This is a genomic window from Pseudolabrys taiwanensis, from assembly GCF_003367395.1.
In the GTDB taxonomy this organism is placed as follows: Bacteria; Pseudomonadota; Alphaproteobacteria; order Rhizobiales; family Xanthobacteraceae; genus Pseudolabrys; species Pseudolabrys taiwanensis.
In genome coordinates this window covers 509,617-564,779 of sequence record NZ_CP031417.1, presented here as the reverse complement: position 1 = coordinate 564,779, position 55,163 = coordinate 509,617, and the positions used below count along the sequence as shown (strand labels likewise).

Genomic DNA, 55,163 nt, shown 5'->3' with positions numbered 1-55,163 from the left:
CCTGCGTCTGCCATGAACGCCTTCGCCGCAATTTGTGATGCCCAGCCTTGTGCCGGGCATCCAACTTCTTTCGAGCGGGAAGCATGCAAGGCGTCGATGGCCGGGACAAGCCCGGCCACGACACGCGGAGAAGCCCCACTCGAGACGTTGCTCGTCCGATCGCCCTTTAGAACGTCGCCCCCGCGCGGACGACGAAGGTGCGGCCCGGCGACGGGTAGGCCGTGTAGTAGCCCCGCGTCGTCGCGCTCGCGATCGAGTAGTCGTAGTAGTTCACGTCGAACAGGTTTTGCACCGATAGCGACCAGAAGAAGCGCTCGTAGGCGCCGCCAAGCCGCACATCGACCGTGGCGTTGGCCGGGATCTCCGGCTGCACGTTGAGTTGATCGTTGTCCATGTAGCGCTTGCCCCACATGCGCGCGATCACGTCGAGCGTCGCCCATTTCTGCCAGATGTCCCAGGACACGCCGGCGCTGCCGCTCCACCGCGAGACCAACGGCACATAATTGCCGGCGTAAGGACCGTCGCGGAAGGTTGCCTTGGTGTAGGCCGCGGTCGCGCGCAGGCGCAGTGTATCGGTCACGCCATAGACGACGCTGTTCTCCCAACCGAGACGGCGCGTCGGGTCGAGATTGATGTTCACCATCGAGGTCGGCAGGTAATGAATCTCGTTGTTGAGATCCATCGCGTAGACGCTCGATTCGACCTTCAATCGCTGCCAGTTGAAACGCACGCCGCCTTCGACGTCGTGCGACGTCTGCGTCTTCAGGTCGAAGGTCGTCGGCGTCATCATGGAGAACGCACTGCCCGCCCCGACGCGCTCGTCGGCATTCGGAACGCGGAACGCGCGCGCGACGCGGCCGAACAAAGTCAGCGTCGGCAGCACGCGATACTCGACGCCGGCATGCGCGGCCCACTGCCATTCGCTGTTATCGAATGACGGGATCTGCGCCGTGCCCGACGGATAGCAGAACGGGAAGCAGGTATCGGCCGCCGAGTTGTAACCGTCGCTCGCCCTGACCGTTGTGCGCTGCGCCCGTCCGCCGAATGACACATCGACGTCCGGCAGGATCGTCGTCCGATTCATGGCGTAGAACGCCAGGCTGCTCTGGCGGATATCGTAGTGATGGATCGGCTGCCCGCCGTCGAACGCATAGCGGTCAGAATCGTATTGCGTGTTGTAGAAGTCGACGCCGGTCAGAACCTTGCTCGAAAGGCCGAACAGATTATGCGTGATGTCGAGGCGCGGCGTCAGCGACGTCGTCGTCATGCCGGTGTTGACGTAATTCTGCGGCCCGCCCGCCGACGCGTCGTAAGTGAAGCCCGGCGCCGGGAAGTAATCGTAGAACTCGCTCTGCTGAAACTTGCGGCGCACGCCGCCGTCCACGATCAGCTCGGCGCCGGTCCAGACCGGTAACGTAAAGCCCGTCGTGATGCTGAAGTTCTGCTTGTTGCCCCAGTCGCGCGGCGTGGTCGCGCCGCGTGGATTGTCCAGCGTCACCGGGAAGACGAGCGGCAGGTTCGGCAGCGTCCCCGGGAAGTTCTGTCGCTGCCGGTCCACGGTCGTGTTCAGGTAATAGCTGAAAGCCGACGTACGGTAGCTGAAGTTGCTGACGACATTGTCCTGCCGCGTCTCGCCGTTCTGACGATAGCCGCGTGCGGTCGCGCTGTTGCTGTAAACGGAGGCCGACCATGGCCCCACCGCCGTGCCGGCCGAAAGCCGGCCTTCGGCGTAGCCATACGAACCGATCGCGCCTTCGATCTTTCCCGAAGTGCCAGGCGTGTTCTGGGTCTTGGTCACGATATTGATGACACCGCCAACAGCGCCGTCGCCGTAAAGCACGGCGCCGCTGTTGCCGCGGGTGATCTCGATGCGCTCGATCGAGTTGAGCGGGATGCTCGCGAAATCGAAGCCCTGCAGATCGAAATCCTGGTATCGCCGGCCATTGACCAGGATGAGCGTGTTGGATTTCGCGAAGGCGCCGAATCCGCGCAGATCGACCGAGTCATTCACGCCGATCGGATTGCCCGACTGATGCTGCACCTGAATGCCGGCCTGCGTCGCCAGAATGTCCGGCAGGCTCTGCGCCGGCGAACGGGCGATATCCTCCGCCGTGATGGTGCTCGACGACGCCCCGCTGATGATGCCGCTCGCGGTCCGGCTGAAGCCGACATCGATCGGCGGCAGCACGACGGGTGCGCCCTGCTCCTGCGCGGACGCGCCTTGTACAAATACGCCGAGCGCCATCATCGCCCCGGCAACACGAACCCAAGCCCCCATCACACAACGTTCCTTCGTTTGCGCGCGCACAATGCGCCGCATCGGGTGAGACCAAGCCCGTTGCGAAGGACACACCTGACGACCACGCAGATCGAACGCGAACGTCAGGAATGGAATGTCGTGGGAGGAACTAGTCTCTCACGGCCTTCGCACCGGCATTGCCGTCACCGCTGCGAAAGACCGCTCCGTATGGACCTCCCGTCCACCGGTTGGGTGACCGTGCTGGCAGGTCTCCTGGCTCGCGGGTCGTCGCCCAGTTGCATCCGGCCTTCCCGGTTTCCCAGTGGCCTAATGGACGCGGGCTCGCCGCTCACAGTTGCGGGGGCAGCCACGGATCGCCGAGGTCGGCACCGTGTTCCCTCTTTCGTCCTCGGCTCGCGCCGAGGAACCAGCACGGAAAATTTGTCGCTGGAACACGCGCATGAGTCAAGCGCCGCTCATCGCGGCGCCTGCTCTACCCCTCTGCGCTGGGCTCAGCTGAAGGTCTTGTGAGTCGGCTTGACGCGCTTGGCGGCCTTGCCGTGCTTCACTTTGCTGATGTGCGTCTTCTTGATCGTGTGATGCTTGGCCAGATGTTTCTTGGCCACGTGCTTGTGCACAACATGCTTCTTGGCGGCGTGGCGGTGCGCGACGTGCTTCTTGGCGGCATGCGTGTTCAGCGAGGACTTGTGGACAGTCTTCGTATGGGTGACCGGCGCGTTGACGGCGGCGGCGTTGCCCTGCGCGAGCGCCGGAGCGGCAAGCAGGCTGGCGGCGACGAGCGCGACGGCGAATTTCTTCAGCATGGGTGTATTCCTCAATCTAGGGGGTGGCCGAGAACCCGGAATTGTCGGTCGGGACCGGCACGGCCGGTTTCGCGGACGACATTGCCCCTAAGCCACTGAACGCGTTCTGAAGTACGCTGTTATCTGCCGTTCAAAGTCCGGGTGGCGCGGTGTCGGAATTCGGGCGGGACGGTGTCAGGCGCGATCTTGCAAAGGCCAGGGACTAAGCCCCGCTCACGAAGTGTTTGTTGGTCGCCGCCCGATGCACCGGCCTATCGTCGTGGCCGGTGCATCATTCCGAGGAAAGGCTTGCGCCCATGACCCCGACCCAAGCGTCCCTGAAGAATGCTTTCCGCACGTTCGCCCTTGCCGCAGCCGCCACGCTGCTGGTGTCCGGCATCGCCCTGAAGCCCGTGCTTGCCGCCGGCACCGACAGCCCGCCGCCGTCCGACGACGGCAAGAAAAAGAAGAAAGAGGGCAGCGCCATCGAGGAGCAGGAAAGACAGCTCGCCTATCAGAAGTTCCTGCACGACTACCGCGCCGCCCGCACTCTCATCGTCTCGGGCGACTACAAGGCCGGTATTGCCGCGATGCATGCGCTCGGCCACGACGAGCATCCCGACGTCGCCAACTACATCGGCTACGCCAACCGCAAGCTCGGCAACTACGACGAATCGAAATACTGGTACGACAAGGCGCTGGCGGCCGACGCCAACCATGTCCGCACCTGGTCGTATTACGGCATGTGGCACATGGAACAAGGCAACCGGCTGAAGGCCGAGGACTTCCTCGCCAAGGTCAACACCCTGTGCGGCAACACCACCTGCGAGGAATATCGCGAGCTCAAGGCCGTGATCGACGGCAAAGCAAGCTACTGATTTTCGCGATCGCCAATGCCGACGCGGCGCTATCGGCGCCGCGTCGCGCTTTTATATCCGGGCCGCGAGCGAAATCGTCATCGCCCGCCGATAACATCTTAGATGTTGATCTAGCTCAATGCCGCCCTTGAAGGTTGGCAAACAGTGCCTGTTCGAGCATTTGCGGCGTGAGGCGGGGCGAAGACGCCTTTAATGGCCGCAGTCCAAGACGCCCGCAGTCGGACGATCCGAGGTGCGAACCATGGCTGGGACGATCTACCTTCTTATCCTCGTCGCCGCGTTCATAGGCATCGTGATCTGGGTGTTCGCCCGCAAGCGCAAAGCGCGCTTCGAGGCCGAGTCCCGGATTCCCTTCGAGGACGACAGCACCAATCGCTCATGACGGAGGAATGCTCATGTCGATGCCTTGCAAGTTCGAACGCAGCCTCCTCAGCCACGAGGAATACGAAACGGTGCGCCTGACGCACCATCCCGCCATCTACGACGTCGAAACAGCCGACCTCGAGGCCATGCGATCCCGGTTGCGCACAATGCGCGACAAGGAACGAACGCTCGGCCGGCAAAGGCGGCGCGAGGTGCGCGGCAAAGCCAAGGCACGCGGGACGAGCTTTCCGGGAACCGCCGAGCATGCCTCCGAACGCAAGCAGGTCTTCGCCGCCGCGTTGAAGCGTGTGAATACGGAACTCAGACGGCTTCATAACCTGACGGCTCGCACCACGCATGTCGAGGCGGCGCGAAAGGCGCTCGCACTGCACCGGGCCGCGAACTTCGCGCCGCGTCCGGCGAGCGGCGCCACCGCGAACGAAGGCGCGGTGCCGACGGCGAGCAGCCGCCGTCGAAAGATCGTTACGGGCGCAAAGATCGGACGGGTGTCGCAGGCGACGAGAATAGCCCAAGCGGTCCGCGACGCGCGAGCGCCCTAATCGACGATCGCCAACGTTGGAACAAGCCTCGCGCGGCGCCGATATTAATTACGCATCAATTATGCATCGTTCATTCCGCGTTCAGTCCCGTGCCTTAGTGTCGACACGACTCCTCTGCAGCGTTGCATGCAGGGGCACGCGGCAGACAGTTCACGGCCATGGCGGTCGATCCTTCCACCGACTCTCACACGCGTGCGGCCTTGGCGCTGCATCGTTTCGGGATGGGCCCGCGGCCCGGCGACATCGATAAAATTGCACACGATCCGCGCGGCGCGCTGCTTGCCGAACTGCGCGCCGGCGTGAAACCCCTCACCGATCCCGCGCTCGTCGACAGCGGTCGCGCGGCGCGCGATGCCTTTGCGTTCCAACTGCAGCAGAAGGCCGAGCGCGAAGCCGCCCAGCGCATGCAGGCGGAAGCCGCCGCCAACACTATGGCTGGCGGCAACAATGCAATGCCGGCGCAGCCGCAGCCCAAGCCCGGCCCCGGCGTGCCGCAGGAACTCTATCTCACGGAGGCGCAAGCCCGCTATCAAGCGGCGCTCGACGCCGATATCGGATTGACGGAACGGCTCGTCTGGTTCTGGTCGAACCACTTCTGCATTTCCGCCGACAAAGGTCCGACGCGGCCGATCTGCGGCGCCTATGAGCGCGAGGCGATCCGCCCGCACGTGCTCGGCAAGTTCTCGGACATGCTGCTCGCGGTCGAGACGCATCCGGGCATGCTCTACTTCCTCGACAATGTCCGCTCGATCGGCCCGAACTCGTTTGCCGGCGTGCGCCAGCATAAGGGTCTGAACGAGAACCTCGCGCGCGAGATCATGGAGCTGCATACGCTCGGCGTGCGCTCCGGCTATTCGCAGACCGACGTCACCAACTTCGCCAAGGTGATCACCGGCTGGACCGTGCGGCCGCTCAAGCGCGACGAAGAACATGGCGGCGAGTTCTGGTTCAACGAGCGCATGCACGAGCCGGGGCCGCAGACCATCCTGGGCAAGACCTATCCCGAGGACGGCGACGCGCAGGGCCGCGCCGTGCTGCTCGATCTGGCGCGCCATCCCGCGACCGCGACGCATATCGCGACCAAGCTCGCGATCCATTTCGTCGCGGACACGCCGCCGAAACCGCTGGTCGATCGCCTCGCCAAGCGCTTCCGCGACACGCAAGGCGATCTGATGGAAGTGACGAAGACGCTCGTCATGTCGCCGGAAGCGTGGAGCGCGGCGCGCACCAAGCTGAAGAAGCCGGGCGAATGGACCATCGCCGCGATGCGCGCCAGCGGTCTGCCGCTCACCGACGTGCGCCGCATCGTCAACACGCAGAACCTGCTCGGCGAACCGCTGTGGCGGCCGCCGGCACCGAAAGGCTTCTCCGACGACAGCGCCGCCTGGATGGACGGCATCGCGCAGCGCCTCGATATCGCGAACCAGGTTGCGCGCCTCGTCGGCAACACCGGCACCGAACCCGACGCGATGGTCGATGCCGCGCTCGGACCGCTCGCCTCCGACGATACGCGCCAGACTATCAAGCGCGCCGAAAGCCGGCCGCAGGCGCTCGCGCTTCTGTTGATGACGCCCGAATTCCAGAGACGGTGATGTCATGACCTTACACGCACCGAGCCGCCGTGAACTCTTGCTCGCCTCCGGCGTACTCTTCGCCTGGGCACACATGCCGCGCGCCGCGCGCGCCGAAGGCCGTGACCCGCGCTTTCTCGTGATCGTGCTGCGCGGCGCGCTCGACGGCCTCGCCGCGGTCGCGCCGGTCGGCGATCCCGATTGGGTGCGGCTGCGCGGCGACAATGCGCTGCGTCTCGACGGCGAGACGCCGGCGCTGCCGCTCGATAGCTTCTTCGCGCTCAACGCGGCCATGCCGAACCTGCACCGCATGTACAAGGCCGGCCAGGCCAGCATCGTGCACGCGGCCGCCTCGCCCTATCGCGAGCGCTCGCACTTCGACGGCCAGGACGTCCTGGAAAGCGGCCTCACCAAACCGGGCGCGGCCGATACCGGCTGGCTCAACCGCGCGCTCGCCGCGTTGCAGCCGGCCTCGCGGGTCGGCGGCAAGGAGGCCTTCGCCGTCGGCCCGATGACGCCGCTGGTGGTGCGCGGGCCCGCGCCGGTGATGTCGTGGACGCCGCCGCGGCTGCCGCCCGCCACCGACGACACGGTGATGCGGCTGATGGATCTCTACCGCCACACCGATCCCGTGCTCGCCCGCGCGCTGGAGGAGCACAAGGACCTGGCGATGATCGCCCGCGCCGGCGGCATGGAAAAGCCGGGCCAGAACAAGGGACCGCGGCCGCAAGGGCCCGGCGCCGCCATCCGCGCTTACTTCACGGAAGCCGCCGGCACCGCCGGCAAATTCATGGGCCGGCCGGACGGCCCGCGCATCGGCGCCCTGGCTTTCGACGGCTGGGATACGCACGCCGACGAAGGCGTGGCCAAGGGCCGCCTCGCCATCCTGCTCGGCGCGCTCGACGATGCGCTTGGCGCGGTCGAGAGCGGCATGGGCGATGCCTGGCGCGAGACCGCCGTCGCCGTCGTCACCGAGTTCGGCCGCACCGCGCGCGTCAATGGCACGGCCGGTACCGACCACGGCACGGGCACCGTCGCCCTGCTGGCCGGCGGCGCCGTCAAAGGCGGCCGCGTCATCGCCGACTGGCCGGGCATCAGCGATGCCGCGCTGTACGAAGGGCGCGATTTGAAACCGACCACCGATCTGCGGGCGGTGCTCAAAGGCGTGTTGCGCGATCACCTGCGCCTCGACGAGCGGGCGCTCGCGTCGAAGGTCTTCCCCGGCAGCGAGCAGGTCAAGGCGACCGGCGGGCTGATGATGACGGCTTAGAACCGCCACGGGCCCGGCATGCTTCCTCTCCCCATTGGGGAGAGGTGAGCAGAGCGTGTGGCAACGCTAACATCCCTCTCAAGCGACCGGCTCGTGCCCTTCGGTCTCCTTCAAAATCCACGCATAGTAGTTCGCGTCGACGCTCTCGACCGGCAGGACCATGATCGAGGGCACCTCGTAGCTGTGCAGGCCCTTCACGGCATCGCGCACCTGCTCTGCCAGCGACGCGCGCGTCTTGATAACCATCACCACCTCTTCCGCGCGCTCGATCTGGCCTTGCCACCAATAATGCGAGACCATGCCCGGCAGGATATTGACGCAGGCCGCCAGCCGTTTCTCGACGATCTGGCGCCCAGCCCGCTCCGCCTCGACAACCGAGGGCCAGGTCGTATAGACGAGCACCGCGCGTTCCATATGTCAGGTCCTTTCATGAGCCGCCCGGCCCCGCGTTTCGAGAAGATCGCCTTCGTCGCGGGCACGACGCCGGAGGCTGACGCAGCCCGCGAGGCGCTCGAGAAGCGCTATGGCACTTGCGACCCCAACGCGGCGGATGTGATCGTCGCGCTCGGCGGCGACGGTCTGATGCTACAGACCCTGCACAACTTCATGAACTCGGGCAAGCCGATCTACGGCATGCACCGCGGCACCATCGGCTTTCTGATGAACGAGTTCGCGCTGGAAGGCCTGCCCGAGCGCCTCGCCGCCGCGCAAAAGACCGTCATCCATCCGCTCTTGATGCGCGCGCATGACGACACGGGCGAAACCGTCGAGCACCACGCCATCAACGAGGTGTCGCTGTTCCGCCAGACGGCGCAAGCCGCGCACTTACGCATTCTCATCGACGGACAGGAGCGGCTCGCCGAATTGATCGCCGACGGCCTGCTGGTCGCGACTCCGGCCGGCTCGACCGCCTATAACCTCTCAGTGCAGGGTCCGATCATCCCGATCAATGCGTCGCTGCTGGCGTTGACGCCGATCAGCCCATTCCGGCCGCGACGCTGGCGTGGCGCGCTGCTGCCGGACAAGGCGAAGGTCGCCATCGAAGTGCTGGAAGCCGACAAGCGCCCCGTTGCGGCGGTCGCCGACCACGATGAGGTGCGATCGGTCCGCGCGGTCGACATCCGCATGGACCATGCGATCTCGCTGAACATGCTGTTCGATCCCGGCCACAGCCTGGACGACCGCATCCTGCGCGAACAGTTCGGATTCTAAGCCGTTCCCGATGCCGCGTGTCGTGCCGCGTAGTGCGCATCGACGAATGTGTACATCGCGACGATCCGCCCTTCATTGACGAGAGCAAAATCGGTACCCGTCACCCGTTGTGGTGCCTCGGCAGGGCCGTAAGCCCAACGAAGCCGGACTGCGGCACCTAACACCTGCGCGTCACCGAAGGCAGAGAACGCGAACCCCGGCGTCGCAGCCTGCAAGGTGGCAGCGGCCTGTTCGACTCCATCCCAGCCGCTGTAACTGCCTTCTGGATCGATGAAGGTGGTCGCCGGCGCGTAGATCGCCTCGATCACGGCACGACGCTTGACTGGATCGCGCTCGCCAAACACTTCGAGCAGATTGCGCATCAGTAAGTCTTGAACGGTCTTGCTCATGGTCATTCTCCATCGGTTCCGATCAGATCTGAGTCATGCCGCCATCGACGAACAACTCGGCGCCGTTGACGAAGCTCGCCGCGTCCGATGCGAGAAACAGCACCGCTTGAGCTACGTCGTCCGGCTGTCCGACGCGGCCGGCGGGAATGTCCGCCACCATGCCGGCCTTGACGCCATCGGCTTGAGCGCCACCGCCGAACAGTTCGTTGAGGCCGGCGGTATCGGTCACGCCAGGGCTGACGACGTTGACGCGGATGTGCCGCTCCTTGAGGTCGAGGATCCAGTTGCGGGCGAAGTTGCGCACCGCCGCCTTGGTCGCGCTGTAGACGCTGAACGCAGGGGTGCCGGTCGAGCCGGTAACCGAACCGGTCAACACCACCGAACCGCCATCGCGCAGCAGCGGCAACGCCTTCTGCACGGTGAAGAGCACGCCTTTGACGTTGGTCGCGAAAGTTTCGTCGAAGTGCTTCTCATCGATGGCGCCAAGCGGCGCAAAACCACCGCCACCGGCGTTTGCAAACAGGATATCGATCTGAGGATGACGTTGCTGGACGGCATCGTAGAGGCGATCGATGTCGGCGAGCTTGGACACGTCCGCGCGCACGCCAGCGACCCGGCCGCCGAGCGTCTTCACCGCCTGATCGAGGGCTTCCTGACGGCGGCCGGTGATGAACACCGAGGCGCCTTCGGCCGCGAATGCCTTGGCCGTCGCGAGCCCGATGCCGCTCGTGCCGCCGGTGACGACCACAACCTTGTTCTCGAACTTACCCATTGCCGATCTCCTGTTTTTGCGTGGCGAACCGCTTCGCCGTCGCCATAGGAAATGCAGCAGGAACGATGATGGCTGTAGCCGGCATTTATGATACTCATCGTTCTGATTTTAGAACGATGGTGCCGGCATGGCGGATCTGAACGACTACGGCTTCTTCGCAGAAGTGGTCAGGCACGGCGGGTTCGCCCCCGCCGGGCGGGCGCTGCGGATGCCCAAATCAAAGCTCAGCCGACGGGTCGCCGCGCTCGAAGCGCGGCTCGGGGTTCGTCTCATCGAGCGATCCTCGCGCCGTTTCCGGGTGACGGAAGTCGGCGAGGCGTTCTATGTGCGCTGCCGCGCGATACTCGACGAAGCAGAACAAGCCGAAACCCTGGTGCTCCACGCTCAGAGCGAACCAAGGGGATTGGTGCGCTTTGCCTGCCCCCACGGATTGGTCGACGTGCTCTCCGCCGACATGCCGGTCTTTCTTGCCCGGTTTCCGAAGGTCCGCTTGCAGACCGTGGTGACCGATCGCGCCGTCGATCTCATCGCGGAGCGGATCGAGATTGCCCTACGGGTGCGCATCGATCTCACCACCGATGCATCGCTTACCATGCGCACGCTCGGCCGTTCGCGACGCATCCTGGTCGCGAGCGCTGCTTTTGCGAACAGGCTGGAAAGCAACGACATCGCCGCCCTAGCCACGCTGCCGACCCTGAGCTCCACCGACAATCCCGGCGAAATCGTCTGGGATCTCGTCGGACCGGATAGTGCCACCTTCAGCCACAAACACGAGCCGCGCTTCACGTGCGGCGATTTTTCGGCGTTACGTGAGGCCGCCGCGGGCGGCCTGGGCGTCGCGCTGCTGCCCGATCATGTCTGCCGCAGCGACCTGGCGAGCGGGCGTCTCGTTCAAATCTTTCCCGGCTGGGGCGGTCAGATGGGCATTGTGCACATCGTCTTCACGACGCGGCGCGGTTTGACGCCCGCCGTGAGGGCTTTCATCGATCACCTTGCGGCGATCTTCAATGCGCTAAAGCTCGAGAAGTGAAAGCGGAACACGGCGCCGTTTGAGCGGCGCGGGTTGAAACGCCGTGATCAAATCCGCCGCATCGGATTGGTCAGCGCGAGGAAAAACCCGCAGGCAGTGAAGCCCGCGATCAGCAGGAAGGCCGCGCGAAACGCGTCCGCAATGTCGGCGCGCACGATGGCGCGTTGCTCGGGCGCCAGTGCCACATGGCCGCCCTCCACCATCATCTTGAAGACGCGCGCGGCTTCCGGGTTCTTCAGCGACAGATAAGCGAACAGCAGCGTGCCGACGACGGCCGTGCCGAAGGCTGCGCCGATCGAGCGCGAGAACTGCACGGACGCCGCAGCTTCGCCGAGGCGCATGGCGCCGGCGGCGCTCTGTACCGTCACCTGCACCACGCCCATCACCGTGCCCATGAACACGCCGTTCCAGAGCATGAGGCCGGCGAACCCGATCGTTCCGAACTCATTCGCCCACAGTGCAATGACCAGCAGATTGGCCGTGACCAACACCAATCCGAAAATAGGAAAGACCGTGGTGCGGCCGGTGCGGCTGACCAGGCGACCGGTCACGAGCGAACCGGTGCCGATACCGACCGTGAGCGGCACGAGCAGCAGGCCCGTTTCGGACGGCGACACGCCGCGCACGACCTGCAGATAGACCGGCAGGAAGGTGATGAGCGCAACGAGCGCCGCGCCGTGGCAGGCAGCCAGCGCATCGGAATGCCAGATCGCCGACTGCTTGAGCAGATTGAGCGGGATAAGCGGCGACGGCGTGCGGCCTTCCTGGCGCACGAGCAGCACGATCGCGATGATGCTCACTGCCAACAGCAGGCCGCCAATGGGCAAGGCCTGCATGTCGGCCCGCTGGAACTGCTCGAGCGACAGCAGCGCCGTTGCGACGAATATCGTGAACAGGACCACGCCGCCCGGATCGGCGCGCCAAGCCAATCTTTCGCCCCGCGCCGCCGGCAGCCGCATCGTCAGGCCGAGCGCCAGGATTCCGATGGGCACGTTGACGAGGAAGATGGATTGCCAGCCGAAATGCTCGGTGAGATAGCCGCCGGCCACCGGGCCGAACGAATTGGCACAGACCGCCACGGTGGCGATGTAGCCCTGATAGCGCGCACGTTCGCGCGGCGGGATCGCCTCACCGATCAGCGCCTGCGACAGCGTCATCAAGCCGCCGCCACCGAAGCCTTGCAGGATGCGCGCGAGGGTGAGCAGCAAGATGGTATTCGAGGCCGCGCATAGCAGGGATGCGACGATGAAGATCGTCAGTGCGACGTACATCATGCGCTGACGGCCGAAAGAGTCGCCCAGCCGGCCGTAAACCGGTGCCGCGATCGTCGCCGCGATCAGATACGACACCACCACCCACGACGTGCGCTCGAGTTCTCCGGTCGCCGCCGCAATGGCCGGCAGCGCCGTCGCGATGATGGTCTGATCCACCACCGCCAAGAACATCGGCAGCATGATCGACGGAAAGACGGTCAGAAAAGCCGGATGTTGTGCGCCCAGTGAGTGGGCGGGCTTCTGTTCGTGGTCTGGCCCTGGCGGCAACGGCTTGGAGGTCCTGGACGTTCGAATCCCGGGAGAGGCAGGCGCTTGATCTATAAAGCAGACGCCTCATCAATCAATGAGCCATCAGCACCGGCAAGGTCGCCTTCGCGAGAATGTGACGGGTTGCCCCGCCAAACATCATCTGTCGGAGCCGGCTCTGGGTGAATGCGCCCTTGACGACAAGATCGCAGCCGAGCGCCGCCGCCTGGTCGAGGATGGCCTCGCCCGTCGACAACGACCCCGGCTTGACCGTCAACGCCTCCGCCTTGACGCCGTTCCGCCGCAGGTGCTGCGCCGCCTGCTCGACCGAGGGCCCCGGGGTCATACCGCCCTCGACCGCGAGCACCGTCACCTCTTCGGCGAGTTTCAGGAGCGGCATGGCGAACGCATTGGTATGCGCCTGCTCGACCGAGCCGTTCCAAGCGATGAGCACCTTGCGTGCGATCACGCGCGGCACGGTCGGCGGCACGATCAGCACCGGCTTGCCGCTTTCGAATAGCGCGGCCTCAAGCGGGGCCATGCGCGGATTCTGCGGCTCGCGCCCCGGGCGGCCGAGCACCACCAGATCGAAGACCCGGCCGTAGGAACCGAGGAACGCATCGTCGGCGGCCTCCGCGAGCGGCCAGCCATAGGAAAACGCGGCCGGTCCCGGCTGGGCGCGCGGCACGCTCGCCTTCTGCATGAAGTTCGTGAACAGCTCACGCGACTGGGTTGCAGCCTCGCCGTCGAATGCACCGGAGATAGCGAGACTGCTCACCGGCTCGATCGTGACATAGGTGCCCACCGCCGGCCGCACGGCGAAGCCTTCCATGTAGCTGTCGAAAGCGCGGGCGATCAAGCGCGCCGCCTCCAGGACCGCCGGCATGGAGTCGTGATCTTCGGTCGGAATCAGAATGGTTTTCATTGCGACGCTTCTCCCCACAGAACGGCGCTGGATTGTCTTCGGCGACACGATGACCGCGAAGTGGGCGATGGTCAAAGACCAATTCACCCCCTGTGAATCCCCGCGGGTCGCGGCCGCGTGCGCGCCACTATGCTAAACCCTTCGTTAATCGCGCGCCGCTACCTTGGAAAGGTCGGTAACGGGCCAACCGCGACCGAGCTCGAGGCAGCATGGTCCGGATCGATTTCAACCGTCTGCGGTTTCTCGTTGTCGACGACAACGCGCATATGCGGCGCATCGTGCGTACGCTGCTGCACGGCTTTGGCGCGCGCGAGGTCTACGAGGCCGAGGACGGCGCGGCGGGCCTCGAGGCCTTCACGCACTACCTGCCCGACATCATCATCACCGACTGGGCGATGCCGATCTTCGACGGGCTCGAGCTGACGCAGATGATCCGTCAGCCCGGCGCCAACGCCAACCCTTACGTGGCCATCATCATGCTGACGGGCCATTCGGAGAAACGCCGGGTCGTGCTCGCACGCGATGCCGGCGTCACCGAATTCCTGGCCAAGCCGATCTCCGCCAAGGGGCTGTATCAGCGCATCGTCAACGTGGTCGCCAATCCGCGCCCTTTCATCCGCACCAAGACCTATTTCGGCCCCGACCGGCGTCGCAACGTCAATACGAACTATATCGGCCCAGAACGGCGCAAGGGCGCGAAGGCCGACATCATTCGTCAAGCGCCCTTGCTCGACAAAGCCCGCGCACCCGGCGGCTAAAGGCAACCCTCTATGGCTCCGCGAAAGAATACCGCTGCGATTGCCACCTACGGCGACCACGAAGTGATCATGCCGGAAAACAAGCTGCGTGGCGCCATCCTGGTGAAGACGGCCGAGGGCGAATTGGACGATCCAATCGCGCGCGCCGAACAGGCGCTGGCCGACCTGTCGGGCCAATTCGGCAGTTGGATGGACACCGAATGCGAGCGCCTCGACAAAGCGCGCCAGGAGATCGCGGCGACCGGCATCACCAAGACCACGAAAGACGGCCTGTTTCACGCCGCGCACGATATCAAGGGCCAGGCGGCGACCTTCGGCTATCCGGCCATGGCGGCGGCTGCGGACAGCCTCTGCCGGCTCATCGAATTCACGCCGAACAACCAGCGCATCCCGCTCAAGCTCGTCGATCAGCACGTCGATGCCGTGCGTGCGATCTATCGCGAGTATACCCGCTCCGACGCGGTGGAGCTGGCCGCGCTGCTGACCCGCCGCCTGCGCGAGGTCACCGACGAATTCCTGATGCGCGAAAACCAGAACCGGCCGGACATTCTGGAACAGCTCCGCGGGCCCTCGCTCGTGCCGGAGTGAGCCCACACTCTCCGCTCATTCCCGCGCAAGCGGGAATCCAGCGCCGGGTCCCCGCTTTCGCGGGGACGAACGGTGACGTTAGGTCTCAGGCGACCAGGCGCATCTCTTCGATCGGTTGCGCCACGGCGTACGGCTCGGGCACGGCATCAATCGCGCCTTCGGCCACCAGGTCATCGCAGAACAGACGCGCTTCTTCACGCGCGGCTTCGACCGAGAAGCGCCGCAGCAGCGCCACCAGCGAGACCATGCTCTCGTCGCGCATCGCCGAGCAGGCTTCGAGCACGCGTTCGACCATGCCCCGCTTGAGGCGCGCCGCCCCGCCCTGCTCGCCGACGAGCACGCCGTCACGCAGAGCGGCCAGCGCTTCCCGGAAGGCCGGATAAGCCATGTCCGGCAGTTCGGCCTTGCGGTAGAGCGCGCGGAAGCCGGAGATGTGGCGGTCATGGATGTAGCTGGTGACGCGGTCGATCGGCAGACCGGACAGTTCGGCCAGGGCCTCCTCGAACAGCACCACGTTGCCCGATAGCAGCGCGCGCAGGATCATGCCGGCCGTGAGCTGTCCGCTCTCGCGCAGATGCACGACCAGCGCGCCGAGTTCTTCGTAAGGCGTGTCGGCGGCGAGCGCGACGGTCGCCTTTTCGCAGGCCTCGCGCGTCGCGTATTCGGCATGATCCGAGCCCAGCCACTGCCGCGCCGTCACGAAACCCGCCAACGTCTTCGACAGCTTCGAGAGCAACGCCTGCCGCATGCGCATCGGCAGGTCTTCCCGCTCCAACAAATTTTCGCGGATCGGCGCCAGATGGCCGAAGCGTTCGACGATGCGGTCAACCGAGAACAAGGCGAGACAGGCGTCGGAGTTTTCCAGCAGGATCAGACAGGCCTCCGCCGAACCGACCTCGGCGATCGCCGCAGCCAGCGCGCGCGACAGCAGCGGCCGGCCGGCGATGGTCGCCTGAATCTCCGCCTTGCCGCTCGCCACCAGATCGATGAGGTCATCGTCCACCAGAAGCGGCGAGGATTCGAGGAGCGGCTGCGCGACATCGAACTGGTCGGCGGCGAGCGCCTGCACGACGACGCGCGGAGCTTTCTGCGCCGAAGCGAAGACCAGCGACATCGCCCGCCGCACCAGCGGCGACGGATCGTCGAGCAACATGATCATCGCGCCTTCAGCGGCGGCGAGATCGTCGGTCGACAGATCGGAATGGAGATAAGCGCGCGCCAGCGCGGAGGTGGCTTCTGCCCGTTCACCGGGCGGGGCCTGACGGACCCAATGCAGAAACTGACGTACGATCATGACTACCGACGCAACCAAAACAGCCGCTTACCGACGGCTCCATTAAGGCTAGCAGCCGACACTTAAAAAATTGTTCACCATAGAAATTGAGTGGGCATTAACGACGAAATCGCGAGAAGCGTTGTGATTTCAACTGTTGCCGAAGAGACCGCGTATGTCGGTCTGGCCGTCGGAGAACAGGTCGAGGCCGCGCTCGGCGGTCGTCTTGACGCCGCTGCCGCCGCCGCTGCCGGCGCCGTTGGCGCCACCCCACAGGCTATTGACCACCGGCGCAACCGGCTGGCCGGCACGGTCGGTGAACATGGCCTGGAACAACGGCTTGGTATCGGCCACCGGCGGCAGCGATGTCCGCGCCGACGCATAGGCGCCGGTGACCCCCGCCGTATCGGTGACCGCCGGCTGCGCGCTGGCGACCGACGCGCCGACCGGGCCGCGCAGGCCGTTGCCGAAGTTCGCCGCGCGCGCCGTTTCGAATTTGCCGGTCAGCTTGCCATAGACTTCGCTCACGCTGCGCGCGCGCCCGGACTTGTCGTAGAAGATCGTCGGGTTGGCTGCGGCCGCCGAGGGAAACATCGCGGCAGCGCTTTCCTGCGGCCGGTTGGCGGCCGCGGAGATCATGCGGCCGGCGCCGTCCGGCCCGAGGAAATGCGCAATGTAAAGTTCGCCTTCGCTCGGTTGGCGGCCGATCGCCGCGCTGACCTGGCTCGCATTCGCCCGCGAAAACGCGCCAGCCAGCATGGCGCTCACCGTGGGATCGTTGCGCAGCCGCATGATCTCGTTGCGCATGCCCGCATCCGGCACGTCGTAGCGGCCATCCGACGTTTGGCTGATGGCGTCGGCGTAGCGGCTGAGACCCAGCGCCGCCCCCTCCTGCTTCATCGTGCCCAGCCATGTCTGGTCGATAAACTGGTACAGCCCCTTGGCGGAAGAGGTCGAAGCCTGCGCCGACGGATTGAGATTTGATTCGATGCGCGCCGTCGTCAGCAGGTATTCGAAGCTGATACCCGTCGACTGCGCAGCTTGCTTGATGGCGCCCGTAATCTGGGCCACCGCATTAGACAGGATTGAATCGACCGCCATCGCCTTGCCCTGGGGGTATATGACCCGGCTGTTTTGGGCTTTATGCAACGCGCCGACTTGCCAGCCACGGTCGACCTTGGGCATTTATGGTAAATGAAGGGTTAATCGGAGGATCGCATGCCGGACGACAACCTGCGACACAAGCGCGGAGGCCTTTATTTCGAGGGCTTCGAAGTGGGGAAAGTGTACGAACACCGCTACACGCGGACCGTAACGCAGATGGACAACATGCTGTTCTCCAACATGACCCTCAACCCGCAGCCGCTGCATATCGACCGTCATTATTGCGAGACCGAGACCGATTGGGGCCAGCCCTTGATGAACTCGCTGTTCACGCTCGGCCTCATGATCGGCATTCAGGTGTCTGACACCTCGGTCGGCACGACCGTCGCCAATCTCGGCATGACCGACGTGAAATTCCCCAACCCGCTGTTCGAGGGCGACACCGTGCACTGCACCTCCGAGGTGGTCAGCAAGCGCGAATCGCAGTCGCGCCCCGGCACCGGCATCGTCACGCTGCACCACAAGGCGTTCAAGCAGGACGGCAAGCTGGTGGCCGAATGCCAGCGCCAAGTCATGGTCCGGATGATGCCGAAGTAAGCGGTTCGATTCACCTGCAGTCACTGCATTCGTTGCCACATACTCCGTTCATTCCCGCGGAAGCGGGAATCCAGGAGCAAAAAAGCGCAGCGCTGGGTCCCCGCTTTCGCGGGGACGAGCGGGAATTAAAATCGCCAAGGAGATTACTGGAATGCGTTCTCTTCTCTTCGTGCCGGCTGACGGCGGCGCCAAACTCGACAAGGCGATGGCCAGCGGCGCCGATGCCGTGATCATCGATCTCGAGGATTCAATCACGACCGAGCGCAAGGAAGGCGCGCGGGCGGCCTGTCTCGACTTCCTCAAAGCCAACGCCGCCAAGAAAGAGCGTCCTCGCCTGCTCGTGCGCATCAACGGCTTCGACACCGGCATGACCGACGCCGATCTCGACGTCATCGTGGCGGGCAAACCGGACGCCGTGGTGTTTCCCAAGGCCGAAGGCGGCCCGAGCGCCGTGCATCTCGACGCCAAGCTCACGGCGCGCGAGGCCGTCGCGGGCCTGACCGAGGGCTCGATCAAGGTCCTCGCGCAGGCAGTCGAGTCGGCCGCCGGACTTTTCCTCGCCGGGACGTTCAAGGATTCGAGCAAGCGTCTGATCGGCATGACCTGGGGGCCGGAAGATCTTTCAGCCGAGCTGGGCGCCGAAGCCAACCGCGACGAGCACGGCCTTTTGACCGAGCCCTATCGCCTGGCCCGCAACATCTGCCTCTACGGCGCGGCCGTCGCGAAGATCCCGGCCATCGAAACGGTCTATGTCGACTTCCGCAATTCGGAAGGATTGCGCCGCGACACCGAGGCCGCGCGCCGCGACGGCTTCACCGGGCGCCTGGCCATCCATCCGGCGCAGGTGCCGATCATCAATGAGGTGTTCACGCCGACGGCGGAGCAGATCGAGAAAGCAAAGGCCATCATCGCCGCTTTCGCTGCCAATCCCGGCGCCGGGGCGATCGGACTCGACGGCAAGATGTTCGACCGGCCGCATCTCGTGCGCGCGCAGGCGCTGCTGGCAAGGGCAAGTTCGTAGCCTCGACAAACCCGTCGTCCCCGCGAAGGCGGGGGCCCCATACGCTGTGCCCTATCGATAGACTGCGGCGTATGGGTCTTGGGCCTCGCGCAAACGCGCTCGCCCGGGACGACAGCTACTCCGCCGCTTGCACTGGCACTTCAGGTGCGGGCAGGTGCCCGTCCTGCGCGTCCTTGATGTGCTTGGCACGGGCGACATAAGCCTGCGCGGCGCCAGTGTTGAAGAGCTCGTGCGTTTCGAGCTCATCATCATTGACCGGCGTCATGGCGAGGTCGGTGTAGGCATAACGCCGCGGATCCTTCTTGATGCGCAGATAAATGCGCCGCAGCTTCACGTAGAGCTTCGTCCAAGCGACGAGCTTGCCGGCGATCTCGCCGGCATATTTCGGATAGAACGACCACGCCGCTTCGATCGGCAGGCCGGGCCGCCGGTCGCGGCGCACGCGCTTGCGCAGGAAGCCGCCTTCGAGCGGATGGATGTGCTCGATGTTGATCGAGCCCATGAACCAGGTGATCAGAAACAGCGCGTTCGAGGCATTCGCCTTGGTCGAGGCGACACGGCGCAGGATCGTCTCGACGTGCTCGATCGTGTAGTAGCGCTGCCAGGCGTCCTTGTAGGCGCGGTCCCAATCCTCGCGCGACATCTTCGGATGCGGCGTGCAGATGTGGTTCAAGTCGTATTTGTTGAGATCGGGATCGAGCCAGGCGCCGGCCTTCTTGAGCTTGAGATGATCCTCCGAGCCCGGCAGCGGCGTGAGATAGAAAAACTCCAGAAGATCGACCGGCAGCTCCCGCTTGATCACGTCGATGTCATGCATGATCGACGCGTAGGTATCGCCTGGGAAGCCGAGAATATAGCCGGCATAGGTGATAACGCCGGCGTTCTTCCAGGCGAGCAGCATCTTCCGATATTCGGTGATCTTGTTCTGCCGCTTCTTGGCTCCGAGCAGATTGTCGGGATTGATGTTCTCGAGCCCGATGAACACGCGCTTGACGCCGGCGCGCGCCGCCTTCTCGACGAAGTTCGGCAACTTGTGGCAGAGCGTGTCGACCTGGATGATGAAGCTCAAATTGAACTTCTCGACCTCCCGCAGATGGATGATGCGGTCGAGGATCGCTTCCCAATCCTTGTTGCGCGCAAAGTTGTCGTCGGTGATGAAGAAGGCGCGCAGACCCTGCGCATAGTTCGTACGGACGATATGCTCGATATCGTCGGGCGAGCGGCGCCGCGATTTACGGCCCTGCACATTGATGATGGTGCAGAACGAACACTGATAGGGACAGCCGCGTCCGGCATCGAACGAGGTGGTGCCGCCGGCGGTGCGTTGCGCGCGCTCCGCTGCCATCAGCGGGATCGGCGTGCCTTCGATGCCGGGCAGATCACCCATATAGTTGTAGAGCGGCTTGAGCCGGCCGGCATAGGCGTCGCGCAGCGTCTCTTCCAATCGGCCTTCGGCTTCGCCCGCGAACAGCGACACGCCCATCTCCTTGGCCCGATCGAGATCGGCATCGACGCCATTGAGCATGGCCAAGACGCCAGAGACGTGAAATCCGCCGATGCCGACTTGAATGCCGCGCTCGCGCAACGGCTTCGCTAAATCGAGCGCGCGCGGAAACTGGTTCGATTGCACCCCGGCGAGCATGACCATGCCCGCGCCAGCGTCCTCGATCATGCGGGCGACGCGCGCCGGATGGACGCGCGTGTTGGTCTCGTCGAACGCATGGATATCGATCGCGACGTCGTCGCCGAGGATCTGCCGCGCGGCGCAATCCTTCGCGAGGCCGTAAAGCGATGCCAGCGAGTTCGATGGGATCGGCGAGCGCAGCCACTGGATGACGTAGCCGCCGTCGTCGTAGTGCGACGGCTTGATCAGCACCAGGCAGAAACGCCTGGATGCCGTACTTCCGGTCGGTACCTGCTCCCGCTCGCCCGCCGCCATGGGCAAAGCCTAGCAGGCTTTCCGCAACCCACAAACGCAGATTGCGCTATGCCTACATTGTTACCGTTGCGCGAGCGCGAGCGGCGGCGTCAGGAGTTTTTCGTCTCGGTGTAGACGGTATCCGGATCGAAAAGCCGCTCGCCATCTTTGAAAACGAGCCCGACAGCCCCCTTCTGGCCGACCGGAATGGTGCGGTAGAAGCACGATCGACGGCCGGTGTGACAGGCGCCCGCGCCGTGCTGCTCGACTTTAAGCCACAGCGCATCCTGGTCGCAGTCGACGCGCAGTTCGATCACGCGCTGCACGTGGCCGGAGCTCTCGCCCTTCTTCCAGAGCTTGCCGCGCGAGCGGCTGTAGTACCAGGCCTCGCCCGTCTCGATCGTCCGGCGCACAGCCTCGTCGTTCATGTGCGCAACCATCAGCAGGTCGCCGTTCGCCGCGTCGGTGACGACGGCGGTGATCAAGCCATTGGCATCGAACTTCGGCGTGAAGCTCGTACCTTCTTCGATTTCTTTCGATGCGGAGGACATAGCTCAGCTCCTGCCTCACACCTGAGGTGCGAGCCACCGATCTCGGGTTTACCCGAGATCGTTACTATAATTCCAAGTCGGCCATAGCCGACTTCGGTGGCGCAAGCCTTGAAGAATGACCGGCACGACCTCGGCCGGCACGCTTCGAGGCGCGCACCTCAGCATGACGGATCCAGGGAAACAATCGCGGACGATCAGCCGTGCGCCCCGCGCAGCATGGTCATGAAGCGGACCAGCTCCTTCGGGTCGTCGCGGAAAACACCGGTGAAATGCGTGGTGACCGTCGTCGCGCCCTGCTTGGCGACGCCGCGATGCGCCATGCAGGTGTGCTCGGCTTCGATCAGCACGGCGACGCCACGCGGCTTCAGGATCTCGTTGATCGCGGTGGCGATCTGCGAGGTCATGTGCTCCTGCGTCTGCAGGCGCTTGGCGTAGACATCGACAAGGCGGCCGAGCTTGGACAAGCCCACGACGCGCTCCACCGGCATATAAGCGATATGCGCCCGGCCGGTGAACGGCATCATGTGGTGTTCGCAATGCGAGTTGAAGCTGATGTCCTTGACCAGCACGAAGTCGTCATAGCCGGCGGTCTCGCCGAAGGTGCGATCCAGCACCTCGGCCGGGCACTCGCGATAGCCCTGATACAGCTCGTCGAAGGCGCCGATGACGCGCTTCGGCGTGTCCAGCAGGCCCTCGCGGTTCGGGTCGTCGCCGATATAGGCAAGCAGCGTCCGTACCGCGGCTTCGGCCTCTTCGCGCGCGGGGCGCGGCACAGCCGGCGTCGGCGCCGCCCGCACGTGGTCGGACAGGCCTTGCAACGGCCAAGCTTTCACATTGGCATTCTTCGCGTCCATGACGGTCTCTCCGTTCGACCGGTCCTCGCTCCAGCGCGGAGCAGGCCCGGGAGTGTCACCGGGGTGGCCGCGTCATAGTCCGGCCTCGACCACTCGGTCCGAAGCCGGCGTCAGGACGCCGCATTCCCATTCGGCATGGCTGTAAGGCCATGACCCAGCGCGCAGAACCCCTTCTCGCGCCCGAGGGCTCGCCCCTATATATTCCTTTGCCGGGACGAGGCAATCCGCTCCCCGGGCAAAACGGTAAAGCGCAATGATCAACGACGTTTACAACGCCCGGATCCTGGAACTGGCTGGCAATATCCCCCGCCTGGGCCGCCTCGCGGCCCCGGACGCCAGTGCGACCGCCCATTCCAAGTTGTGCGGCTCGACTGTGACGATCGACCTCAAACTGGAGGACGGGCAGGTCAGCGATTTCGCCCATGACGTGAAGGCCTGCGCCCTCGGCCAGGCCTCGTCCTCGATCATGGCCCGCACCATCGTCGGTTCGAAGCCGGCGGAACTACGCGAACTCCGAGAAACCATGCGCAAGATGCTGAAGGAAAATGGGCCGGCGCCAACCGGCCGTTGGGCCGATCTGGCGGTGCTGGAGCCGGTGCGCGACTACAAAGCGCGCCACGCCTCGACTTTGCTCACCTTCGACGCCGTGGTGTCGGCGCTCGACCAAATCGAGGCGAAGAAGCAGGCGGCGGAATAACCGCGCCGCCCTACCTTGCCGCAGCCATACCGCCCAGCTGGCCGGCCGAGAGGTCGGCCCGGTCGCCGGGCGATTTGCGGCAGGCGGAGATCAGCCCCGGCAGGCTCTGCCGTGCCCCCGTATTGCCCAACCGGATGGTGGTGACGAGGCCGCTGGCCCTGGTCTCCAGGGTCATCGAGCGATTGCCGAGGCTGGTGAAGGCGTCGATCAAATCGGCCGGCACCTGGGCGGCGGCGTAAGTGACCATCTCACCGTCGCGCTGGTCCGAGGAAACGACCTTCAGCGGCTCGGACAGACCACCGACACGCACGGTCACGGCGCCGACGGCATCCGGAGCGGCGTTGCGCGCCCCCTTGTAACGCCGCTCGATGTAGCTGAAGTCGTAGCGGCCACGATCGGCGCCGCAGGACACCAGAAGATCGAAGCTGCCGATCTCCTCGCCCTCGACGGTCAAAGGATGACGGCGCGCCAGCGACGAGTGACCCGACTGGTCGACCACCGCCCAGTTCCGCTCGCTGATATCGATCATCGCGGCCTGGATGCCGTTCGTCAGACGCGATACCGGGGGCGCTATTGGCGCCGGCGGATTGGCCGCCACCGCCGCGCCGGTCGCGATATCAGGCTGCTCCGTCGCGACGCGCATGGTGCGCAGTTCGTCGGACGTCATGGCATGCATCGGCTCCCACGGGGGAATCCGCAGGGACAAATCGAGCATGTCGATGGAGATGCCCATCTCAGCCGTGTATTGCGCCAGCCGGCCGATATCGCGCTGCACCAGCACGAGATCCTCGGCCGAATAATTGGCCGCGGTCGGATCGTCACGGCGATCGCCGAGCCAGATCTGATGCACCATCACCCGCGCTTCCGCGGGCACGACCCGCCGCACACCGCCGAGCAGCACGAAGGCACACATCGACTCGCAATCGGCCTGCGGCGACAGCGCGCCACGCGGCTCGGCATTCTCCGGCGCCCGCAGCAGCCTGACGCGGCCGACCGTGGTGTCGAGCGCCAGTTTGCGGATGGCGCGGCCGAGCGCGATCGCGCCATGCACCGAACCGCCATCGGAATCCAGAACCACCGTCGCCCCGGTCAGATCGCGGCCTTTGGCGAAGACGCTGAAATCGCGCGGCGTGTCGGCGGTGATGGCGCCGGTCGCGGCAACGAACACTTTGCAGCGTGCGCCGCACGTGTCGGAAGGTCCCTGCCGGATCAGCTCGAAACGCATGGGTAGCGTTCGGTCCGAAGCCTGGCCGGACATCGGTAGCAGCAGGACTGGCGCCGCCGTCGCGAGCGCAACAGCCAACAATAGGGAACGAATCATTCTTCCCCCTGATCGCCGCCGCGCCTGCATGCCTCGCGTGGTTTCCACGTCTCGTCAGGCTTTGGCGGATCAAGATCCCCCAGCTTATGTGTTGTTTTTAATTCAGCGAGCAGATTCTGGTCTAGTTAAAAAAAGCGGCTGTTGCTGGGCAATAAGATGAAAAGATAAGCAATGCCAAAGACTTGGAACTTACAATGGAACTTTGCCCCGTTCCGTGCCAACCGAATTCGGGAATGGTGAGCTTCGCATGCAACGCGACGGCGACAGATTGGGAGGCGTGATCCGCAGCGTACCGCGCCAATTCGGCCGCACGCTGGTCCTCGTCTACCGCTACACCCTGTCGCCCTTGATCGGACCACGCTGCCGCCATCTGCCGAGTTGTTCTGATTACGGCGAGCAGGCGATCATGCGCTTCGGCCTGTGGGCCGGCGGTTGGATGACCTTGGCGCGCATCTTACGGTGTCATCCCTGGGGCACGCACGGCCTCGACTTCGTGCCCGACACACTCCCGGCCAACGCACGTTGGTATTTGCCATGGCGTTACGGGCGCTGGCACGGAGTCAACGAGACGCCGCCGACCGCCGCCTGAACGGTTGCGATTCAAGTTCCCCCTGCTATATCGGTTTCACATTCCGCTTACCTGCGCTCGTTCGCAGGAGTGAGCCACAAGGAGACGATCATGGTCGCATTGACCTTCCCCGACGGCGCGCGTCGGGAATTCCCCCACGGCACAACCGGTCTCGATATCGCCAAGGGCATCTCGCCCTCTTTGGCCAAACGCACCGTCGCCATGGCGCTCGACGGCACGGTCGCCGATCTCAACGATCCGATCGAGCACGACGCCAAGATCGAGTTCATCAATCGCGAGGACCCGCGCGCGCTGGAGCTGATCCGGCATGACGCCGCGCACGTTCTTGCCGAAGCCGTGCAGGCTCTCTGGCCCGGCACGCAGGTGACCATCGGTCCGGTCATCGAGAACGGTTTCTATTACGACTTCCACCGCAACCAGCCGTTCACGCCGGAAGACTTGCCCCTCATCGAGAAGAAGATGAAGGAGATCATCGCCCGCGACAAACCCTTCACCAAGGAAGTGTGGTCGCGCGAGAAGGCGAAAGAGACCTTCCGCACCATGGGCGAGAACTTCAAGGTCGAGCTGGTCGACGCCATTCCGGAAGACCAGCAGATCAAGATCTACAAGCAAGGCGACTGGTTCGACCTCTGCCGCGGCCCGCACATGACGTCCACGGGCAAGATCGGCAACGCGTTCAAGCTGATGCGCGTGGCCGGTGCCTATTGGCGTGGCGATTCGAACAACCCGATGCTGTCGCGCATCTACGGCACCGCCTTCGCCAAGCAGGAAGACCTCGACGGCTATCTCAAGCAGATGGAGGAAGCCGAGAAGCGCGACCACCGCAAGCTCGGCCGCGAGATGGACCTCTTCCACTTCCAAGAGGAAGGCCCCGGCACCGTCTTCTGGCACGCCAATGGCTGGACGATCTTTCAGGAGATCGTCGCTTACATGCGACGGCGCCTGCGCGGCGATTATCGCGAGGTGAACGCGCCGCAATTGCTCGACAAGTCGCTGTGGGAGACGTCGGGCCACTGGGGCTGGTTCCGCGAGAACATGTTCGCAGCCACGTCGGCGGGCGAAAACACGGACGACGAACGCGTCTTCGCCATCAAGCCGATGAACTGCCCGGGCCACATCCAGATTTTCAAGCACGGCCTGCGCTCGTATCGCGAGTTGCCGTTGCGCCTTGCCGAGTTCGGCGTGGTGCATCGCTACGAGCCGTCGGGGGCGCTGCATGGCTTGTTGCGCGTGCGCGGCTTCACGCAGGACGACGCGCACGTGTTCTGCACCGAAGACCAGATGGCCGACGAGTGCCTGAAGATCAACGATCTGATCCTGTCGACCTATGACGACTTCGGCTTCGAGGGTGAGATCACCGTCAAGCTCTCGACGCGGCCGGAACAGCGTGTGGGCTCGGACGAGGCCTGGGATCACGCCGAAGGCATCATGACCGACGTGCTCGAGCGGATCAAAGCGCGCGGCGGCAACCGCATCAAGACGGCGATCAATCCGGGCGAAGGCGCGTTCTACGGGCCGAAGTTCGAGTACGTGCTACGCGATGCCATCGGCCGCGACTGGCAGTGCGGCACGACGCAGGTCGACTTCAACCTGCCGCAGCGGTTCGAAGCCTTCTATATCGCCGCCGACGGCTCGAAGAAGACGCCGGTGATGATCCATCGCGCCATCTGCGGCTCGATGGAGCGCTTCCTCGGCGTCGTGCTCGAGCACTATGCCGGCCACCTGCCGCTCTGGCTGTCGCCGGTGCAGGCGATGGTCGCCACCATCACCCAGGACGCCGACGACTACGCCGCCGAAGTCACCGCTGCCGCGCGTAAGCTCGGTCTGCGCGCCGAGAGCGATCTGCGTAACGAGAAGATCAATTACAAGGTGCGCGAGCATTCGCTGGCCAAGGTGCCGGTGATGCTGGTCGTGGGCAAGAAGGAAGCGGAGACGCGTCAGGTCTCGATCCGTCGCCTCGGCTCCGACAAGAGCCAGGTGATGGCGCTCGACGAAGCGCTGAAGATGCTCACCGAAGAAGCGTTGCCGCCGGACGTGAAGCGAGCGCGGCTAGAAGGCTAACCGCCCGCAACCTTGATCGTGAGACCAGGCGCGCGGATCACTTTCGATACCGTCGCGAATGCCGGATTACCACCGGACGAGAGCTTCTTTTAAAGGCGCTCTCGTCCGAGGTCCGCATCACGGCTCCTACCCCGCCGCCCGGCTCTCGCCGGCGCAGGCGCGTGCCGCCTGGCGCGCGCTATCGGTGAAGAACAAATACATCGTCGCGAACAATGTCTGCGTCGCCTCGGCGAGCCGCGGTTTGAATATGACCCGGCCGCCCTCTGCATCGATGCGCTCGAGAAAGCCCTCATCGGCCGCGTCGCGGATCAACTTGAGCACATGCGGCCGCGACACCGAGAAGCGCCGTGCCAGCGCCGCGATCGAGATCGGCACCGGGCGCTGCGGCGGCATCGTGTCGTCGGGCGCACCGGCAGTGATCAGGCTCAGCAGGATCAGCATCCCGGCATTGCGTTCGCCGAACAGACCAAGTCCCGGCGCGGCGTGCATGAAGCGAAACCCCGCGCGGAAGCGCTCCATCATGGCGGCGACGAGCGCGTTGTCGAAAGCCGGATCGTCGAGCGCCGAAAGGAGCGCCGCTCCATCCGGCAGCAGCGGCGCAGCCGCCTCCATATGCAGACGCCAGCGCGCGCGCAGCAGCGCATAGAGCTTCGGCGTCGCCAACAATCGACGCTGGCGACGGTCCAGGACCTGCGTATCCGGCGTGAGATAGCCGCCGAACCGCATCAACGAGAGCATCGCGCCGGCGCGACCCGGACTGCAGAAGTCGAACTCGACGCACATGGCCTTCATGCGGGTCGGCGTGAGGCCGGACGACGCATCGTCCGGATCGCGCGACGTGTGGAGATAGAGCGCCAGATAGCCGAACATCAGGCGGCCGCGATCGTCCATCAGCCAGTTCAAGAGATGGCCGCCCTGATACATCGACACCAGGCCGGCCGCCGAGACGCGCATGGCGGCGGGAAAGCCGGGATGCGCGCGCAAGGCAGCGATGGCCTCGGGCGCAACGAAGTCGGCCACCGCGGACGTAGAATTTGTGTCAAAACCGCGCATCACACCCCCTGTTACCGCTTTAAAGCAGGTGCAACCAAATTTCTACACCGCCGCGGGGCCCCAAAGCGCGACCAAAGTCATCTCTTTAGAGGCTGTAAGGGTGGATGTGAGAGGCGCTCAGCGGCCTTGGCTGGCGATGTAGGCCGCCAGATCGGCGGCTTCGTTGCGGGACATGTTCATGTCCGGCATGCGCGGATGCGGCAGCAACAGAAACAGCGCCAGCTTGCCGGCATCAAAACCGGGCCGTTTGGCGATGGCGGAGAAAGGCGGCGCTTGCGTATTGCCGCGGCTCTGGTCCGCCGCCACGACGTGACAGGCCGCGCACCAACGCCGCGCCATTTTTTCGCCGTTGGCGATGTTCGCCGCCAATGCGGTCTGGGTTACGACCAGCAACAAGAATGGGGCGAGCAGCGCGCGGATCAGACGAGACATGATGGGGCCTCGGACAATGACCCCACTATAGGGACCCATCGAGGCCCCCTACGCACTGACTTACGTCAATGCCCGCCACCGGCCGCACGCACAGGCGCCAATTGCGGCTCCGGCGGCACTTCGAGCGCCGCCAGGAACCGCTCGGCCCAGCGGCCGAGGTCGTTCTGGCGCAGCACGCGGAAATTATGGGCCTGACGCTCCTGACGCTCGGCCAGCGGCATCGCCAGCGCTTTGTTGATCGCGATGGCCACACCTTCGGGATCGTAAGGATTGACCAGCAGCGCCGCCGCGCATTCCTGCGCCGCGCCGGCAAAACGCGACAACACCAGCACGCCGGGATCGTCCGGGTTCTGCGCCGCCACATATTCCTTGGCCACGAGATTCATGCCGTCGCGCAATGGCGTCACCAACCCTACCCGCGCCGCGCGATAGAGGCCGGCAAGCGCCGTACGGCTGTGCGCCTTGTTGATGTAGCGCACCGGCGTCCATGAGGCTTCACCATAAGCGCCATTGATGTGGCCGACGGTTTCGCCCACCACGCGTCCAATGTCGGCGTATTCCGGAATGCTCGAGCGGCTGCGCGGCGTGATCTGCAGATACGTGACCTTGCCGCGCCAATCGGGAAATTGGCCGAGGAAGCGCTCGAAGGCGTTCATGCGCTCGGGAATGCCTTTGGAGTAATCCAGGCGATCAACGCCAATGATCATGGCGCGGCCGGACAAGCTATCCAACACATCACGGACGAAGGCTGTATCGACAGCGCGGCGCGCCAGTCGCGCAAAGGTTTCGGTCTCGACGCCGACCGGAAAGACCGAAACCCGCACAGCGCGGCCGTCGATCAAGAAGGTCTCGTCGTCGAGACGTTTGAAGCGGCATTCGTTGCTGAAATAGCGGCCGAGATTGAGCGCGTCCGTCTCGGTCTGAAAGCCGAGAACATCGTAGGCGCCGAGCGCCGACACCAGCCGGTCGTGGTTGGGCAGCGACGTGAGGATTTCCGGTGGCGGACAGGGAATATGCAGAAAGAAACCGATCCGGTTCTTGTAGCCCCGCTCTCTCAGAGCCCGCGCAAGCGGCATCAGATGATAGTCGTGCACCCACACGATATCGTCGTCGCGCAGAATTTGCGCGAGGCCACTGGCGAAATATTCGTTGACCCTGAGATAGCCGCTCAGGTCGCGCCTGCTGAACTCCGCGAGATCGAGCCGGTAATGCAAGATCGGCCACAACACACGATTGGCGAAGCCGTTATAAAACTCTTCGTAATCGTCTTTGCGCAGATCGACAGTGACGTATTCGACATTGTCCTTGCGCAAGGTCTGCGCAGGACCGGGATCGCCTTCCGCGATGCGGCCGTTCCAACCGAACCAAACGCCGCCGCGTTTTTTGAGCGCGGGACGGATTGCCACTTCCAGTCCGCCGGCGCGGGCCCCGCTTTTCGGCAAGCCTACACGGTTGGAGACGACGACGAGCCGGGCCAATATCGATATCTCCCCAAAACCAACGCGGCCGCGCCGCGTTCAAAAAGCATCTCCGATGCGAATAAGCTGTCGAAGCGGTCAGCGGACTACTGCATAAATATCGTATAAACTTTTCGTAACGGATGCACTGACCGACGGCAACCCTTCGCACCGAGCGCCCGTCGCGTTAACGCGGAACTCGACCAGAAGTTCAATAAATCGAACAGTTTAGGAAGCTGTCCCAAGCCGCACGGAAGGCTGGGCATCGCGCGCCAGAAGGTGCAAGGCTTGTCGCACATCCGCAGGTGACGGAAATATCCCGGCGGTCTGCGGGAAATGACGGCCGACACCGAAGCCTTTGCCGCCGAGCTCCGGCAAAATGTCGAACACGCTTTCGTCAGTCACGTCGTCGCCGAGGAAGATGGGGGCGCGTCCCACAAACTGACCCTCGGTCATGAGCCGGCGCACCGCGTCGCCTTTGTTCACGCCCGGGCGCTTCACCTCGAACATCGCCTTGCCCAGCAGCACCTCGGTCCGCTCATCCGGAAACGCGGCGCGGCCGGCGGCGATATGACGGCGCAACCGTTCGGCCTCCTGCGGCGCCTTGCGATAATGCAGCGCGACCGAATAGCCCTTGTCCTCATAGACGATACCCGAGCCGGGCACGGCCGCCTCGATCAAGTGACGGCGCAAGCCCTCGGGCAAATCCTCGATGCGCGACACCGGCGCGCCTTCCGACAGCCGCGTCTCGGCGCCGTGACCGCCGACGGCCGGCAAACGCAGCGGCGCAAACAACAAATCGAGATCGCGGATCGGACGCCCGCTCACCAGCGCCAGCGCGCCTTGGGTCCGCTCATAAAGCCGGGACAGCGATTCCTTCAGCTCGTCGGATACGTCGACCTCGAACGGCGACGGCCCAATGTCGATCAAGGTGCCGTCGACATCGAACAGCAGAGCGATTTTGGCAGGGTCCAGTCGGCTGAAAATGGCACTTGCTGTATCGGGCGTCACAATCTCATTCCGCGCAATGTCGACTGAGGAGATAACGCACCAACGCCGATATGGTTTGCTCGAATATGGCCTCTGTGCGTCAGAAAGACGTCACGCTTCAACGCGCCATCACTTCGATATCGCCGTCGACGCCCGTGACGACCTTGAATTCGCGTTCGTAGACCTTGCCTTCGTTGCGCGCGATGGCGCGGTACTCGCCCTCGGCCAGAATCACGCGCGGGAAAGCGCCGATCGATTCCTTGATCACGTCGCCGCCGGGCGTCAGCACCGACCAAGCCGTGTTGGCGAGCGCCTCGCCGCCCTTCTCGCTCACCAGCTTGAGCGTGATGGCGGCCGCCCGGTGCGTCACCGTGATGTCGGTGAGCTTGCCTGCCTGCACGCGGATGTCGGAACGGATCACCGAATTGGCGTCGCCGTAGTTCGAGACGACATAGTACGTACCCTCCGGCACGACGACGACGCTTCCCGTCATGACATGCTCGGCGATCGGCCGGCGATCGCCCGGCTCGAACTGGCTGCCGCGGTAGACATCGAAAGAAATCTGTCCGGCGGGAATGCGCACATCGCCGACGCGGCCCTCGAGGCGCAAACCGCCGGCCGGCAGCTCGAACTCCTCGTGCACCGTCGCGCCACGCAAGGTCACCGGCTTCACCAAGGTGGCGAGGCCGAAGCCGACATGCACGATGTAGGACCCGGACGGCAGCACCAAGGTCGGCGACGGCGAGGTGTCCTGCTTGACGAGGCGGAAGTCGCCGCTCGGCGTCGCCTTGGCCGCGTAGACGCGCCAGGTGAGCCCACCCGTGATCGACGGCTGGTCCTTTCCGAACTTGGCACTGAGCGCCAGCGCCACCTGCCCCGCGGGGACCATCGGCGTCGCATTCGGCGCCATCGAGTTCGGCATGGTCAGCGTCCCCTGCGCCGGCGCGAGAACACCGCCGGGACCGAAGACGTCACCCCGCGTCCCCGAACCTGGGGACAAGAGGCCCGTCGAGGGGGCTGAGGACAGCAGCGAGTCGCCACCCTGCTGCGCTCCGGCGGTCACGGGCGCAAGCAACGATACAATCAGGGCAAAAACCGGCAGTAACCGGCCGATGAGGGCGGCAAATGAGGGGACGCTGCTCATATCAATATGTTTTTCGGTCCAAATCACGGCGATTTCAAGCCTGGTCCGTTTGTCTCGCGCGGGACCGGTATGCTACGGCCCGCGACGCAGGATGTATGCAGGCGTATAGCTCACGTGCGCGACCTGAGGACGACATGCCCGACGCTCTAGAATTGCTCAAAACACGCCGTTCGGTGAAGCCGATCGAAATGGTCGGACCCGGCCCCAGCGCGGAGGAGATCGACACCCTCCTCACCGTCGCGTCGCGCGTGCCCGACCATGGCAAACTCGCACCTTGGCGCTTCATCGTGTTCGAGAGCGATGCGCGGATAGCCGCCGGCGAAGTGCTCGCCGACATTTTCCGCAGCGACCGTCCCGACGCGACCGCCGAGCAGATCGCGTTCGAGCGGAACCGCCTCGCCCGCGCCCCGCTCGTGATCGCGGTCGTCGCGCGCACCGCCCCGCATGTGAAAATCCCCGAATGGGAGCAACTGATGTCGGCCGCGGCATCGGCCATGCTCCTCGTGACGGCTGCCCATGCGCTCGGCTATGCCGCGAGCTGGCTGACCGAATGGTACGCCTATGATCGGCGCGTGCTCGATCGGCTCGGTCTGTCGGCCGAAGAACGCATCGTCGGCTTCGTGCACATCGGCAAGCCGGCCAAGCCGCCGGAAGATCGCGATCGTCCCAAGCTGTCGGCGATCGTCACACGCTATCCCGCGCAGACAATAAGCTCGTAAGGAGCAACACGCGATGTTCTACGAGCCCGAAAAGCGCGACCGCGCACTTTTGCCCTACGACCCCTTCAAAGCCATCGTCGCGCCGCGGCCGATCGGCTGGATCACCTCGATGAGCGCGAAGGGCGAGATCAATCTCGCGCCCTACTCGTTCTTCAACGGCATCAACAGCCGCCCCAACCTGGTGATGTTCGGCTCCGAGGGCTTCAAGGATTCGGTCGCCTTCATCGCCGAGACACGCGAATTCGTCTGCAATCTCGCCACATGGGATCTGCGCGACAAGATGAACGAGACGGCCGCGCCGCTGCCGCGCGGCGTCAACGAGATGGAGCGCGCCGGGCTTACGACCGCCCCGTCGCGCATCGTGAAGCCGCCGCGCGTCGCCGAGTCGCCCTGCGCGCTCGAGTGCAAACTGATCAACATCGTTCCGATGCAGACTTACGACGGTAAGCCGGTGGACTGTCACGTCGCCTTCGGCCAGGTCGTCGGCGTGCACATCGACGACCGCTTCATCGTTGACGGGCTTGTCGACACCGCCGCGATGCGGCCCATCGCCCGCTGCGGCTATCACCAATATGCAGTGGTCGACCGCCTTTTCGAGCTGGTCCGGCCTGAAACTTAGTGGCCTGCCAGGAGTTTATCGTTCGGTAATCAAGCAACCGCACCCTTAACGCCACGTTTCGGTCACACCCATCCGCCAGTTGTCTTCACCATGGCCGGTTGAAAGACTTGCCCGGGACACAACCCGGCCCGATGATCAAAGGGTCAGGGGAGAACCATAGTTGGTTTTCGAAGGATTCTTCTCGCGCGCACGCAACGGGGATCGTGCGGCCGAGGCCACCACGCAGCCGGCACCCGCTCCGGCGCCTCCAACGATCGGGCTCGCGCTCGGCGGCGGTGCCGCACGCGGTTTTGCTCACATCGGCGTGATCCGCACGCTGCTGAAGCACGGCATCGTGCCGGACGTCATCGTCGGCACGTCGATTGGCGCCGTTGTCGGCGGCTGCTATGCCGCCAACCAGCTCGACACCCTCGATGAATGGTCGAAGACGCTCACCGCGCGCAGCATCCTGAGCTATCTCGATATCAGCCTATCCGGCTCCGGCCTGATCAACGGCAATCACTTGGCCTCGCGCCTTCAGGAAGGCCTGAAGGAAACGCGGGTCGAGGATCTGCCGGTTCGCTTCGCGGCCATCGCGACCGAGTTCAATACCGGTCACGAAATCTGGCTGACGCGCGGCCGTCTTTCCGATGCGCTGCGCGCGTCCTATTCCCTGCCCGGGATTTTCCCGCCGGTCCGCATCGGCGGCCGCTGGCTGGTCGACGGCGCGCTGGTCAATCCCGTGCCGGTCTCCGCGGCGCGGGCGCTCGGCGCCCGTCTGGTGATCGCGGTCAATCTCAACTCCGACCTGTTCGGTCGCGGCACCATCATCGCGAGCCACGGCCCGGATGACGAAGAGGCCGCGCCGGAAGCGACGGCGAAGGCCAATGGCTTCCGCCATATGTTCTCACGCGAATCGTCGTTGCGCCGTCAGGTGCTCGGACGGCGTGGCCGGCCCGGCATTCCGACCGTCATGGTCGAGGCGTTCAACGTCATGCAGGATCGCATCACGCGTGCGCGTCTTGCCGGCGATCCGCCGGACGTGCTCATCAGCCCGCGCCTTGGCAACATCGGCTGGTTCGACTTCCATCGCGCGCAAGACGCCATCGCGATCGGCACCGAGGCGGCCGAGCGCGCGCTCGAAGGTGTCGGCGAGGCCGTCGCCGCACTCTCGCACGCCGCGTCCGGCCCGGCCTCCGCCAAATAGACGCGCTTACGCCGTACGGATGTAATCGCGCATCGCTTCGGCGTCGCGCTCGATCTCATCGACACGTTGTTTCACGATGTCGCCGATCGACACGATGCCGACGAGCTTGCCCTTCGCCATCACGGGAAGATGACGAAATTTGCCGGCGGTCATGCGCTCCATCAGGCTGGCACAAGTATCGTCTTCACCGCACGTCATGACATTGCGCGTCATCACCTGCCCAACGGGCACGGTGAGCGCCTCAGTGCCATGCTCTGCCACCGCTCGTACGATGTCGCGTTCCGACAGAATGCCGGCGAGATGATCACCGGGTCCGCGGATCAGAAGGGCACCGATGCGGTGCTTCGCCAGAAGCTTCGCAGCTGTAGCAAGATCAGCCGTAGGTTCGATCGCAATAACGTCGCCGCCCAAGGTCGATTTCTTGGCGGCCAGGATTGACTTCACGTTCATGGCAGCCTCCGTGCATCCGACACTCACGACCGATGCCGCATCAGCGCGGCTCTTCGGGAGTGTGGACCTTTGCAACGATCCTGCCATCGCGCCTGTTCCGTCAAGCGCAAAGATGCCGCGTCTGTGCTGCATTTTACGCGACTAATGCCGCGTTGCACCATAATCGCCCGATCGCGAAACCGGATCGAACCAGGAAAATAAAATCAAACCTGCGAGAAATCCGCCGATATGCGCTTGCCATGCGACGGATTGATCGCCGCCGGTGATCGACATCGAGCCGAGGCCGAACAGGATGTTGATGCCGAACCAGACGGCGAGAAACATCAGCACGCGCGCATCGCTGAAGACTCCGACCAGCGAGAGGGCCGGCACGCGATAAGCGTCATCGTCGGCTTCGCGCAGCATGCCGAGCGGACCGCCGTGCTGAAACGCAAAGCGCATGGCGGCGGCCATCGTGCCGGAGATCGCGGCGGAAGCGCCGATCATCGGCGCCTGCTCACCGGCATGCGTGAGAAGATGCATGCCCGCGCCGGCCGCGGCCGTCACCGCGAAGAACGCGAGAAAGCGGACGGGTCCGAAGCGCCGGGCAACCGCCGTGCCGAAAGGCAGCAGCCAGATCGAGTTGACGCCGAAATGCGTCCAGTCGGCATGGATCAACGAATAGGTGACGAAGGTCCACACATCCGCCGCAGCCCCGCCGGGCAATGGTCCGCCCAGCACGATCGACGAGTCATAGCGCGCGGGAATGAAGGCGAAGGTGAGCAGGAATTCGATGTCCTGCGTCTCGCTGAGCAGCATCGTGCGCACGACGTGCACGAGCGCCATGACGGCGATCGTAATCAGCACGATGGGCGGGATGTTGAAGAGCGGTTCGCGTTGCACGAGGCGGCACTCGGTAAGGAAGCGCCGGGTTACGCCATTTGGGCCTCGGTCCGCAAGCGACGGGGTCCAAAAAAGAAGAAGGAGGGCTCACCGCCCTCCTTCAGTTGTGCCGCCGCGCCGAATGGCGCGCGTCACGTCCCCCTCATCTCCCCGAAGAGCTTTTGCCCCAATCGTATCGCGTTCCCAGGAGCGTGCTGTCCAAGACACGCCGTATCGAGTGACGCGACTTTAGACGGCGGCACACGCACCGCAACGCGCTTGCGATTTTAACACTAACTCGCGCGAGGACGGCCGCGGCGGCGCCTGCGGCACGTGCCCTGCTCTCTTCATGCCACCGCGGCCGGAAGGCGGCGCAACTGTCCCGAACGGGCACAAAAAGTTGCGCCGGCTGTGCCGTGACGAAACAGGGTGGCGATTATGAAGCATCCTTCGACCCGCAGCTTGTTCGACTATTGGACCGAGCGGCGCGGCGACCGGCCTGCGCCGGCCCGGTTCGACATCGACCCGGCCGAAATCCGCCATGCGCTCGGCGACACGTTCATGTTGGCGGCGGACTTCGTCGATCAGCTCCGCTTCCGCCTCGCCGGCACGCGCGTCTGCGCGTTGTTCTGCCGCGAGATCAAGGGCGAGGCCTTCATCGAGCTTTGGGACGAAGCGAGCCGCAAGGCGGTTGAGGAACTCGCGCATGCGGTGACCGGCGAGAACGAAGGTTTCGTCGCCGGCCTGATCGGCCGTGGCGAGGACGGCCGCGAGGTTGGGCTGGAAATGCTGCTGCTGCCGTTGTCGCATGTTGGACATGGCCGCATCCGTGCCTTGGGCGTGCTGGCGCCGTTCGAGCCGCCTTATTGGCTGGGCGAGACGCCGGTGATCGCGCTGGAGCTCGCGACGCTGCGCCACGTCGGCGCGGGCGCCGACAGCCTCATCACGCCGCACTTCAAGCATGCGCCGGAAAGCGCGCGGATCCGCCATGGCTTCGTTGTCTACAGCGGCGGCCGCGCGCCCGGCGAACGCGGCTAACCGACCGTTAACGCTGACGCCATAGGTTGGCGGTGGGAGAATTACCCTCCCATGATGCCACCATCCAATGGCAATGGCGCCGACACGACCGAAATTCTTGCCGCTGGCGGACGAGCGCCGGCGACACCAACGCGTCAAGGTCAATCTGCTCGGCCGCTACATGCTCGCCGATCGGCGCGAGTTCCCGTGCCAGGTCGTCGACATGTCGCCCGGCGGCATGGCCGTTATCGCGCCGGTGCCCGGCACGCCGGGCGAGCGCGTCATCGCCTATGTCGACCATCTCGGCCGGCTTGAAGGCAAGATCGCCCGCGTGTTCGATACCGGTTTTGCCATGAGCATCGCGGCGACCTCGCGCAAGCGCGACAAGCTCGCCGCCCAGCTCACCTGGCTCGCCAACCGCCAGATCCTCAATCTGCCGGAAGATCGCCGCCACGGCCGCTTCAGCCCGCGCAACCCGCTGGCCCGGCTCGTTCTGCCCAACGGCAACAATGTCGGCTGCCGCATCATCGACCTGTCGCAGTCGGGCGCGGCCGTCGCCATCGCGCCGGACTTGCGTCCGGCGGTCGGCAGCATGGTCACCATCGGCAAGACGCAGGGCCGTGTCGTCCGTCACATCGAGGACGGCTTCGCGATCGAGTTCACGCGGCTGCAGCACATCGACTTCGTCGAAGAGAACGTCACCGGCGAATAATACGGTGACCGCGCCGTAAACGCCGCGCGCGGCGGCGCCGGCGTTTTTCCGCGTCATGTCCGCTTTCGCGCGTCGGCCGCACGCCGGTTTCGCGCCGTTTCCCCGCTCATCCAACCGTAAACGACACCGCCAAAACGATCGCGGAGGCGCATGTTTTGCTGGCGCAAGTATATTAATCGATAAAATTTTATTCAAAGTAGATCATTTCAAATTCTAGGCAAATTCGATTTTGTTTTTACAAGTATTCGCTTCGATATTTAGTCTCGTTCGCTTCAAACTGGACCACTCTACTTAGCGGCACTGCAAATGCTTTGTGGGAATGTGTCCCTGTCAAGACGTGATGGGGACACTAATGGGACGGCGTCAAAAAAATAAACTGGCGAATACTTGCGCGCTACTGAGCACCTTGGCAATCGCAGTGTTGCTGCCGGCCGGCAGCGGCTTTGCCGGCGAGCGGATGGCCTCGCTCGGCAACAGCGCCGGCGTGCCGCAAGAGCGGCCGGCCTACGCCACCGTCGGCGAAGCGACGCGCGCGCCGATCGGCTGGGTCGAGTTCTGCGTCGAGTACAAACCCGAATGCGAGACGAGGCCGTCGGCGCCGCGCGATGTGGTGCTGACGCCGAAAGCCTGGTCCGACATGGTCAAGGTCAATGCCTGGGTGAACGAGACCATCCAGCCGATCACCGACCAGGATCACTGGGGCGTGGTCGAGCGCTGGAATTATCCCGACGACGGCAAAGGCGACTGCGAGGATTACGTGCTGCTCAAGCGGCGCATGCTGATGCAGGCGGGCTGGCCGCGCGAGGCGCTGCTCATCACCGTGGTGCGCGACAAGAAGGGCGACGGTCATGCCGTGCTCACGGTCAAGACCAACCGCGGTGAATTCATCCTCGACAACCAGGAAGGCGAAATCCTCGCCTGGAACAAGACCGGCTACCGCTTCGTGAAGCGGCAGTCGCAATCCGATCCGAACATGTGGGTTTCGCTCGGCGAACCGCGCGCACCGGCCACCGTGTCGGCGCGGTAAGCGAGCAAGAGATCGCGCCCGGTCACGTCCCCACCCCTCCCCGTCCCCAGACCGGGATGCGAGCGGCCGGCCCTCCCCCAAGGGCCGGCCGCACCCCTTTGGGAGGACGCGCGATCAGCCGATCCGCTTCAAGCCCTTGGCGTATTCCTTCGAGCGCCTCACGTAGATATCGGCGCCGCTACGGATCATCGCCGCTGCCTTCTCGTCGAGCGTGCGCACGACGCGCGCCGGCGCGCCGACGATGAGCGAATTGTCGGGAAACTCCTTGCCTTCGGTCACCACCGCGCCGGCGCCGACGAGGCAGTTCTGCCCGATCTTGGCGCCGTTGAGCATGATCGCGCCCATGCCGACGAGGCTGTTATCGCCGATGGTGCAGCCGTGCAGGATGACGTTGTGGCCGATGACGCAATTCGACCCGATCACCATCGGAAATCCGGGATCGGTGTGCAGCGTCGCGTTGTCCTGGATCTGCGAGCGCTCGCCAAGTTCGATCCATTCGTTGTCGCCGCGCAGCACGGCGCCGAACCACACGCTCGTCTCGCGTTTGAGCCGCACGCGGCCGATCAATGTCGCACTGTCGGCAATCCAGTATTCGCCCTCGCCCGGAAATTCCGGCTTCGCACCGTCAAGTTCGTAAATGGCCATCGCGCCCTCGTTGTTCGACGGGCGGACCTTGCCCGATCGAACCGCGCGAGAAAAGCCTCAGCCGGAGATGAAGGCCTGCAACGCCATGACCAGCACCTGGCCGGACATCAGGCTCCAGAATCCGGCGATCAAGGTCGCGAGAAACACGAACTGAAAGCGGCCCGGCCCGCTGCGGTCGCCAAGCAGCGTGTTGCGCATGATGAGGAACGGCGCCGCGAAGATCAGCAGCGGCACGGCGGCGATGGTCTTGGGGCTCGCGCCGGCATTGAGCTGGCTGAAGCTCGGCAGCCGTGTCGTGATCAATCGGTAGGTGGAACAGCACAGACCGGCGACGCCGAAACCGATGGCCAGGGCAAGAAACGACTGGAGGGTATGGGGCGTCATCACATGGCCTCAACGCAGTACTGCCGCGAGATGTGCAGCACAGCGATGCGCCGCGCCAGCGTATCCTTAACCGATGGTTAACCAGCGCCGGTCAATGTGCCGAAGCCGCTGAGGCGGCATGGGAATTCGACTGTTTGGGGACCGGAATGGCTGACGTTGCGCATCGCACAGGCGCTCGCGCCCGCCGCCGGCAGCGCGGCCACAATCCCCTCGCCGCGCCGCTCCTCGTCCTCATCGCCGTCATCGCCATGGCGGCCGTCTACGTCGGCTATGTCCTGTGGCCGCGCTGGCCCGAGGTGCCGGTCGCGCTCGACGCACCGACGCTGCCGATCGTCGTCTCCGGCGTGCAGTTCAACATCGAGCCCGCGGCCATTCGTCAGGCGGTGCAGCGCAAGCCCGGCATGCAGGAGCGCATCGACCTTGCCTATCTCTGGCCGTCGTTGAAGCCGCCGGATCCGTCGCTGAAGACGATCGACGGCCAGCCGGTCGATCCGAACGAACGGCTGTTCGTGTCCATCCAAACCGTCGACGGTACGCTGCCGCTGATGGAACGCGTGCAGACCATCTATCCGCGTTACATGGTGGCGCAGCCGCAGCCGGGCCCCGAAGGCCTCACGCTGCGCGGCTTCCGCGACGACACGCCCTACAAAGGCGAGGAACTGGTCTTCGAGTCGGAAAAGCCGGAGCATTTCATGGCGCGCTGCTCGCTCACGGGCGTGCGCAGTTCAGGCGGCTGCCTGTTGGAGCGACGCATCGGCGATGCCGACATCGTCTTCCGCTTCCCGCGTGATTGGCTGAACGATTGGAAAACGCTCGCACGCGGCATCGACGAACTCACGGCGCGGCTGCATCCGCCGACCAATCAGTAAGAGCCTCGGTCCGCTCATTCCCGCGCATGCGGGACTCCAGCAGGCACTCTCCTCCCCGCAAGTCCGCGCGGGGTCCCCGCCTTCGCGGGGGCGAGCGGACGACAAGCCTGCCCCGAAAACGAAATCGCCGGGGCGAGCCCGGCGATGACGACAACAAAAAAGACGATGCGCCGGCGTTACGCCAGGTCGCCCGCGAGATCGACGTCGAGGATCGGCAGTTCGAAGATGTAAGAGCGGCGGCCCTTCTCGTTCTCCACAAAAAGCACGCCGAGGAATTCCTCGCCGATATAAGCCTCGAGCGAGTCCGTCTTCTTCGGCCGCATGACGACGCGGATCTGGTCGTTGTCGAAACGGCTGCGCAAATATGCATTGAGCGCCGGGATCGGCTGGATCGACGGATCCTGGCCGAGCTGGATGACCATGCGGAAGTTATAAGAGCGCTCGCCCTCGTCTTCCTCAGCCGTCAGTTCGCCCAGCTCGTCCTCGCCCACGAAGACTTCCGCCAACTCGCCGCCGCGCGGCACCACCCGGATACTCGGGTTGCCGAACAGCTTCTTCAGATAAGCGTCGAGTTGTCTGACTTCTTGAACGTTCACCTTGCCGCTCTCCTTAGCGCTTCTGGGCAGCGCCTCCTTGCCTCATCGCGCCGCCCGGCGCAAGCATGGCGGCCCGGCGGTATCAGCCGTCGAGCATACCGTAAAGCATCTGGTCCATGGTCCGCGACGGCTCTGCGCAGCCCGCCGCGCCGACGACCCGCGCGGGCACACCGGCAACGGTGACGTTGTTCGGTACCGGCTTGATGACGACCGAACCGGCGGCAATGCGCGCGCAGTGACCGACTTCGATGTTGCCGAGAATCTTGGCGCCGGCGCCGATCATGACGCCACGGCGGATCTTGGGATGACGGTCCTCGTGCTCCTTGCCCGTGCCGCCGAGCGTCACGTCGTGCAGGATCGAGCAATCGTCTTCGATCACCGCGGTCTCGCCGACCACGAAGCCGGTCGCGTGATCGAGGAAGATGCCGCGGCCGATGCGCGCCGCCGGATTGATGTCGCATTGGAAGACGACCGACGAACGGCTCTGCAGATAGAGCGCGAAGTCCTTGCGGCCTTTCTTCAACAGCCAGTGTGCGAGGCGGTGCGTTTGAATGGCGTGGAAGCCCTTGTAATAGAGCACCGGCTCGATGAAGCGGTTGGTGGCCGGATCGCGGTCGAAGACGGAAACGATGTCGACGCGAAAAGCTTCGCCAAGCGCCGGATCATCCTCGAGCGCATCGCGATAGGCTTGGCGGATGTGCTCAGCGGAAAGGTCGGCATGATCGAGCCGCTGACTGACGCGATGCGTGACCGCCGCTTCCAGCGTATCGTGGTGAAGGATGTTCTCGTAGATGAAGGCGGCGAGCTCGGGCTCGCGATGCGCCACATCTTCGGCCTCGCTGCGAATGCGCGACCAGACCGGGTCCACTTTGTCGAGCCCCTTGGCCGACCGCGTCTGAAACTGTGCCATAGAATAATATTCTCCGACGCCTCTCATCGACCCCTACATAATCCTTTTAACACAGATTTTGAGAGGTCAGGAGGTGCGAATTATGTCGTCCTAAAGACGAGCTGAAGAGCTCATGGACGCTGGTTGAGGAAGTCCAGGACGCCCTCTTTGTAGACCTTATCGCCGACGGCCAGCATGTGATCGCGATCGGGGATATCGAGGGCGCGCCCTTGCGGCATCATCGCCGCGAGTTCATGCGCGGAGCCGGCCAGATCGTCCTTGGTACCGGCGGCCACCAGCACCGGGACATTGATGGAGGCGACCTGGTCCGGATCGAGCGTCTGCCGCGTACCGCGGATGCAAGCGGCGAGCGCGCGCAGATCGGATTTGGTCTGTTCGGCGAACTTGCGAAACATGCGACCGGCCGGATCGGTCACATCGTCCAGCGACCGCGCTTCCAACGCTTCAGCGATCGACGTCGGCAGTCCGACGCCGTCGACCAGCCGGATGCCGAGGCCGCCCAAGATCGCCGCGCGCACGCGTATCGGATAGGTCACGGCGAGGAACGAGGTGATGCGCGCGCCCATCGAATAGCCCATGACGTCGGCGCGTGCGATGTCGAGATGGTCGAGCAAGGCGCGCACGTCGCCGGCGAGCAAGGTCGTGTGATAGAGCGCCGGGTCGTAGAGCTTGCTCGATTGTCCATGACCGCGGTTGTCGAGCGCGATCACGCGGCGGCCCGCGCGCGTCAATGTCGATACCCAGCCGGGGCTGACCCAGTTCGTTTCCTTGGTGGAAGCAAACCCATGCACCAGCACGATCGGATCGCCGGCGCCTTCGTCGAGATAGGCGATCTCGATATCGCCGTGATGGAAACTTGGCATGATCTTCCTATAGCGGTTCGGCCGAGCCTTATCACCTTGCGGTGGCGGATGGCAGCCTTGCAGCGAATTCTTTCGTCACCCAATCGATGAAGACGCGCACGCGCGGCGACAACTGACGGCTGTGCAGATAAAGCAGCGAAATCGGCGTCGGTGACGGCGGAAATTCGGGCAGCACCTCGACCAATGTGCCTGCCTTCATATATGGCTCGATGTGATAGCGCGGCATCTGCAGCAGGCCGAGGCCGAGCAGGGCGAGTTCGCGACCGGTTTCGCTGGCGTTGACCGAGACTGTCATCGGCAAGGTCAAGTGACGGATGGCGCCCGCGACGGTGAACTCCAACGGGAACACCTTCTTGGTCGTCGATGAGATGAAGCCGATCATGCGATGCCCAGCGAGATCCTCCAGCGTGCGCGGCGTGCCGAAGCGCGCGAGATAATCCGGGCTCGCGCAGGTCACCTCCTCCATCAGAGCGATGCGGCGGCCGACCATGGCGCTGTCGCGCGGCTCACCGGCGCGGACGACGCAATCGATCCCCTCCTCCACGAGATCGACGAGACGGTCACCCTCGCCGATATGCAATTGCAGATCGGGATATTCGCTGAAGAAGCGCGGCAGGCTCGGCAATAGGAAGTGCCGCGCCAGCGTGCCGTAGACGTCGATACGCAGCAGCCCGCGCGGCTTGGCGCCGGTGAAGGCCCCCTCGGCGTCTTCGACGTCGGCGACGATGGTCAGGCAGCGGCGGTAATAGGCTTCGCCCTCCAAGGTCGGGCTGACCTTGCGGGTGGTCCGCTGCAGCAGCCGCACCCCGAGCCGCCGCTCCAGCTGCTGCACCGCCTCGGTCGCGGTCGAACGCGGCAGCCCGAGATCGGCCGCGGCGCTGGAAAAGCTGCCCCGTTCCACGACCCGGGCGAACAGCCGCATGGCGTCCAAATGGTCCATCTGATTGTTCGTAATTCCCGAATTATTATGCCAATTCTTAGCTGATTATCTGCTTTGGCGAAAGGTCTATCTCCTCCCTTATTCGGCGTTGGGCCGGGAATGAAGGAGATGAAGATGACCCAAGAGACCACCAAAGTTGCCATCGTTACCGGCGCCTCGCGCGGCATCGGCGCTGCCATCGCGGAACGGCTCGCCGGCGACGGCTTCACGATCATCGTCAATTATTCCAACAATGCGGCACCGGCCGAAGCCCTGGTGCGCAAAATCGAAGCCGCCGGCGGCCGCGCCCGTGCGGCGAAGGCCGACGTCAGCGATCCAGCGGCCGTGCGCGCGCTGTTCGACAGCGCTGAGATCGCGTTCGGCGGCGTCGATGTGCTGGTGAACAACGCCGGGATCATGCGTCTTGGAAAGCTCGCCGACGCCGACGACGCCACGTTCGACGAGCAGATCGCGATCAATCTCAAGGGCTCGTTCAACGGCATGCGCGAAGCGGCGCGCCGGCTGCGCGACGGCGGCCGGGTAATCAACTTCTCGACCAGCATCGTCGGCACGCGGTTGGAGACCTACGGCATCTATGCCGCGACCAAGGCCGCCGTCGAAGTGATGACCTTCATCCTCGCGCGCGAGATGCGCGGTCGCAGCATCACCGTCAACGCCGTCGCGCCCGGCCCCACCGCGACCAACCTGTTTCTCGACGGCAAGTCGCCGGAGCTGATCGATCGCATGGCCAAGATGACCCCGATGGAGCGTCTCGGCACGCCCGAGGACATCGCCAATGTCGTGTCGTTCCTCGCCGGACCCGAGGGCGGCTGGGTCAACGGTCAGGTGCTGCGCGCCAATGGCGGCATGGTCTGAGCGCGGATATCGCATGATGAAGCAAGTCATCGTCATCACCGGCGCGTCGAGCGGCTTCGGCGCGCTCTCCGCCCGGGCGCTCGCCGCTGCCGGCCACACCGTCTATGCGGGCATTCGTGAGACCAAGGGACGCAATGCCCCGCAGGTCGCCGCGGTTCAAACATACGCCGCGCAACACAAGGTCGATCTCAGAGCGATCGAACTCGACGTCGTCTCCGAGCTCTCGGTCGAAGACGCGATCGCGCAGATCGTCGCCGAGAACGGATGCCTCGACACCGTCGTTCATAATGCCGGCCACATGGTGTTCGGACCGGCCGAGGCCTTCACGCCCGAGCAATATACCACGCTCTACGACGTGAACGTGCTCAGCACACAGCGGGTCAACCGCGCCGCTCTGCCGCACATGCGGGCGCAGCGTCACGGTCTCGTGCTGTGGGTGTCATCGAGCAGCACGCGCGGCGGCACGCCACCTTATCTCGCGCCCTACTTCGCGGCTAAAGCGGCGATGGATGCGCTCGCGGTCAGCTATGCGGGCGAACTCGCGCGCTGGGGCATCGAGACCTCGATCGTGGTGCCCGGCGCCTTCACCAAGGGCACCAACCACTTCGCGCATGCCGGCAAGCCTGCCGACGAGGCGCGGGCTGACATCTACGCCACGGGGCCCACCGCGGACATCCCGGAGATCGCGTTGCAGGGACTGGCGGCGCTCGAGCCAGCGGATGCCGATGTTGGCGCGGTGGCGGACGCGATCGTCAAGGTCGTCGATACGCCTTTCGGCAAGCGTCCGTTCCGCGTCCACATCGATCCGTCGAACGACGGCGCGGAGATCGTCAACGGCGTCGCCGACCGCGTGCGTGCCGAGTTGCTGCGGCGTATCGGCTTGGCGGATATCCTCAAGCCGCACGGCGCTTGAACGGTACCGATCCATGGGTGGCGCGGCAGCTGTGCCGCGCCCCTCAGCCCACGTTCGAGCCGGCGGGCCGCAGGGCCATCATCATGCGCCGCTGTTTGCGCCGCCGCAGCGCGCGCAGGGTCATGCGCTCGGTCGCGCTCTTGAGCGACGACACGAAACCGAGAAGCGTCAGTAGCGCACCGAGGACCCAGACGCCGAGATCGAACGCGGCCATGGTGAGCATGATCGCGCCGCGACCGACCACCTTCAGGATCGCGCGCGTCTTGCTGCCTTCCTTCTCGGCGAGCTTGGCGACGCGGCTCATCTCGCGCGGCGTCTCGGCGATCTTGAGCCCATCGAGCGCGGCACGCGTGCCGGCCTTGGCCTGCACACGGCCGACATCGCGCGCCAGACGCACGAGCCCGCCGGCCTTCTCCATCTTCACCGCTTCGCGCGCGGCACGAACCGCCACCGCCGGCTCGGCCACCGAGAAGCTGCCGGCGGCACGCCTGAGCGCGCTCCAGTCGACGACACCGCGCAAGGTGCGCCCGACATAAACGGCGAGCTCGCCGCTGAGCTTGCCGGTTTTGCGCGCGACCTTGGCGAGCGACAGCCCGACACGCGCCGGCGCGGCCATGCCGCCCGTCGCATAGGTGCCGGCGGTGATCGCCAGGCCGACAGCCGCCAGCCCAAGCACGAGTTCATCGGCCTCCTGGCCGGTAGCAAGACGCGAGCCTTCGCGCACGGCATCGCGGATATCGCCAAACACGAACAGATCGCCGAGCGCGGTCCCGGCAAGGCCCGACACATCGGTCGGCTCGCCGGTGACGAGACCCATGGCAAAGCTCTGCGCCGCATGGCTCACCGAATTCTCTTCCTCGACCGCGGCGTTCACCTTCGCGATCAAGGCCGGATCGAGCGCGACGTTCCGCGCGGCGGCGAGATCGACGAAGCTCTTGGCGAGATCGGCATCCTTCGCCGCAAGCGCCTGGTCGATTTCGCGCGCCGCCACGTCGGCATTGAACTGCCGGTCGAGCGCCTGGCTCGCGATCGCGGCCGGATCGTCCTCGATCGACAACAAATGCTGTGCCTCGAGTCCGCGCGGCACCACGTAGGCCGCGCCGGCCGCGAGCAGCGCCGCGACAAGCAGGACCGGCGCGAGCCGCGTACGGCGCACGAGGGCCCTTTCCTGCACTTCCGGCGGTGCCAGCCCCAGCGCGTCGCGCATGGCGTCAATCCTCGACAGAATCGATGGCGGAATCGCGCCCTCGGCTTATCCTCGCACGCCCCGCGCCTCGGGAGAAAAACACCTTGAGATTCAATGGGGTTCCGACCCCCGCACCGACACGGTTTACGAACCGTGTCAAAGCTAGGCATAAGCAGGCCGTCTCGCTATGGTGCGGGCCGAAATTCGCCGCCGACGCGGCAGTACTGGCAAGGATTCCCCATGGCGGAGCACGTTGTCCCCCATTTCCATAACAATCCCGGCGTTCCGGTGATCGAGATCGGCGCCAAGGAATTCATGTGCGTCGGCGCCAAGCCGCCGTTCGATCACCCGCACGTGTTCATCGACATGGGCGACGAGAACGAGGCGATCTGCCCCTATTGCTCGACGCTGTATCGCTACGATCCCCGCCTCAACGCGCATGCCGCCCGTCCGGCCGAATGCGCGCTGCCGGAAACCGCCGCCGCCTAATCCCTTTCTTCGGAGAACTCGATCGTGGCGGGTGAACGTCACGTCATCGTCGCCGGCGCCGGCATTGCCGGATTGACCGCGGCGCTGGCATTGGCGCGTCACGGTTTCCGCGTCACCGTTCTGGAGCAGGCCGAGCGACTGGAAGAGACCGGCGCCGGCCTGCAGCTTTCGCCCAATGCCCTGAACGTCCTGTTCGCGCTCGGCCTGCGCGAGCGGCTCGGCGCCTTGGCCGTCGCGCCGCAGGCGATCCGCGTCATGAGCGGCGGCTCCGGCCGCGAGATCACGCGCATGCCTTTGAGCGGCGCGGCGTCCCGCTACGGCGCGCCGTTCTGGACGATGCATCGCGGCGATCTTCAGGCCGCACTGGTCGATGCGGCGCGCGCAAGCGTCGACATCAGCATCAAACTCGGCACCAAGGTCGAGGACTTCGCCCAGCACAGCAAAGGCGTCAGCGTGCTCGGCCGCCAGGCGCGCCAGGTGCTCGACGAGCGCGGCATAGCCCTCATCGGCGCGGACGGCATCTGGACGAATGTCGGCCAGACCTTGAAGCGTCACAGGCCGCCGCGCTTCCGCCATCGCACCGCCTGGCGCACATTGGTGCCGACCGAGATCGTGCCCGAGGAATTCCGCGCGCCGCTCGTGCATCTCTGGCTCGGCCAGGACGCGCATCTCGTGCATTACCCGGTCAAGGGCGGGCGCCTGATCAACATCGTCGGCATCGTCAACGACGCCTGGAGCGAAACCGGCTGGTCGGCGCCGGGCGATCCGGCCGAGATCCTGCGCCGCTTCGCGCGCTTCGCCTGGAGCGAGAAAGCGCGCCGCTTGATCGCGATTCCCGAGCGCTGGTTGAAATGGGCACTGTTCGACCGCGATACGCCCTTCCGTGGCGGCGACGGCCTGGTGACATTGATTGGCGACGCCGCGCATCCGATGCTGCCGTTCCTCGCGCAGGGCGCCGGCATGGCCATCGAGGACGCGGCGGTTTTGGCCGGCGCCCTGAGCCAATACCGCGACGAGCCGATCAAAGGCCTGCGCGCCTACGAGCAACACCGCCGTAGCCGCACCGCCCGCGCCCGGCAGGCGTCGGCCAAACAGGCGCGCATCTATGGCCTCACCGGCCCGGAAGCGCTCGTTCGCAATCTGGTGATGCGCGCGAGCGGCGGCGATAAGCTGTTGGCGCGCTATGATTGGATTTACAGTTGGAAGGTGCCTGAACGGTTCTAGCGCACGAACCAACGTGCGTATTCGTGATGGGAGAGCGCCATGTTGTTTCCCGCGACCATTGCCGGCAGCCTACCGAAACCGTCGTGGCTCGCCGAGCCGAACAAGCTCTGGCCGGAGTGGAAATTAGCCGGCGACGAACTTGCTACCGCCAAGCTCGACGCGACGCTGCTCGCCATCAAGCTGCAGGAAGACGCGGGGATCGACATCGTCTGCGACGGCGAGCAGTCACGCCAGCATTTCGTGCACGGCTTCCTCGAATACGTCGACGGCATCGACTTCGCACACAAGGTCGAGATGGGCATCCGCGCCGACCGATACAAAGCGATGGTACCCGTGGTGCGCGGTGCGCTGACCCTCAAGGGCCGCGTACATCAAAACGAGGCGCGGCACGCGCGCGCTCATACGCGTCAGAAGCTCAAGATGACCCTGCCCGGGCCGATGACCATTGCGGACACGATCGCCGACAGCTTTTACGGCGACAAAGTGAAGATGGCTTTTGCCTTCGCCGACCTCCTGAACGAGGAAGCCCGCGCGCTGGAGGCCGACGGCGTCGATGTGATCCAGTTCGACGAGCCGGCGTTCAACGTGTTCATGGACGAAGTGCCCGGCTGGGGTATCGAGGCCCTGCATCGGGCGATCGAGGGCCTCACCTGCACCACCGCCGTGCACATCTGCTACGGCTACGGCATCAAGGCCAATATCGACTGGAAGAACGCGCTCGGCGCCGAATGGCGGCAATACGAACTGATCTTCCCTGCTCTCGCGAAAAGCCGTATCGCGCAGGTCTCGCTCGAGTGCATCAACGCGCACGTACCGCTGAAGCTGCTGTCGCTGCTCGGTGGCAAAGACGTGCTGGTCGGCGTCATCGACGTCGCGACCGAAGCGGTGGAAACGCCCGATCGTGTCGCGCAAGTAATCGGCGACGTCATACAGTTCGTGCCAAAAGAGCGCATTGTCGCTTGCACGAACTGCGGCATGGCACCGATGCGGCGCGACATCGCGGAGGCGAAGCTCCGGGCACTCGGCGCCGGCGTCGCGCTGGCACGACAGAAGTTCGGCTGAAGTAATCGTGCAGCGCGGCATGCCGGCTGACGACCTCGTTCTGCGGCGCGCTCGGCTGCTCCTGCAGGACATTTTGATGCGGCTATCCGGGCATCGTTGATCCACGTCAAACGCGACATGGGTCCAAAGCTTATTTTCCCGTCATGATCATGACGGGAGGGGACCAATGCCCGTGAATGTTGGGACTGTGGACCGGATCGTCCGTGTCGTCGTCGGCCTCGCTTTGATCGCCTTCGCGCTCGGCTATATCGCGCCGGGTACATCGTGGAGCTGGGTCGGCTGGATCGGCATCGTGCCGATCCTCACCGCCATCTTCAGCACCTGCCCCGCTTACAGTCTGCTCGGGCTGTCGACGAAGTAAGCACCGACTGATTGTGGGGCGCCGCTTTCTTTCCTCGCCTGTAGGGGCCGTGAACAATAGCAGAGCCAATGTCGTCCCCGCGAAGGCGGGGACCCATAGGCCGTGTCTTCCCGATGGACTGCGGAGTATGGGTCACGGGCCTCGCTCGGCATAGCGCGTCGAAGACGCGCGTAACCGCGCTAATAGCGCGTCGAAGACGCGCGTAACCGCGCTAACGGCGCGTCGAAGACGCGCGTAAACGCGCTAATGGCTCGCTCACCTGGGATGACAGCAATCCGACGCCGCGGCCTTACCTTGCCACACGGCCCATCACATCCATCAGTTCGGCGACCTTGCGCCGCTGATCGGCCTTGTCGCCGGAGGCGATCGCGTGCTCGACGCAATGCGCGACGTGCTCGCGCAACACGTCCTCTTCGACGCGCCGCAGCGCCGCCCGCACCGCCTCGATCTGCGTCACGATGTCGATGCAGTAGCGCTCTTCTTCGAGCATGCGCGCGAGGCCGCGCACCTGCCCTTCGATGCGGTTCAGCTTTTTGATGTTGGCCGACTTGCTGTCTTTGCTCATGGGGTCTATATACCCCCCTAGGGTATACACCGCAAGAGCATCCACGAGGCGACCATGAGCACGGGCGAGCATCATCATGATCACAGTCACGCGCACGGCCATGATCCACATCAACACGCGCCAGCCGACGGCGGGGTGATCGATCCCGTCTGCGGCATGACCGTCGATCCGCACACCGCCAAGCACCGCGCCGATTACAAAGGTCATCCCTATTATTTCTGCTCGGCCGGCTGCCGCACCAAGTTCGTTGCGACGCCTGAGAAGTATCTCGGTGAGCGCAAACCCGAACCGGTGATCGAAGGCGCGATCTACACGTGCCCCATGCATCCGGAGATCCGGCAACAAGGTCCGGGCTCCTGCCCGATCTGCGGCATGGCGCTCGAGCCGGAAATGCCAACCGCCGACACCGGGCCCAACCCCGAACTGGTCGACATGACGCGCCGGTTCTGGATCGGCCTCGTGCTGACGTTGCCTGTATTCGTTCTCGAGATGGGCGCGCATCTCGTCGGCGCGCACAACTGGATCGATCCGAAGCTGTCGAGCTACATCCAGTTCGCGTTCGCGACACCGGTCGTGTTGTGGGCGGGCTGGCCCTTCTTCGAGCGCGGCTGGCAGTCGCTGCTCACGCGCAATCTCAACATGTTCACGCTCATCGCCATGGGCACCGGCGTGGCATACGTCTATAGCCTCGTCGCGACCTTCCTGCCCGGCATCTTCCCGAACGCGTTTCGCGGCCACGAGGGCGTGCCAGCCGTCTACTTCGAAGCGGCGGCGGTCATCACCGTGCTGGTGCTGGTCGGTCAGGTCCTCGAGTTACGCGCGCGTGAGGCAACGTCGGGCGCGATCAAGGCGCTGCTCGATCTCGCACCCAAAGCCGCGCGGCGCGTGAAGGACGACGGCAGCGACGAGGAAGTACCGCTCGACTCCGTGCAGGTCGGGGACAAACTGCGCGTGCGCCCCGGCGACAAGGTGCCGGTGGACGGCGTCGTCCTCGAAGGCCGCTCGTCGCTCGATGAATCCATGGTGACAGGCGAATCCATGCCGGTGACCAAGGAGAAGGACGCACACGTCATCGGCGGCACCATCAACAAGTCCGGCAGCTTCGTCATGCGCGCCGACAAGATCGGCCGCGACACGCTGCTGTCGCAGATCGTGCAGATGGTCGCCAACGCGCAGCGCAGCCGCGCGCCGATTCAACGTCTCGCCGATCAGGTGTCGGGCTGGTTCGTGCCGATCGTGATCCTGGTCGCGCTCGCGGCGTTTGCGGCGTGGGCAAGTTTCGGGCCCGAGCCACGCTTCGCCTATGGTCTGGTCGCCGCGGTGAGCGTGCTCATCATCGCCTGCCCCTGCGCTCTCGGCCTTGCGACGCCAATGTCGATCATGGTCGGGGTCGGCCGCGGCGCGCAGGCCGGCGTGCTGATCAAGAATGCCGAAGCGCTCGAGCGCATGGAGAAGATCGATACTTTGGTGATCGACAAGACGGGCACGCTCACCGAGGGCAAGCCCAAGGTCGTCGCCATTGCGTCGGCCGAAGGTTTCGACGAAGCCCAAGTGCTGCGGCTCGCGGCCAGCGTGGAGCGCGGCAGCGAGCATCCGTTGGCAGCCGCCATCGTCGCCGCCGCCACCGAACGCAACCTCGAGCTCGCCCCGGTGCGCGGCTTCGACGCGCCCGCCGGCAAGGGCGTCATCGGCATGGTGGAACGCCAGCGGCTGGCGCTCGGCAATGCCAAATTCCTCGCCGAACTCAATATCGATACGGCCCCGGTCGCCGCCAAAGCGGAAGAGATGCGGCAAGACGGCGCCACCGCGATCTTCCTCGCGGTCAACGGCAAGCCGGCGGGCGTCATCGCCATCGCCGATCCGGTGAAGCCAACGACGCCCGACGCGCTCAAGGCGCTCGCCGCCGAAGGCATCCGTGTCGTCATGCTGACCGGCGACAACCGCACCACCGCGCTGGCGGTGGCCAAGCGCCTCGGCATCGCCGAAGTGGAAGCGGAAGTCCTGCCGGATCAGAAGAGCGCGGTGGTCGAGAAGCTCACGCGCGAAGGCCGCGTGGTGGCGATGGCCGGCGACGGCGTCAACGACGCGCCGGCGCTCGCCGCGGCGCAGGTCGGCATCGCCATGGGCACCGGCTCCGACGTCGCGATCGAAAGTGCCGGCATCACATTGCTCAAGGGCGATCTCACCGGCATCGTCAAGGCACGCGCGCTATCGGCTGCCGTCATGAGTAATATCAGGCAGAATCTGTTCTTTGCCTTCATCTATAATTCGGCCGGCGTTCCGGTCGCCGCGGGCGTGCTCTACCCCATTTTCGGCGTATTGCTGTCGCCCATCATCGCAGCCGCCGCGATGGCACTCTCGTCGGTCAGCGTGGTCGGCAATGCCTTGCGGCTGCGCCGCATTCATCTCTGAGGTTCGTCCATGCGCTCTGCCCTGCTCGCCGCTCTCCTTCTTCTGTGCACAAGCGGCGCGCAGGCTGCCGATTGGCAGGTGCAGAAAGTTCCGGCGCCGGCGCGCATCACCGCGATCGATCCCAGCCGCAGCGCACGGATCAACGCCGGCGGCCTGTGGTATGAGCTGGTCGTTAAGGACAGCCAGGCGCGCCTCGCTTACGACGGCGACGAGCCGAAACAGGAGATGCCCGAGAACGCCTTGCCGCACGGCCGCATTGTTGTCGGTACGCGCGACATCGCGCGCGCATGGCTCCGCGGCCCGACGCAGCGCTACGACCATGCCATCCTCGGCGACAAGGTCTCCGCCGGCAGCCTGACGATCGAGACGCGCGACGGCAAGATGCAAATCGTCTCGCTGAAGGATGACGCGGTGTTCGAGGATCTGTCGCCGCGCCTTGCCGACATCGACGGCGACGGTCATGACGAGGTCGTGGTCGTGAAGTCCTATCTTACGCGCGGTTCGGCGCTCGCCGTGATCGGCCTGCGCAACGGCCGCTACACCATCATCGCCGAGACGCCGCCGATCGGCGAGCCCAACCGCTGGCTCAATCCGGCCGGCATCGCCGACTTCACCGGCGACGGCAAGATCGACATTGCGCTGGTGCGCACCCCGCATCTCACGGGCGAACTGGAAGTGTGGACCTGGCGTGACGGCGGGCTCGTCAAAACGGGCGCGCTTGCCGACGTCACCAATCACATCGCCGGCACGCGCGCACTCGACATGAGCGCCGTCGGCGACTTCAACGGCGATGGCGTGGCGGACCTTGCTATCCCTTCATTCGATCGCAGCCGCTTGCGGCTCATCTCGTTCGTGCCGCAGCCGCAAGAGATCGCCAGCATCGCCTTGCCGGCAAAGGCCGTCACCAATCTCGCACGTGTCGATGCCGGCAAAGGCGCCTCGGCCGTGGCGCTTGGGCTGGCCGACGGGACGCTCGCATTGGTGCGGCAAACGCCTTAGCGCTTACGGCGGGCCGGCTCGGCAACAGACGGCGACGGCGACGCGACCGGCGCATTGGGATCGGGCAAAGTGCAATCCTTCTCCGCCGCTTGCTGGCGCAATACCTTCAAGTCTCCCAAAGCATTTTGGTATTCCGGCTCGTAAGCGACGGCGCTGACCACACCGCCGCCGGCGTCCCGCTTCGCCCGTGCAATGAGATCTTCGAGCTGGCGCAGGCGCGCCACTGTGCCTTTCTGCTGTGCGGCGAGTTCATTGCAATTGTACAGCAGGAATCGAGACGGCGAGACCAACATGGTTCCGGTCTTGGTGTCGCCGCAGCCGCCGAGCGCGACCAACCCAAACATGAGGACCAGAAAACGACGAAACATGGGGCGCGGTAATCCTGTTAGCAGCCGGCGCACGAGCGGATGCCGTGCCGAATCTCACCAACCAAATACGGCGCAATTCTAGCCCGGCCAAGCCCCCAAGGCACGCCGGGCAATCCGGCCGCCACTCGCCCGATCCAACGATCGTCGACAGCCAGACAAACCGGCGCCAGGCGACCCCTGTCCGGAATCGCCTGCGCCGGTCAAGTTACGCGAGGTCGCTCGCGCTAGGCCGCCTGGGCTCGCTGGTTGGCGGAGGCTTCCGCGAGTTCGGTAAGAGCCTTGTCGGTCTTGCTTTCCTCCGACAGCGTCGCGTCGAGCAGCTTGACCGCGTCGTTGAGGCCGAGCTCCTCAGCCCATGCCTTGAGCGTGCCATAACGCGCGATTTCGTAATGCTCGACCGCCTGCGCCGCGCCGATGAGACCGGCGTCGAGCGCGGGCGAGCCTTCGTAGTCCTCCATGATCTCCTGGCCTTCCTCGACAATGCCGATGATGGCCGGGCACTGCTTGCCGCGCGGATCCTTGTCGATCATGCCGAAGATCTTCTCGAGCCGCTCGATCTGTTTTTCAGTTTCGGCGCGATGCTTTTCAAAGGCGGCTTTGGCCTTATCGAGTTGAGCCGCCTTCGCCATCTTCGGCAAAGCGACGAGGATTTTCTTCTCGGCGAAGTAGATGTCCTTAAGTCCTTCGTGGAACAGTTCGTCTAATTGCTTGGGTTGCTTGGCCATGTGTGTGCGCTCCCTCTCACTGGATTAAGCGAGGATCAACGTGATCGCCGCAACCTAGTTCCTGGCAGGTGTAAGAGGCGCTGTTGGCTAACTTGACGCAACAATGCTCTGGCATGACACGCCGCGTGCGCTCACCAGTCGCTTATCAAATGATAGAGGGAGTTGCTTGGTGCGGGCGGCCGGACTCGAACCGGCACGGGCTTACGCCCAACGGATTTTCTTACCAGCTACGGCTTTCGCCGCCGCCACACCGGTGGCGTTTGTGG

The 55,163-nt window shown here is 64.7% G+C and carries 59 protein-coding genes and 1 riboswitch; of the genes, 29 read left to right on the top strand and 30 right to left on the bottom strand.

Going from position 1 to position 55,163, the window contains the following annotated elements:
- Nucleotides 1-166 precede the first annotated feature (166 nt).
- Nucleotides 167-2,278 carry a TonB-dependent receptor gene (locus DW352_RS02605; protein WP_162826735.1) on the bottom strand — a complete coding sequence of 704 codons (2,112 nt, stop codon included), beginning with the start codon at nt 2,276-2,278 and terminating at the stop codon, nt 167-169.
- Nucleotides 2,279-2,485: 207 nt separating this feature from the next.
- Nucleotides 2,486-2,686, bottom strand: a riboswitch (cobalamin riboswitch).
- Between the two features lie 65 nt (nt 2,687-2,751).
- Nucleotides 2,752-3,063 carry a hypothetical protein gene (locus tag DW352_RS02600; RefSeq protein ID WP_115688260.1) on the bottom strand — a complete coding sequence of 104 codons (312 nt, stop codon included), beginning with the start codon at nt 3,061-3,063 and terminating at the stop codon, nt 2,752-2,754.
- A 296-nt stretch (nt 3,064-3,359) separates the two neighbouring features.
- Between DW352_RS02600 and DW352_RS02595 the strand changes: the two genes are divergently transcribed.
- The 5 genes from DW352_RS02595 to DW352_RS02575 all read left to right on the top strand — a co-directional run bounded on the left by DW352_RS02595 (nt 3,360) and on the right by DW352_RS02575 (nt 7,684).
- Complete coding sequence (locus DW352_RS02595; protein WP_115688258.1) at nt 3,360-3,920, top strand: tetratricopeptide repeat protein; 561 nt, start codon at nt 3,360-3,362, stop codon at nt 3,918-3,920.
- Between the two features lie 241 nt (nt 3,921-4,161).
- Nucleotides 4,162-4,302: a cbb3-type cytochrome oxidase subunit 3 gene (locus DW352_RS02590; RefSeq protein ID WP_115688256.1), complete on the top strand. Its 141-nt coding sequence runs from the start codon at nt 4,162-4,164 to the stop codon at nt 4,300-4,302.
- Between the two features lie 13 nt (nt 4,303-4,315).
- Nucleotides 4,316-4,843 carry a hypothetical protein gene (locus DW352_RS02585; protein ID WP_162827219.1) on the top strand — a complete coding sequence of 176 codons (528 nt, stop codon included), beginning with the start codon at nt 4,316-4,318 and terminating at the stop codon, nt 4,841-4,843.
- A gap of 158 nt (nt 4,844-5,001) precedes the next feature.
- Nucleotides 5,002-6,435, top strand: a complete 1,434-nt coding sequence (locus tag DW352_RS02580; protein WP_115688252.1) for a DUF1800 domain-containing protein — start codon at nt 5,002-5,004, stop codon at nt 6,433-6,435.
- A 4-nt stretch (nt 6,436-6,439) separates the two neighbouring features.
- Nucleotides 6,440-7,684, top strand: a complete 1,245-nt coding sequence (locus DW352_RS02575) for a DUF1501 domain-containing protein (protein WP_115688250.1) — start codon at nt 6,440-6,442, stop codon at nt 7,682-7,684.
- A 78-nt stretch (nt 7,685-7,762) separates the two neighbouring features.
- Here DW352_RS02575 and cutA read toward each other — a convergent pair whose 3' ends face one another.
- Nucleotides 7,763-8,098, bottom strand: a complete 336-nt coding sequence (gene cutA / locus DW352_RS02570) for a divalent-cation tolerance protein CutA (RefSeq protein ID WP_115688248.1) — start codon at nt 8,096-8,098, stop codon at nt 7,763-7,765.
- Nucleotides 8,099-8,113: 15 nt separating this feature from the next.
- Between cutA and DW352_RS02565 the strand changes: the two genes are divergently transcribed.
- Nucleotides 8,114-8,896: an NAD kinase gene (locus DW352_RS02565; RefSeq protein ID WP_115688246.1), complete on the top strand. Its 783-nt coding sequence runs from the start codon at nt 8,114-8,116 to the stop codon at nt 8,894-8,896.
- Here the strand turns inward: DW352_RS02565 and DW352_RS02560 are convergent.
- Both DW352_RS02560 and DW352_RS02555 read right to left on the bottom strand, forming a co-directional pair.
- Nucleotides 8,893-9,285: a nuclear transport factor 2 family protein gene (locus tag DW352_RS02560; protein WP_162826734.1), complete on the bottom strand. Its 393-nt coding sequence runs from the start codon at nt 9,283-9,285 to the stop codon at nt 8,893-8,895. The two genes, DW352_RS02565 and DW352_RS02560, sit on opposite strands and share 4 nt — an antisense overlap.
- Nucleotides 9,286-9,307: 22 nt before the next feature.
- A complete protein-coding gene (locus tag DW352_RS02555) occupies nt 9,308-10,057 on the bottom strand; it encodes an SDR family NAD(P)-dependent oxidoreductase (protein ID WP_115688242.1) in 750 nt (249 codons plus the stop codon).
- A 127-nt stretch (nt 10,058-10,184) separates the two neighbouring features.
- On the opposite strand from DW352_RS02555, the gene DW352_RS02550 reads away from it, so the two are divergent.
- Entirely contained in the window at nt 10,185-11,087 is a 903-nt protein-coding gene (locus DW352_RS02550; protein ID WP_115688240.1) for a LysR family transcriptional regulator, read from the top strand.
- A 47-nt stretch (nt 11,088-11,134) separates the two neighbouring features.
- On the opposite strand, the gene DW352_RS02545 is transcribed toward DW352_RS02550, so the two are convergent.
- Together DW352_RS02545 and DW352_RS02540 are read right to left on the bottom strand one after the other, a co-directional pair.
- A complete protein-coding gene (locus DW352_RS02545) occupies nt 11,135-12,628 on the bottom strand; it encodes an MFS transporter (RefSeq protein ID WP_245434298.1) in 1,494 nt (497 codons plus the stop codon).
- A 73-nt stretch (nt 12,629-12,701) separates the two neighbouring features.
- A complete protein-coding gene (locus DW352_RS02540; RefSeq protein WP_115688236.1) occupies nt 12,702-13,532 on the bottom strand; it encodes a universal stress protein in 831 nt (276 codons plus the stop codon).
- A gap of 209 nt (nt 13,533-13,741) precedes the next feature.
- Here DW352_RS02540 and DW352_RS02535 point away from each other — a divergent pair, with 209 nt between their 5' ends.
- A complete protein-coding gene (locus DW352_RS02535; RefSeq protein WP_115688234.1) occupies nt 13,742-14,290 on the top strand; it encodes a response regulator in 549 nt (182 codons plus the stop codon).
- A 12-nt stretch (nt 14,291-14,302) separates the two neighbouring features.
- The gene (locus DW352_RS02530) at nt 14,303-14,878 is read left to right on the top strand and encodes an Hpt domain-containing protein (RefSeq protein WP_115688232.1); all 576 of its coding nucleotides are present in this window, start codon (nt 14,303-14,305) and stop codon (nt 14,876-14,878) included.
- 85 nt (nt 14,879-14,963) lie between these two features.
- Here the strand turns inward: DW352_RS02530 and DW352_RS02525 are convergent, their stop codons facing one another.
- Together DW352_RS02525 and DW352_RS02520 are read right to left on the bottom strand one after the other, a co-directional pair.
- Nucleotides 14,964-16,172, bottom strand: coding sequence for a DUF2336 domain-containing protein (locus tag DW352_RS02525; RefSeq protein WP_115688230.1), 1,209 nt, complete (start codon nt 16,170-16,172; stop codon nt 14,964-14,966).
- Between the two features lie 129 nt (nt 16,173-16,301).
- A complete protein-coding gene (locus tag DW352_RS02520; protein WP_115694207.1) occupies nt 16,302-17,252 on the bottom strand; it encodes a transglycosylase SLT domain-containing protein in 951 nt (316 codons plus the stop codon).
- 117 nt (nt 17,253-17,369) lie between these two features.
- On the opposite strand from DW352_RS02520, the gene DW352_RS02515 reads away from it, so the two are divergent.
- Nucleotides 17,370-17,852: a MaoC family dehydratase gene (locus DW352_RS02515; protein ID WP_115688228.1), complete on the top strand. Its 483-nt coding sequence runs from the start codon at nt 17,370-17,372 to the stop codon at nt 17,850-17,852.
- Between the two features lie 151 nt (nt 17,853-18,003).
- Nucleotides 18,004-18,873 carry an HpcH/HpaI aldolase/citrate lyase family protein gene (locus DW352_RS02510; protein ID WP_115688226.1) on the top strand — a complete coding sequence of 290 codons (870 nt, stop codon included), beginning with the start codon at nt 18,004-18,006 and terminating at the stop codon, nt 18,871-18,873.
- A 115-nt stretch (nt 18,874-18,988) separates the two neighbouring features.
- Here the strand turns inward: DW352_RS02510 and DW352_RS02505 are convergent, their stop codons facing one another.
- The 3 genes from DW352_RS02505 to folE all read right to left on the bottom strand — a co-directional run bounded on the left by DW352_RS02505 (nt 18,989) and on the right by folE (nt 22,196).
- On the bottom strand, nt 18,989-20,812 hold the full coding sequence (locus DW352_RS02505; protein ID WP_115688224.1) for a B12-binding domain-containing radical SAM protein: 1,824 nt from the start codon (nt 20,810-20,812) through the stop codon (nt 18,989-18,991).
- 89 nt (nt 20,813-20,901) lie between these two features.
- Entirely contained in the window at nt 20,902-21,342 is a 441-nt protein-coding gene (gene hisI / locus DW352_RS02500; RefSeq protein WP_115688222.1) for a phosphoribosyl-AMP cyclohydrolase, read from the bottom strand.
- Nucleotides 21,343-21,536: 194 nt separating this feature from the next.
- On the bottom strand, nt 21,537-22,196 hold the full coding sequence (folE, locus tag DW352_RS02495) for a GTP cyclohydrolase I FolE (RefSeq protein ID WP_115688220.1): 660 nt from the start codon (nt 22,194-22,196) through the stop codon (nt 21,537-21,539).
- 253 nt (nt 22,197-22,449) lie between these two features.
- Here folE and DW352_RS02490 point away from each other — a divergent pair, with 253 nt between their 5' ends.
- Nucleotides 22,450-22,893, top strand: a complete 444-nt coding sequence (locus tag DW352_RS02490) for an iron-sulfur cluster assembly scaffold protein (protein ID WP_115688218.1) — start codon at nt 22,450-22,452, stop codon at nt 22,891-22,893.
- A gap of 10 nt (nt 22,894-22,903) precedes the next feature.
- Here DW352_RS02490 and DW352_RS02485 read toward each other — a convergent pair whose 3' ends face one another.
- Nucleotides 22,904-24,214, bottom strand: a complete 1,311-nt coding sequence (locus tag DW352_RS02485) for a COG3904 family protein (protein ID WP_162826733.1) — start codon at nt 24,212-24,214, stop codon at nt 22,904-22,906.
- A 247-nt stretch (nt 24,215-24,461) separates the two neighbouring features.
- Here DW352_RS02485 and yidD point away from each other — a divergent pair, with 247 nt between their 5' ends.
- Complete coding sequence (gene yidD / locus DW352_RS02480; protein ID WP_115688214.1) at nt 24,462-24,803, top strand: membrane protein insertion efficiency factor YidD; 342 nt, start codon at nt 24,462-24,464, stop codon at nt 24,801-24,803.
- A gap of 90 nt (nt 24,804-24,893) precedes the next feature.
- Complete coding sequence (gene thrS / locus DW352_RS02475; RefSeq protein WP_115694206.1) at nt 24,894-26,864, top strand: threonine--tRNA ligase; 1,971 nt, start codon at nt 24,894-24,896, stop codon at nt 26,862-26,864.
- A gap of 126 nt (nt 26,865-26,990) precedes the next feature.
- Here the strand turns inward: thrS and DW352_RS02470 are convergent, their stop codons facing one another.
- From DW352_RS02470 to DW352_RS02450, 5 genes are all read right to left on the bottom strand, one after another.
- Nucleotides 26,991-27,884 (bottom strand): hypothetical protein, encoded by an 894-nt coding sequence (locus DW352_RS02470; protein WP_115688212.1) that lies wholly within the window; start codon nt 27,882-27,884, stop codon nt 26,991-26,993.
- A gap of 150 nt (nt 27,885-28,034) precedes the next feature.
- Nucleotides 28,035-28,349, bottom strand: coding sequence for a cytochrome c (locus DW352_RS02465; protein ID WP_115688210.1), 315 nt, complete (start codon nt 28,347-28,349; stop codon nt 28,035-28,037).
- A gap of 65 nt (nt 28,350-28,414) precedes the next feature.
- Nucleotides 28,415-29,827 carry an alpha,alpha-trehalose-phosphate synthase (UDP-forming) gene (gene otsA, locus DW352_RS02460; protein WP_115688208.1) on the bottom strand — a complete coding sequence of 471 codons (1,413 nt, stop codon included), beginning with the start codon at nt 29,825-29,827 and terminating at the stop codon, nt 28,415-28,417.
- A gap of 207 nt (nt 29,828-30,034) precedes the next feature.
- On the bottom strand, nt 30,035-30,817 hold the full coding sequence (otsB, locus tag DW352_RS02455) for a trehalose-phosphatase (RefSeq protein WP_162826732.1): 783 nt from the start codon (nt 30,815-30,817) through the stop codon (nt 30,035-30,037).
- 97 nt (nt 30,818-30,914) lie between these two features.
- Nucleotides 30,915-31,940, bottom strand: a complete 1,026-nt coding sequence (locus tag DW352_RS02450; protein ID WP_162826731.1) for a hypothetical protein — start codon at nt 31,938-31,940, stop codon at nt 30,915-30,917.
- Nucleotides 31,941-32,074: 134 nt separating this feature from the next.
- On the opposite strand from DW352_RS02450, the gene DW352_RS02445 reads away from it, so the two are divergent.
- The 3 genes from DW352_RS02445 (at nt 32,075) to DW352_RS02435 (ending at nt 34,464) form a co-directional block, all read left to right on the top strand.
- The gene (locus DW352_RS02445; protein ID WP_115688202.1) at nt 32,075-32,659 is read left to right on the top strand and encodes a nitroreductase family protein; all 585 of its coding nucleotides are present in this window, start codon (nt 32,075-32,077) and stop codon (nt 32,657-32,659) included.
- A 13-nt stretch (nt 32,660-32,672) separates the two neighbouring features.
- Nucleotides 32,673-33,278, top strand: coding sequence for a flavin reductase family protein (locus DW352_RS02440; protein WP_115688200.1), 606 nt, complete (start codon nt 32,673-32,675; stop codon nt 33,276-33,278).
- A 160-nt stretch (nt 33,279-33,438) separates the two neighbouring features.
- A complete protein-coding gene (locus tag DW352_RS02435; protein ID WP_115688198.1) occupies nt 33,439-34,464 on the top strand; it encodes a patatin-like phospholipase family protein in 1,026 nt (341 codons plus the stop codon).
- A 6-nt stretch (nt 34,465-34,470) separates the two neighbouring features.
- On the opposite strand, the gene DW352_RS02430 is transcribed toward DW352_RS02435, so the two are convergent.
- The gene (locus DW352_RS02430; protein ID WP_115688196.1) at nt 34,471-34,914 is read right to left on the bottom strand and encodes a CBS domain-containing protein; all 444 of its coding nucleotides are present in this window, start codon (nt 34,912-34,914) and stop codon (nt 34,471-34,473) included.
- A gap of 141 nt (nt 34,915-35,055) precedes the next feature.
- Nucleotides 35,056-35,796, bottom strand: a complete 741-nt coding sequence (locus tag DW352_RS02425; RefSeq protein ID WP_342634891.1) for a rhomboid family intramembrane serine protease — start codon at nt 35,794-35,796, stop codon at nt 35,056-35,058.
- Between the two features lie 417 nt (nt 35,797-36,213).
- On the opposite strand from DW352_RS02425, the gene DW352_RS02420 reads away from it, so the two are divergent.
- The 3 genes from DW352_RS02420 to DW352_RS02410 all read left to right on the top strand — a co-directional run bounded on the left by DW352_RS02420 (nt 36,214) and on the right by DW352_RS02410 (nt 38,531).
- Nucleotides 36,214-36,813 carry a PAS domain-containing protein gene (locus tag DW352_RS02420; protein WP_115688194.1) on the top strand — a complete coding sequence of 200 codons (600 nt, stop codon included), beginning with the start codon at nt 36,214-36,216 and terminating at the stop codon, nt 36,811-36,813.
- A gap of 73 nt (nt 36,814-36,886) precedes the next feature.
- Nucleotides 36,887-37,504: a PilZ domain-containing protein gene (locus tag DW352_RS02415; RefSeq protein WP_425374631.1), complete on the top strand. Its 618-nt coding sequence runs from the start codon at nt 36,887-36,889 to the stop codon at nt 37,502-37,504.
- 457 nt (nt 37,505-37,961) lie between these two features.
- A complete protein-coding gene (locus DW352_RS02410) occupies nt 37,962-38,531 on the top strand; it encodes a transglutaminase-like cysteine peptidase (RefSeq protein WP_115694204.1) in 570 nt (189 codons plus the stop codon).
- 114 nt (nt 38,532-38,645) lie between these two features.
- Here DW352_RS02410 and DW352_RS02405 read toward each other — a convergent pair whose 3' ends face one another.
- Both DW352_RS02405 and DW352_RS02400 read right to left on the bottom strand, forming a co-directional pair.
- On the bottom strand, nt 38,646-39,176 hold the full coding sequence (locus DW352_RS02405) for a gamma carbonic anhydrase family protein (RefSeq protein ID WP_115688190.1): 531 nt from the start codon (nt 39,174-39,176) through the stop codon (nt 38,646-38,648).
- 57 nt (nt 39,177-39,233) lie between these two features.
- Nucleotides 39,234-39,560 (bottom strand): DUF6949 family protein, encoded by a 327-nt coding sequence (locus DW352_RS02400; protein WP_115688188.1) that lies wholly within the window; start codon nt 39,558-39,560, stop codon nt 39,234-39,236.
- A gap of 146 nt (nt 39,561-39,706) precedes the next feature.
- Between DW352_RS02400 and DW352_RS02395 the strand changes: the two genes are divergently transcribed.
- A complete protein-coding gene (locus DW352_RS02395; RefSeq protein ID WP_115688186.1) occupies nt 39,707-40,429 on the top strand; it encodes a hypothetical protein in 723 nt (240 codons plus the stop codon).
- A gap of 176 nt (nt 40,430-40,605) precedes the next feature.
- Here DW352_RS02395 and DW352_RS27250 read toward each other — a convergent pair whose 3' ends face one another.
- From DW352_RS27250 to DW352_RS02375, 4 genes are all read right to left on the bottom strand, one after another.
- Nucleotides 40,606-41,025 carry a DUF3126 family protein gene (locus DW352_RS27250; RefSeq protein WP_245434297.1) on the bottom strand — a complete coding sequence of 140 codons (420 nt, stop codon included), beginning with the start codon at nt 41,023-41,025 and terminating at the stop codon, nt 40,606-40,608.
- Nucleotides 41,026-41,107: 82 nt separating this feature from the next.
- Nucleotides 41,108-41,935 (bottom strand): serine O-acetyltransferase, encoded by an 828-nt coding sequence (gene cysE / locus DW352_RS02385; protein ID WP_162826730.1) that lies wholly within the window; start codon nt 41,933-41,935, stop codon nt 41,108-41,110.
- A 110-nt stretch (nt 41,936-42,045) separates the two neighbouring features.
- On the bottom strand, nt 42,046-42,798 hold the full coding sequence (locus tag DW352_RS02380; RefSeq protein WP_115688182.1) for an alpha/beta fold hydrolase: 753 nt from the start codon (nt 42,796-42,798) through the stop codon (nt 42,046-42,048).
- Nucleotides 42,799-42,829: 31 nt separating this feature from the next.
- On the bottom strand, nt 42,830-43,738 hold the full coding sequence (locus DW352_RS02375) for a LysR family transcriptional regulator (protein ID WP_115688180.1): 909 nt from the start codon (nt 43,736-43,738) through the stop codon (nt 42,830-42,832).
- A gap of 114 nt (nt 43,739-43,852) precedes the next feature.
- Here DW352_RS02375 and DW352_RS02370 point away from each other — a divergent pair, with 114 nt between their 5' ends.
- Complete coding sequence (locus DW352_RS02370; protein WP_115694202.1) at nt 43,853-44,593, top strand: SDR family oxidoreductase; 741 nt, start codon at nt 43,853-43,855, stop codon at nt 44,591-44,593.
- Nucleotides 44,594-44,606: 13 nt separating this feature from the next.
- Nucleotides 44,607-45,506, top strand: coding sequence for an SDR family NAD(P)-dependent oxidoreductase (locus DW352_RS02365; protein ID WP_115688178.1), 900 nt, complete (start codon nt 44,607-44,609; stop codon nt 45,504-45,506).
- A gap of 43 nt (nt 45,507-45,549) precedes the next feature.
- Here DW352_RS02365 and DW352_RS02360 read toward each other — a convergent pair whose 3' ends face one another.
- Nucleotides 45,550-46,713, bottom strand: a complete 1,164-nt coding sequence (locus DW352_RS02360; protein WP_115688176.1) for a hypothetical protein — start codon at nt 46,711-46,713, stop codon at nt 45,550-45,552.
- 219 nt (nt 46,714-46,932) lie between these two features.
- On the opposite strand from DW352_RS02360, the gene DW352_RS02355 reads away from it, so the two are divergent.
- The 4 genes from DW352_RS02355 (at nt 46,933) to DW352_RS02340 (ending at nt 49,828) form a co-directional block, all read left to right on the top strand.
- Nucleotides 46,933-47,181, top strand: a complete 249-nt coding sequence (locus DW352_RS02355; protein ID WP_115688174.1) for a zinc-finger domain-containing protein — start codon at nt 46,933-46,935, stop codon at nt 47,179-47,181.
- Between the two features lie 24 nt (nt 47,182-47,205).
- Nucleotides 47,206-48,405 (top strand): FAD-dependent oxidoreductase, encoded by a 1,200-nt coding sequence (locus DW352_RS02350; RefSeq protein ID WP_115688172.1) that lies wholly within the window; start codon nt 47,206-47,208, stop codon nt 48,403-48,405.
- Nucleotides 48,406-48,444: 39 nt separating this feature from the next.
- Nucleotides 48,445-49,467 carry a methionine synthase gene (locus tag DW352_RS02345; RefSeq protein WP_115688170.1) on the top strand — a complete coding sequence of 341 codons (1,023 nt, stop codon included), beginning with the start codon at nt 48,445-48,447 and terminating at the stop codon, nt 49,465-49,467.
- 166 nt (nt 49,468-49,633) lie between these two features.
- Nucleotides 49,634-49,828 (top strand): YgaP family membrane protein, encoded by a 195-nt coding sequence (locus DW352_RS02340; protein ID WP_115688168.1) that lies wholly within the window; start codon nt 49,634-49,636, stop codon nt 49,826-49,828.
- Nucleotides 49,829-50,117: 289 nt separating this feature from the next.
- Here the strand turns inward: DW352_RS02340 and DW352_RS02335 are convergent, their stop codons facing one another.
- Nucleotides 50,118-50,393, bottom strand: coding sequence for a metal-sensitive transcriptional regulator (locus DW352_RS02335; RefSeq protein WP_115688166.1), 276 nt, complete (start codon nt 50,391-50,393; stop codon nt 50,118-50,120).
- Nucleotides 50,394-50,447: 54 nt separating this feature from the next.
- On the opposite strand from DW352_RS02335, the gene DW352_RS02330 reads away from it, so the two are divergent.
- Nucleotides 50,448-52,805 (top strand): heavy metal translocating P-type ATPase, encoded by a 2,358-nt coding sequence (locus DW352_RS02330; protein WP_115688164.1) that lies wholly within the window; start codon nt 50,448-50,450, stop codon nt 52,803-52,805.
- A gap of 9 nt (nt 52,806-52,814) precedes the next feature.
- Nucleotides 52,815-53,804 carry an FG-GAP repeat domain-containing protein gene (locus DW352_RS02325; RefSeq protein WP_115688162.1) on the top strand — a complete coding sequence of 330 codons (990 nt, stop codon included), beginning with the start codon at nt 52,815-52,817 and terminating at the stop codon, nt 53,802-53,804.
- On the opposite strand, the gene DW352_RS02320 is transcribed toward DW352_RS02325, so the two are convergent.
- Together DW352_RS02320 and DW352_RS02315 are read right to left on the bottom strand one after the other, a co-directional pair.
- Nucleotides 53,801-54,205, bottom strand: coding sequence for a hypothetical protein (locus tag DW352_RS02320; RefSeq protein WP_162826729.1), 405 nt, complete (start codon nt 54,203-54,205; stop codon nt 53,801-53,803). The two genes, DW352_RS02325 and DW352_RS02320, sit on opposite strands and share 4 nt — an antisense overlap.
- Before the next feature lie 191 nt (nt 54,206-54,396).
- Nucleotides 54,397-54,897: a YciE/YciF ferroxidase family protein gene (locus tag DW352_RS02315; RefSeq protein ID WP_115688158.1), complete on the bottom strand. Its 501-nt coding sequence runs from the start codon at nt 54,895-54,897 to the stop codon at nt 54,397-54,399.
- Between the last annotated feature and the right edge of the window lie 266 nt (nt 54,898-55,163).

Coding starts and splice junctions, on each gene's coding strand:
- DW352_RS02360 (WP_115688176.1), bottom strand. CDS start 46,713: ATGCGCGACGCGCTGGGGCTGGCACCGCCGGAAGTGCAGGAAAGGGCC.
- DW352_RS02490 (WP_115688218.1), top strand. CDS start 22,450: ATGATCAACGACGTTTACAACGCCCGGATCCTGGAACTGGCTGGCAAT.
- DW352_RS02395 (WP_115688186.1), top strand. CDS start 39,707: ATGGCTGACGTTGCGCATCGCACAGGCGCTCGCGCCCGCCGCCGGCAG.
- DW352_RS02355 (WP_115688174.1), top strand. CDS start 46,933: ATGGCGGAGCACGTTGTCCCCCATTTCCATAACAATCCCGGCGTTCCG.
- DW352_RS02345 (WP_115688170.1), top strand. CDS start 48,445: ATGTTGTTTCCCGCGACCATTGCCGGCAGCCTACCGAAACCGTCGTGG.
- cysE (WP_162826730.1), bottom strand. CDS start 41,935: ATGGCACAGTTTCAGACGCGGTCGGCCAAGGGGCTCGACAAAGTGGAC.
- DW352_RS02400 (WP_115688188.1), bottom strand. CDS start 39,560: ATGACGCCCCATACCCTCCAGTCGTTTCTTGCCCTGGCCATCGGTTTC.
- DW352_RS02580 (WP_115688252.1), top strand. CDS start 5,002: ATGGCGGTCGATCCTTCCACCGACTCTCACACGCGTGCGGCCTTGGCG.
- DW352_RS02405 (WP_115688190.1), bottom strand. CDS start 39,176: ATGGCCATTTACGAACTTGACGGTGCGAAGCCGGAATTTCCGGGCGAG.
- DW352_RS02415 (WP_425374631.1), top strand. CDS start 36,887: ATGGCGCCGACACGACCGAAATTCTTGCCGCTGGCGGACGAGCGCCGG.
- DW352_RS02365 (WP_115688178.1), top strand. CDS start 44,607: ATGATGAAGCAAGTCATCGTCATCACCGGCGCGTCGAGCGGCTTCGGC.
- DW352_RS02555 (WP_115688242.1), bottom strand. CDS start 10,057: ATGGGTAAGTTCGAGAACAAGGTTGTGGTCGTCACCGGCGGCACGAGC.
- DW352_RS02465 (WP_115688210.1), bottom strand. CDS start 28,349: ATGTCTCGTCTGATCCGCGCGCTGCTCGCCCCATTCTTGTTGCTGGTC.
- DW352_RS02485 (WP_162826733.1), bottom strand. CDS start 24,214: ATGATTCGTTCCCTATTGTTGGCTGTTGCGCTCGCGACGGCGGCGCCA.
- DW352_RS02335 (WP_115688166.1), bottom strand. CDS start 50,393: ATGAGCAAAGACAGCAAGTCGGCCAACATCAAAAAGCTGAACCGCATC.
- DW352_RS02595 (WP_115688258.1), top strand. CDS start 3,360: ATGACCCCGACCCAAGCGTCCCTGAAGAATGCTTTCCGCACGTTCGCC.
- DW352_RS02375 (WP_115688180.1), bottom strand. CDS start 43,738: ATGGACCATTTGGACGCCATGCGGCTGTTCGCCCGGGTCGTGGAACGG.
- DW352_RS02440 (WP_115688200.1), top strand. CDS start 32,673: ATGTTCTACGAGCCCGAAAAGCGCGACCGCGCACTTTTGCCCTACGAC.
- DW352_RS02600 (WP_115688260.1), bottom strand. CDS start 3,063: ATGCTGAAGAAATTCGCCGTCGCGCTCGTCGCCGCCAGCCTGCTTGCC.
- DW352_RS02550 (WP_115688240.1), top strand. CDS start 10,185: ATGGCGGATCTGAACGACTACGGCTTCTTCGCAGAAGTGGTCAGGCAC.
- DW352_RS02370 (WP_115694202.1), top strand. CDS start 43,853: ATGACCCAAGAGACCACCAAAGTTGCCATCGTTACCGGCGCCTCGCGC.
- yidD (WP_115688214.1), top strand. CDS start 24,462: ATGCAACGCGACGGCGACAGATTGGGAGGCGTGATCCGCAGCGTACCG.
- DW352_RS02330 (WP_115688164.1), top strand. CDS start 50,448: ATGAGCACGGGCGAGCATCATCATGATCACAGTCACGCGCACGGCCAT.
- DW352_RS02430 (WP_115688196.1), bottom strand. CDS start 34,914: ATGAACGTGAAGTCAATCCTGGCCGCCAAGAAATCGACCTTGGGCGGC.
- DW352_RS02535 (WP_115688234.1), top strand. CDS start 13,742: ATGGTCCGGATCGATTTCAACCGTCTGCGGTTTCTCGTTGTCGACGAC.
- DW352_RS02340 (WP_115688168.1), top strand. CDS start 49,634: ATGCCCGTGAATGTTGGGACTGTGGACCGGATCGTCCGTGTCGTCGTC.
- DW352_RS02560 (WP_162826734.1), bottom strand. CDS start 9,285: ATGAGCAAGACCGTTCAAGACTTACTGATGCGCAATCTGCTCGAAGTG.
- DW352_RS02540 (WP_115688236.1), bottom strand. CDS start 13,532: ATGAAAACCATTCTGATTCCGACCGAAGATCACGACTCCATGCCGGCG.
- DW352_RS02450 (WP_162826731.1), bottom strand. CDS start 31,940: ATGAGCAGCGTCCCCTCATTTGCCGCCCTCATCGGCCGGTTACTGCCG.
- DW352_RS02505 (WP_115688224.1), bottom strand. CDS start 20,812: ATGGCGGCGGGCGAGCGGGAGCAGGTACCGACCGGAAGTACGGCATCC.
- DW352_RS02380 (WP_115688182.1), bottom strand. CDS start 42,798: ATGCCAAGTTTCCATCACGGCGATATCGAGATCGCCTATCTCGACGAA.
- DW352_RS02520 (WP_115694207.1), bottom strand. CDS start 17,252: ATGGCGGTCGATTCAATCCTGTCTAATGCGGTGGCCCAGATTACGGGC.
- folE (WP_115688220.1), bottom strand. CDS start 22,196: ATGGACGCGAAGAATGCCAATGTGAAAGCTTGGCCGTTGCAAGGCCTG.
- DW352_RS02530 (WP_115688232.1), top strand. CDS start 14,303: ATGGCTCCGCGAAAGAATACCGCTGCGATTGCCACCTACGGCGACCAC.
- hisI (WP_115688222.1), bottom strand. CDS start 21,342: ATGTCCTCCGCATCGAAAGAAATCGAAGAAGGTACGAGCTTCACGCCG.
- DW352_RS02585 (WP_162827219.1), top strand. CDS start 4,316: ATGTCGATGCCTTGCAAGTTCGAACGCAGCCTCCTCAGCCACGAGGAA.
- DW352_RS02565 (WP_115688246.1), top strand. CDS start 8,114: ATGAGCCGCCCGGCCCCGCGTTTCGAGAAGATCGCCTTCGTCGCGGGC.
- DW352_RS02605 (WP_162826735.1), bottom strand. CDS start 2,278: ATGGGGGCTTGGGTTCGTGTTGCCGGGGCGATGATGGCGCTCGGCGTA.
- DW352_RS02315 (WP_115688158.1), bottom strand. CDS start 54,897: ATGGCCAAGCAACCCAAGCAATTAGACGAACTGTTCCACGAAGGACTT.
- cutA (WP_115688248.1), bottom strand. CDS start 8,098: ATGGAACGCGCGGTGCTCGTCTATACGACCTGGCCCTCGGTTGTCGAG.
- DW352_RS02575 (WP_115688250.1), top strand. CDS start 6,440: ATGACCTTACACGCACCGAGCCGCCGTGAACTCTTGCTCGCCTCCGGC.
- thrS (WP_115694206.1), top strand. CDS start 24,894: ATGGTCGCATTGACCTTCCCCGACGGCGCGCGTCGGGAATTCCCCCAC.
- DW352_RS02445 (WP_115688202.1), top strand. CDS start 32,075: ATGCCCGACGCTCTAGAATTGCTCAAAACACGCCGTTCGGTGAAGCCG.
- DW352_RS02515 (WP_115688228.1), top strand. CDS start 17,370: ATGCCGGACGACAACCTGCGACACAAGCGCGGAGGCCTTTATTTCGAG.
- DW352_RS02590 (WP_115688256.1), top strand. CDS start 4,162: ATGGCTGGGACGATCTACCTTCTTATCCTCGTCGCCGCGTTCATAGGC.
- DW352_RS02410 (WP_115694204.1), top strand. CDS start 37,962: ATGGCCTCGCTCGGCAACAGCGCCGGCGTGCCGCAAGAGCGGCCGGCC.
- DW352_RS02525 (WP_115688230.1), bottom strand. CDS start 16,172: ATGATCGTACGTCAGTTTCTGCATTGGGTCCGTCAGGCCCCGCCCGGT.
- DW352_RS02510 (WP_115688226.1), top strand. CDS start 18,004: ATGCGTTCTCTTCTCTTCGTGCCGGCTGACGGCGGCGCCAAACTCGAC.
- DW352_RS02420 (WP_115688194.1), top strand. CDS start 36,214: ATGAAGCATCCTTCGACCCGCAGCTTGTTCGACTATTGGACCGAGCGG.
- DW352_RS02325 (WP_115688162.1), top strand. CDS start 52,815: ATGCGCTCTGCCCTGCTCGCCGCTCTCCTTCTTCTGTGCACAAGCGGC.